At 39.4% G+C, this 57,671-nt stretch carries 52 protein-coding genes (1 of these 52 cut by a window edge); 29 read left to right on the top strand and 23 right to left on the bottom strand.

What is annotated here, in order from left to right; all coding sequences use genetic code 11:
• The first annotated feature begins 35 nt into the window (after positions 1-35).
• Entirely contained in the window at positions 36-410 is a 375-nt protein-coding gene (locus CLV32_RS16290) for a response regulator transcription factor (protein ID WP_133557456.1), read from the top strand.
• A gap of 28 nt (positions 411-438) precedes the next feature.
• Positions 439-954, top strand: coding sequence for a protease (locus CLV32_RS16285; protein WP_133557454.1), 516 nt, complete (start codon positions 439-441; stop codon positions 952-954).
• On the opposite strand, the gene CLV32_RS16280 is transcribed toward CLV32_RS16285, so the two are convergent.
• The 4 genes from CLV32_RS16280 to CLV32_RS16265 all read right to left on the bottom strand — a co-directional run bounded on the left by CLV32_RS16280 (position 955) and on the right by CLV32_RS16265 (position 7,734).
• A complete protein-coding gene (locus tag CLV32_RS16280) occupies positions 955-3,045 on the bottom strand; it encodes an HRDC domain-containing protein (RefSeq protein ID WP_133557452.1) in 2,091 nt (696 codons plus the stop codon).
• A gap of 60 nt (positions 3,046-3,105) precedes the next feature.
• Positions 3,106-5,091 (bottom strand): sensor histidine kinase, encoded by a 1,986-nt coding sequence (locus tag CLV32_RS16275; RefSeq protein ID WP_133557450.1) that lies wholly within the window; start codon positions 5,089-5,091, stop codon positions 3,106-3,108.
• A gap of 119 nt (positions 5,092-5,210) precedes the next feature.
• Positions 5,211-6,875 (bottom strand): ATP-binding protein, encoded by a 1,665-nt coding sequence (locus tag CLV32_RS16270; protein ID WP_133557448.1) that lies wholly within the window; start codon positions 6,873-6,875, stop codon positions 5,211-5,213.
• Positions 6,876-6,969: 94 nt separating this feature from the next.
• Positions 6,970-7,734 (bottom strand): SDR family NAD(P)-dependent oxidoreductase, encoded by a 765-nt coding sequence (locus tag CLV32_RS16265; protein WP_133557446.1) that lies wholly within the window; start codon positions 7,732-7,734, stop codon positions 6,970-6,972.
• Between the two features lie 116 nt (positions 7,735-7,850).
• Here CLV32_RS16265 and CLV32_RS16260 point away from each other — a divergent pair, with 116 nt between their 5' ends.
• Positions 7,851-8,474, top strand: a complete 624-nt coding sequence (locus CLV32_RS16260) for a chloramphenicol acetyltransferase (protein WP_133557444.1) — start codon at positions 7,851-7,853, stop codon at positions 8,472-8,474.
• A 59-nt stretch (positions 8,475-8,533) separates the two neighbouring features.
• Positions 8,534-9,055, top strand: coding sequence for a hypothetical protein (locus tag CLV32_RS16255; RefSeq protein WP_133557442.1), 522 nt, complete (start codon positions 8,534-8,536; stop codon positions 9,053-9,055).
• A 1-nt stretch (position 9,056) separates the two neighbouring features.
• Here the strand turns inward: CLV32_RS16255 and uvrA are convergent, their stop codons facing one another.
• Entirely contained in the window at positions 9,057-11,603 is a 2,547-nt protein-coding gene (uvrA, locus tag CLV32_RS16250; protein ID WP_133557441.1) for an excinuclease ABC subunit UvrA, read from the bottom strand.
• Between the two features lie 176 nt (positions 11,604-11,779).
• Here uvrA and CLV32_RS16245 point away from each other — a divergent pair, with 176 nt between their 5' ends.
• From CLV32_RS16245 to CLV32_RS16205, 10 genes are all read left to right on the top strand, one after another.
• Positions 11,780-11,959 (top strand): hypothetical protein, encoded by a 180-nt coding sequence (locus CLV32_RS16245; protein WP_133557439.1) that lies wholly within the window; start codon positions 11,780-11,782, stop codon positions 11,957-11,959.
• Positions 11,960-12,036: 77 nt separating this feature from the next.
• Entirely contained in the window at positions 12,037-13,875 is a 1,839-nt protein-coding gene (locus tag CLV32_RS16240) for a type VI secretion system Vgr family protein (protein ID WP_133557437.1), read from the top strand.
• Position 13,876: 1 nt separating this feature from the next.
• Positions 13,877-14,050 (top strand): hypothetical protein, encoded by a 174-nt coding sequence (locus CLV32_RS23130; RefSeq protein WP_166641961.1) that lies wholly within the window; start codon positions 13,877-13,879, stop codon positions 14,048-14,050.
• Complete coding sequence (locus CLV32_RS16235) at positions 14,047-15,105, top strand: DUF2931 family protein (protein ID WP_133557435.1); 1,059 nt, start codon at positions 14,047-14,049, stop codon at positions 15,103-15,105. Before CLV32_RS23130 ends, CLV32_RS16235 begins: the two co-directional genes overlap by 4 nt.
• A 1-nt stretch (position 15,106) precedes the next feature.
• Positions 15,107-16,519 carry a T6SS phospholipase effector Tle1-like catalytic domain-containing protein gene (locus CLV32_RS16230; protein WP_133557433.1) on the top strand — a complete coding sequence of 471 codons (1,413 nt, stop codon included), beginning with the start codon at positions 15,107-15,109 and terminating at the stop codon, positions 16,517-16,519.
• Between the two features lie 10 nt (positions 16,520-16,529).
• Complete coding sequence (locus CLV32_RS23370) at positions 16,530-17,438, top strand: hypothetical protein (RefSeq protein WP_243732337.1); 909 nt, start codon at positions 16,530-16,532, stop codon at positions 17,436-17,438.
• A 22-nt stretch (positions 17,439-17,460) separates the two neighbouring features.
• Positions 17,461-17,946 (top strand): DUF4280 domain-containing protein, encoded by a 486-nt coding sequence (locus CLV32_RS16220; protein ID WP_133557431.1) that lies wholly within the window; start codon positions 17,461-17,463, stop codon positions 17,944-17,946.
• A gap of 2 nt (positions 17,947-17,948) precedes the next feature.
• Complete coding sequence (locus tag CLV32_RS16215; protein ID WP_133557429.1) at positions 17,949-20,702, top strand: hypothetical protein; 2,754 nt, start codon at positions 17,949-17,951, stop codon at positions 20,700-20,702.
• A gap of 34 nt (positions 20,703-20,736) precedes the next feature.
• A complete protein-coding gene (locus CLV32_RS16210) occupies positions 20,737-21,495 on the top strand; it encodes a hypothetical protein (protein WP_133557428.1) in 759 nt (252 codons plus the stop codon).
• Between the two features lie 19 nt (positions 21,496-21,514).
• Complete coding sequence (locus tag CLV32_RS16205) at positions 21,515-22,291, top strand: hypothetical protein (protein ID WP_133557426.1); 777 nt, start codon at positions 21,515-21,517, stop codon at positions 22,289-22,291.
• A gap of 4 nt (positions 22,292-22,295) precedes the next feature.
• On the opposite strand, the gene CLV32_RS16200 is transcribed toward CLV32_RS16205, so the two are convergent.
• The 3 genes from CLV32_RS16200 to CLV32_RS16190 form a co-directional block, all read right to left on the bottom strand.
• Positions 22,296-24,668 (bottom strand): ABC transporter permease, encoded by a 2,373-nt coding sequence (locus CLV32_RS16200; RefSeq protein WP_133557424.1) that lies wholly within the window; start codon positions 24,666-24,668, stop codon positions 22,296-22,298.
• An 81-nt stretch (positions 24,669-24,749) separates the two neighbouring features.
• Positions 24,750-25,436: an alpha/beta hydrolase gene (locus tag CLV32_RS16195; protein WP_133557422.1), complete on the bottom strand. Its 687-nt coding sequence runs from the start codon at positions 25,434-25,436 to the stop codon at positions 24,750-24,752.
• A gap of 49 nt (positions 25,437-25,485) precedes the next feature.
• A complete protein-coding gene (locus CLV32_RS16190; RefSeq protein ID WP_133557420.1) occupies positions 25,486-26,070 on the bottom strand; it encodes a DUF1543 domain-containing protein in 585 nt (194 codons plus the stop codon).
• A 103-nt stretch (positions 26,071-26,173) separates the two neighbouring features.
• On the opposite strand from CLV32_RS16190, the gene CLV32_RS16185 reads away from it, so the two are divergent.
• Positions 26,174-27,913, top strand: a complete 1,740-nt coding sequence (locus tag CLV32_RS16185; protein WP_243732336.1) for an FAD/NAD(P)-binding protein — start codon at positions 26,174-26,176, stop codon at positions 27,911-27,913.
• Between the two features lie 89 nt (positions 27,914-28,002).
• Here CLV32_RS16185 and CLV32_RS16180 read toward each other — a convergent pair whose 3' ends face one another.
• A complete protein-coding gene (locus tag CLV32_RS16180; RefSeq protein ID WP_133557418.1) occupies positions 28,003-28,323 on the bottom strand; it encodes a hypothetical protein in 321 nt (106 codons plus the stop codon).
• A gap of 157 nt (positions 28,324-28,480) precedes the next feature.
• Here CLV32_RS16180 and CLV32_RS23125 point away from each other — a divergent pair, with 157 nt between their 5' ends.
• Positions 28,481-28,651, top strand: coding sequence for a hypothetical protein (locus CLV32_RS23125; protein WP_166641959.1), 171 nt, complete (start codon positions 28,481-28,483; stop codon positions 28,649-28,651).
• A gap of 349 nt (positions 28,652-29,000) precedes the next feature.
• Here CLV32_RS23125 and CLV32_RS16175 read toward each other — a convergent pair whose 3' ends face one another.
• A complete protein-coding gene (locus CLV32_RS16175; protein ID WP_166641958.1) occupies positions 29,001-29,399 on the bottom strand; it encodes a toxin-antitoxin system YwqK family antitoxin in 399 nt (132 codons plus the stop codon).
• 354 nt (positions 29,400-29,753) lie between these two features.
• Here CLV32_RS16175 and CLV32_RS16170 point away from each other — a divergent pair, with 354 nt between their 5' ends.
• Positions 29,754-30,590 (top strand): hypothetical protein, encoded by an 837-nt coding sequence (locus CLV32_RS16170; protein ID WP_133557414.1) that lies wholly within the window; start codon positions 29,754-29,756, stop codon positions 30,588-30,590.
• Here the strand turns inward: CLV32_RS16170 and CLV32_RS16165 are convergent.
• The 5 genes from CLV32_RS16165 to CLV32_RS16145 all read right to left on the bottom strand — a co-directional run bounded on the left by CLV32_RS16165 (position 30,568) and on the right by CLV32_RS16145 (position 37,822).
• Positions 30,568-31,710 (bottom strand): DEAD/DEAH box helicase, encoded by a 1,143-nt coding sequence (locus CLV32_RS16165; RefSeq protein WP_133557412.1) that lies wholly within the window; start codon positions 31,708-31,710, stop codon positions 30,568-30,570. The two genes, CLV32_RS16170 and CLV32_RS16165, sit on opposite strands and share 23 nt — an antisense overlap.
• Before the next feature lie 169 nt (positions 31,711-31,879).
• Positions 31,880-33,133 carry a Na+/H+ antiporter gene (locus tag CLV32_RS16160; RefSeq protein WP_133557410.1) on the bottom strand — a complete coding sequence of 418 codons (1,254 nt, stop codon included), beginning with the start codon at positions 33,131-33,133 and terminating at the stop codon, positions 31,880-31,882.
• 114 nt (positions 33,134-33,247) lie between these two features.
• On the bottom strand, positions 33,248-35,941 hold the full coding sequence (locus CLV32_RS16155) for a TonB-dependent receptor domain-containing protein (protein WP_166641957.1): 2,694 nt from the start codon (positions 35,939-35,941) through the stop codon (positions 33,248-33,250).
• Between the two features lie 253 nt (positions 35,942-36,194).
• Positions 36,195-37,175, bottom strand: a complete 981-nt coding sequence (locus CLV32_RS16150; protein ID WP_133557406.1) for a FecR family protein — start codon at positions 37,173-37,175, stop codon at positions 36,195-36,197.
• Between the two features lie 65 nt (positions 37,176-37,240).
• A complete protein-coding gene (locus tag CLV32_RS16145; RefSeq protein WP_133557404.1) occupies positions 37,241-37,822 on the bottom strand; it encodes an RNA polymerase sigma factor in 582 nt (193 codons plus the stop codon).
• Between the two features lie 56 nt (positions 37,823-37,878).
• Here CLV32_RS16145 and CLV32_RS16140 point away from each other — a divergent pair, with 56 nt between their 5' ends.
• Both CLV32_RS16140 and CLV32_RS16135 read left to right on the top strand, forming a co-directional pair.
• On the top strand, positions 37,879-38,163 hold the full coding sequence (locus CLV32_RS16140; protein ID WP_133557403.1) for a hypothetical protein: 285 nt from the start codon (positions 37,879-37,881) through the stop codon (positions 38,161-38,163).
• Positions 38,160-38,834, top strand: coding sequence for an ATP-binding cassette domain-containing protein (locus CLV32_RS16135; protein WP_133557401.1), 675 nt, complete (start codon positions 38,160-38,162; stop codon positions 38,832-38,834). Before CLV32_RS16140 ends, CLV32_RS16135 begins: the two co-directional genes overlap by 4 nt.
• A gap of 10 nt (positions 38,835-38,844) precedes the next feature.
• Here CLV32_RS16135 and CLV32_RS16130 read toward each other — a convergent pair whose 3' ends face one another.
• On the bottom strand, positions 38,845-40,359 hold the full coding sequence (locus CLV32_RS16130; protein WP_133557399.1) for a glycosyltransferase family 39 protein: 1,515 nt from the start codon (positions 40,357-40,359) through the stop codon (positions 38,845-38,847).
• A gap of 72 nt (positions 40,360-40,431) precedes the next feature.
• Complete coding sequence (locus tag CLV32_RS16125; RefSeq protein WP_133557397.1) at positions 40,432-41,691, bottom strand: glycoside hydrolase family 28 protein; 1,260 nt, start codon at positions 41,689-41,691, stop codon at positions 40,432-40,434.
• Positions 41,692-41,843: 152 nt separating this feature from the next.
• Between CLV32_RS16125 and CLV32_RS16120 the strand changes: the two genes are divergently transcribed.
• A complete protein-coding gene (locus CLV32_RS16120) occupies positions 41,844-42,224 on the top strand; it encodes a DoxX family protein (RefSeq protein ID WP_133557395.1) in 381 nt (126 codons plus the stop codon).
• Between the two features lie 21 nt (positions 42,225-42,245).
• On the opposite strand, the gene CLV32_RS16115 is transcribed toward CLV32_RS16120, so the two are convergent.
• The 3 genes from CLV32_RS16115 to CLV32_RS16105 form a co-directional block, all read right to left on the bottom strand.
• Positions 42,246-43,715 carry a TlpA family protein disulfide reductase gene (locus tag CLV32_RS16115; protein ID WP_133557393.1) on the bottom strand — a complete coding sequence of 490 codons (1,470 nt, stop codon included), beginning with the start codon at positions 43,713-43,715 and terminating at the stop codon, positions 42,246-42,248.
• Positions 43,716-43,807: 92 nt separating this feature from the next.
• Positions 43,808-44,563, bottom strand: coding sequence for a LytR/AlgR family response regulator transcription factor (locus tag CLV32_RS16110; protein WP_133557391.1), 756 nt, complete (start codon positions 44,561-44,563; stop codon positions 43,808-43,810).
• On the bottom strand, positions 44,553-46,292 hold the full coding sequence (locus CLV32_RS16105) for a sensor histidine kinase (RefSeq protein ID WP_133557389.1): 1,740 nt from the start codon (positions 46,290-46,292) through the stop codon (positions 44,553-44,555). The genes CLV32_RS16110 and CLV32_RS16105 overlap by 11 nt, the downstream gene beginning before the upstream one ends.
• A 238-nt stretch (positions 46,293-46,530) precedes the next feature.
• On the opposite strand from CLV32_RS16105, the gene CLV32_RS16100 reads away from it, so the two are divergent.
• The gene (locus CLV32_RS16100; protein WP_133557387.1) at positions 46,531-47,676 is read left to right on the top strand and encodes a TlpA family protein disulfide reductase; all 1,146 of its coding nucleotides are present in this window, start codon (positions 46,531-46,533) and stop codon (positions 47,674-47,676) included.
• A 5-nt stretch (positions 47,677-47,681) separates the two neighbouring features.
• Here CLV32_RS16100 and CLV32_RS16095 read toward each other — a convergent pair whose 3' ends face one another.
• Positions 47,682-49,838 (bottom strand): outer membrane beta-barrel protein, encoded by a 2,157-nt coding sequence (locus tag CLV32_RS16095; RefSeq protein ID WP_133557385.1) that lies wholly within the window; start codon positions 49,836-49,838, stop codon positions 47,682-47,684.
• Positions 49,839-50,048: 210 nt separating this feature from the next.
• Here CLV32_RS16095 and CLV32_RS16090 point away from each other — a divergent pair, with 210 nt between their 5' ends.
• Positions 50,049-50,747: an SIP domain-containing protein gene (locus CLV32_RS16090; protein ID WP_133557383.1), complete on the top strand. Its 699-nt coding sequence runs from the start codon at positions 50,049-50,051 to the stop codon at positions 50,745-50,747.
• Positions 50,748-50,752: 5 nt separating this feature from the next.
• On the top strand, positions 50,753-51,631 hold the full coding sequence (locus CLV32_RS16085; protein WP_133557381.1) for a helix-turn-helix domain-containing protein: 879 nt from the start codon (positions 50,753-50,755) through the stop codon (positions 51,629-51,631).
• Here the strand turns inward: CLV32_RS16085 and CLV32_RS16080 are convergent.
• Together CLV32_RS16080 and CLV32_RS16075 are read right to left on the bottom strand one after the other, a co-directional pair.
• The gene (locus tag CLV32_RS16080) at positions 51,624-52,925 is read right to left on the bottom strand and encodes an outer membrane beta-barrel protein (protein ID WP_133557379.1); all 1,302 of its coding nucleotides are present in this window, start codon (positions 52,923-52,925) and stop codon (positions 51,624-51,626) included. The two genes, CLV32_RS16085 and CLV32_RS16080, sit on opposite strands and share 8 nt — an antisense overlap.
• Positions 52,922-53,500: an RNA polymerase sigma factor gene (locus CLV32_RS16075; RefSeq protein WP_133557377.1), complete on the bottom strand. Its 579-nt coding sequence runs from the start codon at positions 53,498-53,500 to the stop codon at positions 52,922-52,924. Before CLV32_RS16075 ends, CLV32_RS16080 begins: the two co-directional genes overlap by 4 nt.
• Before the next feature lie 491 nt (positions 53,501-53,991).
• Here CLV32_RS16075 and CLV32_RS16070 point away from each other — a divergent pair, with 491 nt between their 5' ends.
• From CLV32_RS16070 to CLV32_RS16045, 6 genes are all read left to right on the top strand, one after another.
• Positions 53,992-54,441 (top strand): GNAT family N-acetyltransferase, encoded by a 450-nt coding sequence (locus CLV32_RS16070; protein WP_133557375.1) that lies wholly within the window; start codon positions 53,992-53,994, stop codon positions 54,439-54,441.
• A complete protein-coding gene (locus CLV32_RS16065; RefSeq protein ID WP_133557373.1) occupies positions 54,438-55,004 on the top strand; it encodes a GNAT family N-acetyltransferase in 567 nt (188 codons plus the stop codon). The genes CLV32_RS16070 and CLV32_RS16065 overlap by 4 nt, the downstream gene beginning before the upstream one ends.
• A 106-nt stretch (positions 55,005-55,110) precedes the next feature.
• Positions 55,111-55,713: a hypothetical protein gene (locus tag CLV32_RS16060; RefSeq protein ID WP_133557371.1), complete on the top strand. Its 603-nt coding sequence runs from the start codon at positions 55,111-55,113 to the stop codon at positions 55,711-55,713.
• Positions 55,714-55,751: 38 nt separating this feature from the next.
• The gene (locus tag CLV32_RS16055) at positions 55,752-56,264 is read left to right on the top strand and encodes a GNAT family N-acetyltransferase (protein WP_133557369.1); all 513 of its coding nucleotides are present in this window, start codon (positions 55,752-55,754) and stop codon (positions 56,262-56,264) included.
• Positions 56,261-57,115 (top strand): helix-turn-helix domain-containing protein, encoded by an 855-nt coding sequence (locus tag CLV32_RS16050; protein WP_133557367.1) that lies wholly within the window; start codon positions 56,261-56,263, stop codon positions 57,113-57,115. The genes CLV32_RS16055 and CLV32_RS16050 overlap by 4 nt, the downstream gene beginning before the upstream one ends.
• Before the next feature lie 82 nt (positions 57,116-57,197).
• Positions 57,198-57,671, top strand: the 5' portion of a protein-coding gene (locus tag CLV32_RS16045) for a class I SAM-dependent methyltransferase (RefSeq protein ID WP_133557365.1). Its footprint extends 168 nt past the window's final position; the window shows 474 of its 642 coding nt (coding positions 1-474); the start codon lies at positions 57,198-57,200; its stop codon lies beyond the right edge, outside the window.

Here is a 57,671-nt window from a genome sequence, read left to right as displayed (position 1 = left end):
CTATATATTTGAAGCTGTTTGTAGCACCTGTGAAAATGAATAAGAAAATATTGATCATAGAAAATGATCGGGATATCCGTGAGATTGTGGATATTATTTTAACGGAACGGGGATATGAAGTGGCAGACTGCGCACATAAACCTATCTCAGAGCTACATACCTATAATGCCGACGTAATTATTCTCGACGAATGGGTGTTAGGTAAAACAGAAGGCCACATGCTATGCCTCGAGCTGAAAACTATTGATCAGCTGATGAACATCCCCGTAATCATATTATCTACAGCACAAAATATAGAGGAAATCGCCTGCGCATGTAAGGCGGATGGTTTTGTACGTAAACCTTTTGATATTGAAGAACTGATAACTGAGGTAGCCAGGGTTTGTCTTTTGTGCGATCTACCCAGCTAGAAGTAGTTTAAAACGCTACCTTTAAGGCATGAAAAACTATAAACTCATCTTACCAGTTGCTTTACTTGCGCTTTCAGCATGTAGCCAAAGTACCATGAAAACAGAAAGCGGGGATGCGAAAGCAGACTCTACAATTACCGCTGAGCAATCTGCAGAAAAAGGATTGTTTGCCACCATGAAAATTCAGCAAAACATTAAAGTCGGTGATTCTGTATTACTGCGTTTTACAGTGTACAATCCTGGTGACAGCACGCAGCAATTTTGCAAGTGGCATACACCATTTGAACCTCTGATTAGCAAATATCTAAACATTACTGATGAAAAGGGCGAGGAAGTAGCTTACAAAGGAGCTATGGCTAAGCGTATGATGCCACCACCGGCATCTGCTTACATGTCTCTGAACGCTAAGGACAGTGTTGGTGTTACGGTTGATTTGCTTAAAGGCTACGCCATTTCTAAGCCAGCACAATACAAAATTGTTTATGTTGGTCAGAATATGAGCGGGTTAGTCGTTAAGGACAGTGTTGTATTTACCTATAAATAGTTAAAACAAGGTACTGGTACCTAAATATCCATTTACAAGTCTTAGAATTCCACTCCCCAGATCCATAGCATTACCGGCGCCAATACTTTTCAGAGCCGCCAATTGTTCTGTAGATCTGGGGAGTTTTTCTGCGATCTGCTGTAGGGCCAGGTCGGAAAGTACACGTTGCTCCGTCACTTGGCGCTGTTCGCTGATTTTTTTCCTCCATTCAATCAGCTCATGGTATAATAAGGGATTAACAATCTGTCTTTTGATCTGATCCTTTTTTTGCGGCAAGGCATGCTGTAGTGGTAGAAAGTTCGTCCCGGCAGCATTATAGGTCTTAATGTACTTCTCTACACTAAACTCATCCCATGAAATTTTAAATACATTTAATTTGGTTTCCAGGTTATCCAAAATGTAATTCAGGCCATTTAACACCTTATCCGTATCTTCGTTGATAGCCAATTTTAGCTCGCCAAATTTTCTGATTTCACGAATCACCTCTTCGATCTTGGGGATAAAATAGTTAGATGCTTTCTTTAGCCTGTCCCGGAAAATATGCTCGCCATTAAGATCTAATTCCTTTGGCATCTTACTCAATTCCTGTTTCAAAAAACTATTTGCCACCCTGATCACATCCTTTTCCAATATGTTCCCGGCTTGCACGTAAATGTGCTGAAAAGCTAGAAATTCCATAGGCTCATTAAAGCTAATTTTGCTCAATAAATCCCAGTTCTGATTAATCGTCGAGAAGTCAAGCAGGTCTGAAATCATGGTTCGGCCAAACTCCAGCTTATATCCCTCAAGCATCTCGATACTGGGTTTTACTTTTATCGCGTTTGCTGTAAATTTAACGACCTTAGGATCTGTGATAATATTTTCTGCTTTAACTGGTGACTTCAGTACCAATCCCTCAAGGCTACGACACCTGCTTAGGGCAACATAAGCTTGTCCGTGGGTAAATGCAGCGCTGATATCGACAATTGCCTTGTCGAATGTTAAGCCCTGACTTTTATGCACAGTAATAGCCCAAGCCAATTTAAATGGATATTGCTGATAAGATCCGGTATTCTTTTCCTGTATTTTGTTGTCTTCAGTATCTAAGTCATATTTGATATTCTGCCAGATCTCGGGACTGACTTCTAAATCTTCCGCATCGTCAATACAGTGTACGTGTACTATATCATTCACTATGGCAGTAACCTTAGCTGCCTTTCCGTTATAATACTGCTTTTTTCCGGAAGAGTCATTTTTCATGAACATCACTTGTGCTCCAACCTTAAGCTCTAGTAACTCATCTACGGGGAAGGCATCTTTTGGAAAATCACCGGTAACGATAGCCTTAAATTTGTATAGTTCGCCCGGAAGCTTTTCAAGGCATTCCCGGTTAATATCGGTGACCAGATTGTTATGCGTAGTAAGGGTCACAAATTCATCCTTCCATCCCGTGTTCAGCGTAGGGTCGAAATTTTCATTCAAAGTATTTAATAATGCTGTCCCCAACTTATTTTCTCTGATATCATTCAAAATATTCAAGAAAACAGGATCAGACTGACGATATACATGATCAAGTTCAAAAGTGACCATAGGCACCTTATGTAAAATCTGGCTGTCAAAAAAATAAGGGCTGGTATAAAAAGCTTTCAAAACGTGCCAGGCATCATGAAAAATAGGAGAGAGCTGATAAAGATCGCCGATCATCAGGAGCTGAACGCCACCAAAGGGTAGCGAAGAACCTTTAACTTGTTTTAATGCCCGATCTATAAAATCGATGATATCGGTACGTACCATACTGATCTCATCGATGATCAGCAGTTCGAGACACTTTAACAGCTTCACCTTATCCTCGGCATAACGAACCTCTGATTCTAAGCTTGCTATAGGGATAAGTGGCCCAAATGGAATCTGAAAAAAAGAATGTAAAGTTACACCTCCCGCATTAATTGCTGCAACTGCCGTTGGTGCTACCACTGCAAAGCTCTTTTCTGTGGTCACTTTGATATGCCGCAGTAAGGTAGTCTTACCTGTTCCTGCTTTACCGGTCAAAAAAATTGGCTGGTTGGTATATTTCAAGAAATCAAGCAGGAGGGTATTAGTACTATTCATCATCAGGTCAAAACTACTAAATTATTTAGTATATTACTTCCGAGGGTTATCAATAATTTTATTTTATGCTGCTTCGACGGCTGACTGCGGCAATTTAAATGAAAATGAAATTTCACCATCGGAAGGGGCGATCAGTAACTGCCCACCGTTACTTTGAATATATTCTTTACATAGATGCAGCCCCAAGCCAACACCTTTTTCATTTTCAGTTCCATAGGTAGCTTTTAAGCTGCTGAGATCTGGTACAGTGGCAAAGTCCATTGTTGCATTGTTTGAAATGGAATTGCTTACGCAGACATCTACGGAGTTCGTATGATGTTTAAGTGTAAGTACAATTTGTTCCTCTTTAGGAGTAAATTTTATAGCATTATCTATGAGGTTACGCAACACCAGCCTGATCTGGTTTTCATCTGCAAATACGGGGAAGAGGCCGTCCATCTTTATTTTTGGAACAATCCCTTTTTTCTTCATTAGTGGTGTATAGACAAGCATAAGTTCTTCTATCAGCGCCTTTAGATCAAAGCTTGATGGATCTGTGGTGATGCCAGACATTTGACTTTTTGCCCAGTACAACAAGTTATTAAGCGTGTTATAGATCGTTTCGATATTCTTTTTGTTCTCCCTTAACATGTATTGAATATCTTCCATTGTAAGCGCGTCGGTATCATTCAGAGAAAGAATACTCATCAGGCTATTCAGAGGACTTCGTAGATCATGTGCAATAATCGAAAACAATTTATTTTTTACTGAATTAGAAGATTCTAATTCTCCAATTGTTGTACTTAGCAAGGCTGTTCTTTTTTGCACCAGTGTTTCCAACTGCTGGTTTTGATTTTGAACAAGCATGAGGTTCTCATCGCGTAAGTCCTGTTCCTTTTGGATGATGATCTTATAACGGTCGCCAAGCGCAAAGGAAAGCAATAATAGTTCAATCGTAGATCCAATAGGAACGAGCTGGACGGTAAATTCGGTATTTGGAATAACACCACCAAGGCTCAGCGTAACTATACCTACGGTAAGCCAGATAAAAAACCAGGCTATGATATACCATTTTGCAGGCTCATGACCTCTTCTGTATGCAATGATGCCAGATATCCAAACCACTAGTGACAAACTCACGGTCATAACCTGCGCGATAGATGCCGACAAACTTTTGTAGCCTATCATGCTCGTTATAAAGAGAATGATTGCAATGACACCTAATAACTTATATACTGTAACCATAAATGGGACAGTTTGCTCAAGATTAAGAAATTTCCGGCAGAACAACAGTGAAGCTACCATTGACAGGCTTAAAAACACGTGAGGATGGTAGCTAAAAAGGATCCTGACATGATCACCAAATAGAAAGCCATAGCCCCGGATATAGATCAATAGATATGCAGAAAGCGTGAGCACATACATGGTGTAAAACAGGTATGTTATGTCTTTTAAACTAAAGAACAGGAACAGGTTAAAAAGTAACAAAGATATCAAAACGCCCACATAAATATATTCAATCCGATCCTTAACTGCCTTGCCCTTCATAATAGCATCCGGTGTTGCTAATTTGATAGGTACCAACATAATATTGCGGGTTTCCAGCCTCAGATAGATTGGCCCAGGACGGAATTCTTTTTCCAAGGGGAGTTTAAAAACGAAATTACTTTCTATGATTACGTCTTTTTCAGGATAGGATAGTGAGCCAGTTTTAAGGTGCCTTATGGTATTGTTAGCAAGTGAGAAATAGCAGTCGATGTGCTCGATATTCGGTGCATCCACAATCAAGTAATTCTGACCAGCGTAATCTGCCAGATGTTCAATTTTCACCCAAAAAGCAGAGCTGGTATTTCCAAAATTAAGAATATCCTGTTTACCGGGAACGAACTTTCCTTCATGGTCTTTTGCCTTGATTTGGTCTATTGAAAGATTGGCAGCAGTATCTTCGAAATAGCTGAGTTTCTTGCCAACGTTTTGATAATCAAAATTAAGGATGGGTTTAGAAGCCTGAGCATTGGCATCAAAAAAGTAAAATAAAAAAGCAAATAAAACGACAGCCCTAAAATGCATAAATAAATCTGAGGGATAAAAATACGCTATTTAAACGTGCGTAACAAGCTTCTAGCATGCTAAATTGGAACTTTTTGTTGGAAGTAATTATGATGTTTTACTTACCTGGTTGATTTAACTTAGACGAGAGGGATACTGAAATAAAAAGTTGACCCCTCCCCAATAGTACTTTCCGCCCAAATTTTACCGCTATGAATCTGAACAATTTCAGCACAAAGGTACAGTCCGATTCCAAAGCCGGAAATCAATGCCGTATTGCCGCTTTCAACACGGTAATAACGCTCAAACAAGTGCTGAAGATCAGTTTCAGAGATCCCCATTCCTTCGTCACTTACACTAACGGTAACCGTGTCGTTAACAGATTCACAGCCCACAGTAATTGTAGTACCCAAAGGAGAGTATTTAATGGCATTACTAACCAAATTCGAGATTACATTGGCGATTTTATCAGCATCACCAACCACTACCAAATTACTGCAAGGCTGCAAAATGATGTTGTGATTGCTTTCAGAAACAATTATGTCTTCAACGGTATTCCGAACAAGTTGATCCATCATAAATGACTCTTTTTGAAGGAGAATCTTTCCTGATTGTAACCTCGATACGTTTAAGAACCCATTGATCATTGCCGTCATTTTTTTTACTTGCATGGCAGACTTTTCGAGTGCTTTCTGCGAGAAGGAATCTTCTGATTTTTTTGCTTTTGCCTGGAGCAATTGGATATACCCGTTAATAGACGTAAGTGGGGTCTTGAGCTCATGGCTCACCATCCCTATAAAATCATTTTTTCTGATCTCATCAAGCTTACGTTCAGTAATATCCATAAACATACCTGAATATTCTGTTTGGTTACCTTCGCTGTCAAAATAAACTTTTCCTGTGGCTTTTACCCAGATCTGTTCGCCGGTTATCTTATTAGTAATGGGGTATTCCGTATCGCTTGGTTTGGCGTTTTCCAGGGCATCCTTTAGTACGTCAAGTAGCATCTGTCTGTAGTCAGGATCTACCGCTTCGAGGATTGCTTCCATTGGCAAATCTTCGTCTGGAAGATAACCAAATAACTCTTTAATAAAACCAGACATAGTAACCTCAAGCGTTTTAGGATTGATGCTCCAGGTGTCCATTTTGCCGGTTTCAATTGCTTGTTTCAACTTGAGCTGGGCACTTGCGAGGCCGTGATTTGACTCCACCAAACGCTCATTTAACTCTGCAAGGTTAGTTAGTGTGCGTCGCAGTTCCAATTTATCAATGACCTGCCGCCCTAGAATACTTAGACCAGCGATCTGTTCAGCGCTGAGCTCCCTGCTTTCGGTATCAATCACACATAGAGAACCTAATGCAAAACCGTCGGTATTAACAAGTGGGACCCCGGCATAAAATACAATTCCAGGATCTCCGGTTACTAATGGATTCTCCTTAAATCGGACATCACGGGTAGCGTCGGTAACAATCAATGGTTGCGTTGGTACTGCAAGTCCGTGCGCACAAAAAGAATAGTCCCTTGGTGTCTCTCTTGCGGATAGTCCCTTATGCGACTTGAACCATTGACGTTTCTGATCCACGAGGCTGATGAGTGCGATAGGAGTTTGACAAATGGCTGCAGCAAGCGCAGTTAGATCATCAAAATCTGCATCTTCAGCAGTATCTAAAATATGATAGGACTGCAACGCTTTAAGCCTTTCAGCTTCATTTTCTAGTAAAGGATAAGCAGATGATGTACTCTTTTCAGCTTGCACATCGCGTTTTTCAAAAAAATGTTTGTTAGTTAAGATAGGCTCAGTCATTATTAAATTACGTCCCGGAGATATTGTAAAGTAACAAAAGTATTTCCTTTTTACAGCAAGGTTTTATCAAAATCGACATACGTGGCCGATTTTATTAGCTCCGTAGATAGGACGCACCATTAATATCCGCGATTCCGCCGCTGGTAAATTGCATGCCTTCACTGGCGTAAACGGCAACGAGCCTCGCCACCTCCTCAGGTCGGGCAACCCGACCAAATGGGCTTTGCGCACGAATTTCATCACCGCGCGATCCGTTTAATACTGTACTTGCCATTTCTGTCTCAACAAATCCCGGTGCTACAAGATGCACGCTAATGTTGTGTGGTGCCAGAGCGATGGCCAGCGACTGGCTCATGGCATTAAGTCCCGCTTTGCTTGCGCCATAGGCCGGACAGTCTGGTTCACCACGAAAAGCGCCACGAGAAGACACATTTACAATTTTGCCGCTGCCCTGGCTTACCATTATTTTTGAAGCAAAAAAACACATGTTTGCAGCGCCGGTAAGGTTCGTATCTAATGTCTCCTTCCAGCTATCCAACCAATGTGTATAGCTGCTTTCCAATATCTTATGCTCTTTAAATATCCCGGCGTTATTAATTAAAATATCCACGCTGCCCCAATCCTTTTGATAGCGAACGAAAAAGTCTTCGACAGCTTCAGGATTTGTCAGATCCAAGTGATAACTCATATGACTGCCGTTACCAAGTAACTTCAATACTTGACTGGCCTCTGTTTCGCCATACCTGAAAGTAATACTTACATTTGCACCAGCGTCGGCAAAAAGCTGGGCTGTGGCTTTACCTATACCTCTGGATCCGCCAGTTATTAATACATTTTTGTTGTTAAAATCGAAAGTCATTTGTTGAAGTTTATCCCCCTGCAAGTTAAAATTTTAGGCCGATATATGCTATCTCACCCTGGATTCCTTAGCTTTGCCCTTTGTTTTAGTAACCCAACGGATAAATTATTAAAAAAATGAAGCACAAATTGAATATCGAAGATTGGAACAGAAAGGAACACTTCAATTTTTTTAAAACCTTCGATCAACCATATTTTGGTGTCACAGCAAACATTGATTGTACTAAGGCCTATTTACGCTGTAAAACAATGGGTGTTCCGTTTTTCAGTTACTATTTACACAAAACACTATTGGCGGTAAACGCGATAGATAATATGAGGTACAGAATTGAGGCTGACGAAGTTTTTGTTTATGACTGGATTGACGCATCAGCTACAATTATGCGCGAGGATAGGTCCTTTGGTTTTTCGCATATCCGTTTTGACGTTGATTTTGAAACTTTCAATCAAATTGCCGTTGCTGAGATTAATCGTGTAAAACAGACCAGCGGACTATTTACCATGGGTCCAGTGGATAACATCATCCATTTTTCTGCCTTACCATGGATAGATTTCACAGGAATCTCACAGGCTTCTGACTCGCGTTCCGGCGATAGCTGTCCAAAATTTTCTATAGGAAAGCTTGTTGAGTCACATGGCCGTAGGCATATGACCTTTAACATACAGGTACACCACGCACTCGTTGATGGATACCATGTTGGGCTGTTTTTCGAGAATCTACAGTCGCTCATGAATGAATAAAATTTAAATCTAATAATAGGGGTAAAGTTGATTTCCATTGTCTCACCTTAAAAATATATATGAAAAGATTTTTAGGAATAGCGACATTGATCACACTATTGAGCAGTATCAGTTCACAGGCGCAAGAGAAAACAGGCTGGGCAATCAAGGCAAGTATAAATCCAGGGACAACTGTTATCGGAGGTGGTCATTTCGTGCTTGGCGGTGGCATAGGGATTGAAAAGACTCTAAACGACCAGTTTACGGCAACTCTCAACAGCGGCTATACACATTACTTTAGTTACCATACCAATGCCGCAATCGTAACACCTACATTCTCTTACTTCGGAGATATTGAAAAGGACTTAGAATTGATACCTATTAAAGCCGGACTAAACTACTTCGTCAATAAACAGGTTTACATTGGAGTTGATGCCGGCATCGGCATCGAAACAAATGGTAACTCCAGCTTTGTTTATTCCCCGGCAATTGGCATAGCGATGACAAGGGGAATAGATTTAAGTGTAAAATACGAAGATTATACAGGTTACGCAAGATCTGGACAAGTTGCATTACGTTTGGGATACCGGTTTGGATTGTAGATTAATTTCTCCTGAGATATTTTTCCAGGTAGGGGGCAGTAATGCTTCCTGCCAATTTGGAAAAATCTTTAGGAACTCCTGCTCCAACAATTTCACCACCCTTATCTCCGGCTTCTGGCCCAATCTCAATCACCCAATCGCTCCCGGATATCACGTGCATATCATGCTCTACTACGATAATTGTATTTCCCTGATCAACAAGCTTATCTAATTGCTTCATTAGCTTCTCAACATCTGCAGGATGTAATCCAGTAGTAGGTTCATCCAGGATATACAGCGTATTACCATGTTGTGTACGCTGGAGTTCGGTAGCGAGCTTTATTCGTTGTGCCTCACCGCCGGAAAGCTCCGTAGCCGGTTGCCCTAATTTTAAGTATCCCAGGCCAACTTGCCTAACGATATCTAGTCCACGGGCTAGCACAGCTTCTGACTTAAAAAACTCCCAGGCAGCATCTACTGTCATGCCCAATACTTCGGCAATGTTTTTATCTCCATATTTGATTTCAAGTGTTTTCGGATTGTAACGTGTTCCTGAACAGATCGGACACGGGGTATACACACTCGGTAAAAATAATAATTCCACTATCACGAAACCTTCACCTTCACAATTCGGACAACGTCCCTTTGCTACGTTAAATGAAAATCTACCAGCATCATATTTTCTTTTTTTTGCTTCAGGTGAAGCAGCAAAAATTTTCCGGATAGGATCAAATAATCCAGTATAAGTAGCGAGGTTAGAGCGTGGTGTACGTCCAATTGGCTTCTGATCAACCTGTACGAGTCGCCTGATCTTTTCGATACCCGCTGTAATTTCTCCTCCGAGGGTCTCTGTTGAATTATTCTCCAGATCACTGATGTATTCATCATCGGCTAAATCGGCTTTAAGTCCAAGTTTTTTTGAAACAAGTTCTACGAGTATCTGACTTACCAGCGTACTTTTTCCAGAGCCGGATACTCCCGTTACACTCGTGAAAACGCCAAGCGGAAATTGTACGTCAAGGCTTTTAAGGTTATTCCGCGTAACACTTTTCAGTTGAAGCCAGTCTGTAGCTATACGCGGTGTTCTTCGCGAAATATTTCGATTACCGTAAATAAAATTTCGAGTCTGCGAATGTGTTATTTCTTTTAATCCCAGAGCAGGTCCACTGTAAATAATCTCTCCGCCATTACTGCCAGCTCCAGGGCCAACATCTACAATCCAGTCAGCATGCATGATTACATCAATCTCATGCTCTACTACAAACAAGGAATTCCCTGCAGCCTTAAGCCTGTCGAGCGCACGAAGCAACGCTTCGGTATCAGCAGGATGGAGGCCGGCTGAAGGCTCATCCAGTACGTATACTACACCAAACAGGTTCGATCTAATTTGCGTGGCAAGACGAAGACGCTGCAATTCTCCTGGCGAAAGTGAAGGGGTATTCCGGTCAATACTAAGATATCCCAGTCCAAGATCTAGCATGACCTCTAGTCTGGCAACCATGTCTTCAGCGATGCGTTGGGCAACGATGCGCTTTTCAGGATGGTTTTTCTGATCTACATTACCTGTAAAACCGTCAACATTATCTACAGCGTAAGGCTTAAACAGTGAGTGCAATGCTGCCAGTGGCATTGCAGATAGTTCTATGATATCAAGTCCACAAAATTTTATTGACAATGACTCTTGTTTTAGCCGTTTTCCATGACACAGCGGACATTCGTTACTGCGCATATATTGTTTTGCCCGTTTTTTCATGAGTTGGCTCGGCGAGTTGGCAAAAGTATGCATTACATGTCTTCGGGCACCAGTAAACGTGCCCATGTAATCAGGTTGAATTTTGTTTTGAATTGCCTTTTGTACCTGCTCCGCGCTATAACGAGGATAAACCGGAACAACCGGTTGTTCATCAGTAAATAGGATCCATTCACGATCTTTTTTCGACAAATTCTTCCAGGGAATATCAACATCAAAACCCATAGTGATTAGAATATCACGTAAGTTTTGTCCTTGCCAGGCCTTAGGCCATGCTGCAATTGCCTGTTCCCTTATCGTAAGGGTAGGATCAGGCACCATCAACTGCTCGGTTACTTCATAGATACGTCCGAGGCCGTGGCATTCAGGGCAGGCCCCCTCGGGCGTGTTGTTTGAAAATCCCTCAGCGTAAATTATCGACTGATTTTTTGGATAGTCTCCCGCACGTGAATAAAGCATCCGTAATAAATTAGAAAGGGTGGTTACGCTACCCACAGAAGAACGGGTAGAAGAGCCACCACGTTGTTGTTGCAATGCTATTGCAGGTGGTAAACCGTCTATTTCATCAACATCAGGTATGGTCATCTGGTTAAAAAGCCTGCGTGCATAAGGTGATACCGATTCAAGGTAGCGACGTTGCGCCTCTGCATATAATGTACCGAATGCCAATGACGACTTTCCCGAGCCCGAAACTCCCGTAAAAACAACAAGCGCATCTCGCGGAATTTTAAGAGATACATCCTTTAAGTTATTTTCTCTCGCTCCTTTTACCGTCACGAATCCCATAAAAGAACTTTGACTTTTTTCTGCTCTGTCCATCTCTTACGAACAGGTAAGATAGAAATATTGTTTAGCCCAAAGGATCTTAAGGCACATAACAAATTTAACTGAAACAATTTCTCCGATTTTCCGTTGTTTTAATTAGGCGTTTGCCGCAATCTTTAAACCGATATGTAGCAAATGCTCCATTTTCTAACCCTTAAAATTTTAAAACTATGGCTTTCAAAGCTAGATTAAACTTTTATGGCTGGGTGTACCATGTACTCCAACGTGCCTTTTCGTTAAGTCCGACGGCGAAACTCCGTACGGTTACCATTCCGACCCACCGTGGAATCAATAGTATATTGAATCAACTCCATTGCGAGGCCAAGCGAAAATCCCAACTCCCGTATTAAAGAACTAATGGTATTTAGGTCGGTCTTTTTAAGATTGTCGATTGACCTACATCCTTAACTTGTTTAACATCCCTGACATGGAACAGAAACTAATTACCGAAATTAACATAGAGAATAAAGCTATCTTACATTTTGCTTCTTTCTCATTGCAGCAAAGTTTTAATGATCACCATTACTTTGAGCTACGATTTAGTCACGACCAAATGGGTTTGCCCGGTTTGGTATCCCTTGATGACAGTCGTGAATTTGTAGGAAAGACTCTAACAGCTTCATTCGGTTATTTGAATGATAAATTACAACATTTTTCGGGTCTGGTAACAAAAGTTGAATTATCGCAGACACATGGTTACCATGGTGTTTTAATTGTAAGTGGGTATAGCCCAACAATTTTGATCGACCGAGGTGCCGATCTCGGATCGTATCTCAATAAGACCCTTGACGATATCGTTAAACAAGCCACGAAAGATACATCTGGCAACGATCTTACCATAGTATCAAAAGCTAGCAGAACGGAGCCTATTGATTACGTAATCCAATATCGGGAGAGCGACTTTAACTTCCTTAATCGGTTATCCGGAGAATATTTTGAATGGTTTTATTACGATGGTCGCCAGCTTAATTTTGGTAAACCCGATGAGCAGAAGGAAGTCTCACTCTTTTATGGCCGGGATGTTTTAAATCTGCAATATGCAATGGAGGCTGCTCCGATTAAATATAAACGTTTTGCCTATAGTTCAAAAGGCGATGAAATGCTGCATAGTGAAAGTACAGGGAAAACGAGTGGCTCGCCAGATTTAACCCATGCTGTTGAAGTATCCAATCTCATGTACAGCAAAACCTATAATCAACCCGCTCCAATACGTGTAGACAATTCCAGCGACATTAAGAGTCTGGTAGAAAACGAAGAAAAAGCCAACGTGAGTGAATTGCTAAAGGTAAATGCGAGTGGAGACAACGCCGAGTTAAGCATAGGAGCAATTGCTGAGATTAGCATGAGCCTCCGTCAGGAATTATCATTCGCTACACAGAGTCTTGGTAAATTCTTGATCACCAGCGTACATCATAATATCACCGGCACTGGCAAATATTCAAACACGTTCGAAGGACTAGTGTCTACGACGGAGCGCTTGTTGGTGAAAAACTTTGAAAAACCTAATCCAGACATGCAGTTAGCTGATGTAATTGAAAATGAGGACCCGGATGGCTTGGGAAGAATTAAAGTCAAATTTAAATGGGAATGTCAAACTAATGACGTTACGGAATGGTTGCGGGTAGTAACACCAAATGCTGGTACAGGAGACAGAGGTGCTAATAGAGGATTTTTCGCTGTACCTGAAATTGGTGACCAGGTGATTATTGGTTTCGAGGAAGGTAATATTGCCAGACCTGTGGTTATGGGTAGTGTATATAACAGAAGTAATGTTGACAGCAATCCACAGATTAAAAATCACCTGAAGAGCCTGACTACTCGTAGCGGACATTTAATTGAATTTGATGATAACGAGGGGTCCCAGGGCATAAAGATCACAGACATCAATGCGAACATAATCCATATCGATACCAAGGGTAATAATATTACCATTACAGCATTGGAAAACATGAGTTTGAATTGTAAAAACATGACGATTAATGTTTCCGAAAATATGTCCGTACAGGTGGGACAAAATCAGTCAGTTAATGTTGGTAAAGATATTGCAACTACCGCGGGTAACAACTATTCATTAAGTGCAGTAGGTGATCTGTCTGAAACTTCTAACAACAGAACTGAACTCGCTACTAAGGACTTCAGCCGGCAGGCCGAAGTATCTAATGAGATAGCCGGAGAGATTAGCTTGTTTAGCTCAAAGGAGAATATGACCATGCAAAGCGGCAAAGTTGTGGAGCTTAATAGTGCAGAGAAATCTAATCTTTTCTAGTATGGCTATTACTAAACAGGCGAAAAACATCAAGATTGTGGTGAGTCAGAAATATCAGCTTGTTGTAGTGAACAAGCTTGAAAAACTAGTTCATAGCATGAATGTGGAAGCCACTTCGGGCATACTGAATCTGGCAAGCAATAAAAAAATTGTATCTAGCGGAAACAAGTCATGAATTTACATAGAAATATCTGTTTCCTGTTCGTGCTGCTGTTAATTACGGTAGCAGGTTGTAAGAATAAAGGCAAAGCACAAAAGATGAACGAAAAATTTAACTGGACGGGTACTGTTTCTGCACCTGAAGAATACCCAATGGAAGTATATGATGGTGCTATTATTGCTGATGATTTTACATTTCGGTTTGACGAAATGTGGGGAACTCAGAATACCGGATGGGGCGAGACTGGGGGTGTATTTAGCATTGATCGAGAACAAATGGACGCTCCGGACTCCCTGAAATTCACATGGATGTCGCTTGTTGAGAAAAAGTTTTATACAGGTAGCTGGAAATTGGACAAAGATAAGATTGCCAAACTATTCCGTGAGGGCTATGTGAATGATCTTACACATCAGAAAGGTACATACAATATGATCAAGGTTGGTTTAGCTCCAAAAGGACTGGTTGTGGTATGGCTGTCTGGTGTAGGTTTTCAAACCGAGGTCGGTTCTTATCAGGCTGTAGACACTGTCATTAAAAAGGAAGACGCTTATGAAAATGCAAAATATATGTTCGATGATGATTTTATCCCTCGCATTTTAGCTGATAAAAACATTATGAAACCTGAAATCAAAGCGAAAATTGCTAGTCAAGGATATCCAGAGCCCAATGTTTATCAAGTATATCGGGAAAGATTTAACTGGAGACCGGAAATCCATTTACCTAAAGGTGGTAAAGAGGCCGTATTGGTGTACCAATATTTTAACGGCGAAATTGAAACCCGTTTTGGTGATGAGCTTGTCGAAAATCAATATATGTCAAGAGCCGCTCCGAAATCCATTACGCTGATTTGGAAAGATAAAGCTGGAAATAAGAATGCTGTGGGTGTGGAACCTTTTAATGAAAAGGAGATTATCAATGCTTTTAAACAGCTAGGTAACACATCGAAGATTGATATGGTCATTACCGTCAATGAAAGCAATAGCGCAGCTGCTATAGTACTTAAGGACGAACACGACAGCATTAAAATCGTATCTGGAAAAATAGAGATAAGTGAAAATTTAACTAACTAATATGCCAAGTATTAAGTTAAAATCATATACGCCCCCTGCTAACACCAACACCTATCTGGATATAGTTGTTGGGATGTTTTTTGATGGCACAAAGAATAATAAGGACAATACCGACCAACGCAATAAACCTACCAATGGATCATTTGATAAATATGGTAAGGATGATGACGAAAGCAGTTACTACAACGATCATTCTAATGTTGCTAGGCTCTGGAGTCTGTACGACAAATCCAAGTGTATATATGTTGAAGGTATAGGAACAGTTAGTGGAAAAGGCGATGATACTATAGGGTACGCATTTGGTTCTGGAGCTACAGGTATCAGAGGAAAGGTCAGAAAAGGCTGCAAAGATGTGGTTGAGAAACTTTTGGTTCCCAAAATCAGCGTAAACAAAAGAGCCAAACTCCGGTCAATAACATTCGATGTTTTTGGATTTAGCAGGGGAGCTGCCGCAGCCAGAAATTTTGTGTATGAGATTGGTAAAGATGCCTATGAAGCACTTATTTATGTGAATCCGCAAAGCGGGACTATGTTAAAGACAGACGCTGACGGGTATTTTACGAACGAAAAGAAATTCCCCGCCTGTGGTGAACTGGGAAGAAATTTAGCTGCTGCTGGCATCAAGGTGACCCCCGATATGATCAAAGTACGGTTTCTTGGAATTTTTGATACTGTTTCTTCCTATTCAACCAGTATTACAGCAACGCCAAATTTCAATGACGTAGCTGAGTTGCACCTAAATGAAATCGGCAGAGCCCAAAAGGTTATTCACTTTACTGCTCAGGACGAGCATCGTCAAAATTTCTCACTAACACACACACATATCGGCAAAGAGAGAAACCTGCCAGGCGTTCATAGTGATGTTGGCGGAAGTTATGAAACAGCAAGGGAGATACGTTATGAACTGGAAACATCATGGACATTGAAGAGCAATTTGTATCCATTCAAGAAAAATTTAATTGAGCAAAATTGGTTTACTGAGGAGGAACTTTCGATAACCGGAGGATTTGCGTATTTCGCATTACAAGGGGATCGTAAAAAGGTATGGAAGGAGTATAGTTATATCCCACTGCAGTTCATGGCTGAATACGCCGAACAAACTAAACTTCCATTAACCAGCGCAGCCGCTGAAGGTAAATATAAAATTGATGCCCACCCAGTACTAGGCAGGATGAAAGGATATCTCCGAGAGTATGTGATGGGCAATGGCAGACCACTGATCTATAAAACGACTACGGAACTCAATAAAAAAATAGCTGCCGCGCAAACCGCACAGGACAAAGCTGCATTACAACGTGAACAGGAAATCCAAAAAGACCTTAGGGTACTTAGAAGCAAGTATTTACATTGGTCGGCCAAAAGGGAAGGTATAGGCATGGATCAAACAAAAGACAATAAACGGATTAACTATTAGCCGCCCAAAAATGGAAAATCCCATCACATTTAGACCTCAACCGCGCAGCAAAAGGACTTACGGCGTTAGCATTAAGTATTTTGACGAGGATCAGGTTGTTCCTTCAAAAAGGGTAGATTTTCAGGTTGTTATTGGCATTGAACAGTATAAAAATGAAGATCGCACATGGCAATTGACAATTGATAGAAAGGAACTTTTTATCAATCAACATGAACCAGACCTGATTAGCGAACAGCTTGCCGCTTTGGCTATGTCAGCGTTGTATCCCGTGAAGGTCGATGTAAATTTTAAAAATGAGATTTTTAGAGGAATTGTAAATCACGGGGAGATCGTAAAAAGATGGGCCGATAAAGCAGAACTGCTTTCCGACAAATATGCTGGAGATTACACAGCTCTTTTTATCAAGAAGATGAATGCTAGCCTATCTGATCCGTCAGAAGTTGAACGTGCCTTGGGACTTGATATGTTTTGGTCAGCATTTTTTCACCCACAATATTTAAACTATGGTGAAGGGCTGAGCCTGGATGTAGATTTTTATTTTCCAATTGTACCCTATCAAAAGACGAGGTTTTCTGGTAAGCAGCTATTAACACCAGACTATACTGATTACAATACTTATCAAGTAAACTTTAGAGCAGCAGACGCCATTCCTGATGAAATAAAGTGGAATGACCGGAGTACACAAGTGCTTATAAACGCGAAATTTGATCTGGATAGGGATGGAGGATTGTTGAAAAATGTCATTGTGAATTGGGGAATTTATCATCGTAGTGGAATTAACGCAGGCCGACGAATTCAGTTTTCGGCTTATGAAATTAATACAGGCTCTGAAAAAATAAATGTTGTGGATAATATGGCAGTCCAAGCAACACAACCGGTAGTAGAGAAAAAAGGATTTTGGGAAAGAATTCTGGGTTAGCAGGATTCGTAAAAAAAATTGTATGTCGCAAAAAGAAATCATAGTTCAGGGAGCCACTTGCAAGTGCCAGTATGGCGACCAGACAGATAAATTAAAGGTGCTTACCCAACAAAAACACTACGTAAACGATAAGGAAGGTGGTGAAAAACTAATAGCCTCACACGTAGACGTGGGTATGACGTTTGAGAAAAATACCTTTGGGCAATGTAAAATGCAACCACGAGGAAGTAGTTACGCCCCTTGTATTCCTGCACTTAATAAATGGAATGGAATGTATGAAGATATGGTATTGATCAATGACGGACAGGTGCTTGTGGAAGATAGTAAAGGGATCTGCACAATTGCCGGCTCGCCTTGTATATCATTTGTAAAAACCGGGCAGAAAGCAAACCCATCTAAGCAAAATATCGAAAATGCAGATGAAGAGACAGACTCACAGGTTAACCCACTTGTCAACATGAAAGAACTGGACAAACAAGACCTTTATCAATTTTTAAATGTACAATAAGCATGTCTAGAGGAATTAACCATTGTTACTGGAAAACTAACGGCGGACCACTTGCCAGATGCGAGCTGGGAAAAACGTATTACCTGTATGACAAGGATACAAATGAGTTTCTTGTAGATGAGACTTGTGTTGACGCCGATAATAAAAACAAAAAAACTACAGTTGCAAATGCCCGTTGGTCAGTGATCTATAATGAATTGTTTGCTACAGTAGAAAAAGGTGGAGAGCCGCAATGGGCAAAACTCGGTCCGGGAGCTGAATCTGTGAAAAAATGGGGGATAGGTACCCGTTATAAAACTGGCAGCAGTCTGAAATTTTCACCATCGGGAAGCAACTTTTATTTCGGCTTCAAACAGCGGATTGAACTTTTTAGCTACAATCCAGGTTCAGGCTTCTATTTTCATGTTCTTCCTGTAGGAAAAAATAGTATCAATTTCGCGTATTTCTATGAGAGTGAACGTGTGCGTCGTTATGGTGAAATGATAAGTGTTCAGGTGGCATTTCATGGATATAACCTGGATAAACATAACGATTATGAAGGATGGATTTATCTCCTTGATGCAGATAAATCGGCTGCGCTAAGAGATACTGAGGCGTTAAGGTCAGCGAATCTTTGGGAAAAACCAAAATCCTTTGCAATAGACGGTTCCACGAGTGCCAATAATTTCAACTACACGTATGCACAAACCTTTCCGATTGATATCGCTTGGAAAAAAGGGGAGAATAAACAAAAAAATTTCACAGTCGCCGTTGAAGTTTATAAAAAGATAAAATCCAAGAGTGGTAAGGTGATCTCCCTGCAGCGCGTAGAAGTTAAGAATTTTGGGGCTGAGCCAACCAAAGATCTTATCACCTACGATACGAACGTATTAAAAATTAAAGATACAGATCAAAAGGAGTCGATCTCCAGCAGATTTATGGTATCTGAAGAACTCATGGATCATTACCTGCAAAGAACTGAACAGGCGAAAGTCGAGCAGATTCAATATATTGGAGATATCCGCTATACACACAAAGAATTTGACCCATGTGGATATTCAACCATCACTGTTAATGATGCCGACCATGCCTCTGTTATTTTTGATGAGAATGCTACCGATGGAGAGATTGATAAGACGGCAAAAACCTTTGATGTAATCACCGGTGATGTCCGAAAAGATATCACAATTAAGGTAGGGGCGCTGACCACAAAGGGGGTTTTATGTAACGGTTTGCTGCTGGCAGCCGGCGAAAAGCACAGTGCCCGGAAAAATCTTTTTCAGATGGATAAAGTAATGCCTGCACTGAGGTTGGAAGGTAAAGCTTTTGTAACTCGCCCTGACATCAGTGATAAGAAGGATCAGGACGTAGTACCAGATGGACAACGTGGCGAATCTAAAGATGTAAGCGAAGTACAGGAATGGATAGAGAACCGCGACTATAAGTTTCAGGGAGAAGATACGGTAGTGCTAATGCTGCGCTATGTGTACAACAAGACCTTCCTAGAAAAATATACAAGCAAGGTAACTAAAGATGATGTCACATCGGTAAATGCACTATGGGTGCTGAATCATTTTTTGCTTACCCGTGATAAGGTACAAACATATTATTTGCCAGTAAGTACCTGTCGCTATCCAAACCAACTTGTAAAAGTTAAGATATATCCTGACATGGAATGGGAGCTGGCGGCACTTGTTGCTGTCCCAGCATGGAAAAAAACAGTATTTAAGTTTGAGTCGTCGCGGCAGGACTTAAGAGGATATCATAATAATTTTGCTTTTGCCCATACCAGACAAACACTGGAAGCCAAAGTCGAAACAGAGTCTAAAGTAGGCGTAGATGTTACACTTACTGCTACAACGAGCGGCAATACATTCCAGGCTGGTTACAAAATTGAAAAGGCAGTTAAAAAAACAGTTGCGACATTTAACTCTGTATATAATGGGCTGGCGGTTTTCGATGGACGCTCACCCACAGCATCAAGAAATTCAGCAGCGATACGCACTGGATCTGTCAGGAAGTTTGAATTCAATATCGACCCCCCAAACGTTGCTTTCGCGCTGAAATGGAAACATGCATTGGCAACTTCGCCAAAGTTCGCCGGGCAAATCGGAACACGCATAGAAGGAGGCGTTGCATTAAAGCCATTCATTGGTATCGGCATTACTGTGGATCTGATTCCAATAGCATCAAAATTAGCTGGTGCTGTTGGTACTGCGATCGAATGGATCATTAAAGCGCTGGAATATGCGATCGATGGGCTTGATATCTATTTCAACTTTAAACTTGAAGCAGAAATTGCGGCCGAACTTTCCATTGGCTGGCACGATCTGGATGGTTGGGATGAGAAGGCTAAGCGCGAAATCACCATGCTTTTGAAGGCCACACTCGAAGCAGGTGTCGATTATGAAGGAACGGTAATTGCCAGTGTTGTCCGCGGTGATGTCACTGAAGAAACGTTGGAGACATTTAAAGCAAAAGCATCCATCGGTGGTGGCGTCGAATATAAGGAAGCCTGGGATTCGGATAAACAGGGAATGTTCAAAACAGTAACGGTTGAATTTACTGGCATGAAAGCCAATCTTGAGGTTTATGCAGCAATTGTACGTAGGAAAAAAACAGTGATTAATCCGGATTGGAAGGAAACATCCGACAAAAAGGTTGATGTGAAGGCGAGTAAGGAATTTGTGTTGCTGGATAAAAAGACATGGTATGGCCCGAAAAAAATATACACAGATGATGAAACTGACGATGATGAAGATAAGAATAAAAAATAGCGTACTATTAATCGCGATGTTATCCCTTATAAGTATGAGTAGTTGCCAAAGTAACAATAAAAAAAGTGCTGAGGAAAAAAGTACGCCGGTTAGTGTGCCTGAAGCTAACAAATCAACAGGCGGTGATAAGATTTCGCTAACACCCCTTGAACGTGGTAAACTGATGGATCTGGAAAAGATTGATTTTGAACGGGCCGACTTAGATAAGTTATTTGAAAAACTTGCCTATCTTAAAAGTTATGAGATGGGAGCATACAATATCAAGTATAACGGTGATAAACCATTAGTGATCAAACGATTTGCTTTGTATAACATTTCTGATATGCGCATGATTGATCGATATGCAAAACGAAATGTAGATGTCATTAACAAAGGGCAGATGTATGGCGATACCTCCACTATAGACCGTACCGTTCCTGTGCTGGGGTTAAAAGACGCTGACCTGCGTGCTTTCGGTTATTGGGGAAAAGAGAATATCATTTTCAATAAGGTTTTCACTAGTTCCACAAAAAAGCAAAAGCTGATCAGGCTCCGTCTTCAGAGTGATGAACTCAGTGGTGTTACCGAGAAAACATATCACGAGCTCGTTGAATTGATAAATGCCAAGTATAAAAACACATCGGCCAAAGCAAGCCCTCAGGGAGATGGACGGGCAGATTCTTACGAATGGAGAATGAAGGATAAGGTTGTTCAACTTAGCTTTAATAAAGATGGTGCAATGAGCTATATTACACTTGTTCATGCCTTTATAAATCCGGATACCAAAGGATATTTACCGGAATTTGGAAATTAATATCAATATATAGATTTTTATGAGCACAAGACCTATTTACGAATTATATATCGATGCCAAAGGTGGTTTCTTTGAACTCCTTGTAAATGATATCCCTTTTTATTTCTATTATAATGTAGGCGCAACAGCCTTCCGACTTAACATAAATAGTTTTATTCCGAAAAGTGGTTTGCAGCATCTTTCCTTACGTATGCTATGTGTAGAACCCGGTGAACCTTTTCCGGAGGGCGCATCGGTAGAACTGAAAATTGAACGTTATGAAAAGGGGAACCCCAGGGAACGCACCGCTGTACTAGATTACAGGAATATGCAACTCAGCGATAATAAAACAGGTATTTTCCTACATCAGCAAAGTTTTACAGCAGAAGTTCCATATACGCTTAGCCTGGCTAATTCTGTAAGTCTGGACAATTATAACGAAGAGATCCTTAGGAAGGAAATGGAGGATGCTTACCGCGAATATACTGAAGCGATGCGGACAAATGATTTATCCAAATACAAAGCCCTTACCGCTGAGCGGCAAGAAAATATCTTTACATCACTTTATGTAGACCAAGCATCCAGAAACAAGCAGGAGGCGGGTTATCTTAAGGGTATCAATCATCAGCAGGTTAAACTGTATCCAATGCAACACTATAAACTTGCTTTTTACGACAATAAAAAATTGGTTGGCTTACAAAAGATCAAAGATGCTCCCGGAATATACATAGATAGTACAAATCCGGAGGACGCTTTTATTGAATATATCATTTTCCATAAAAAATCTGCTGCATCACCGTTAACAATCGTGCTGTAGAAAATTATTCTGCTCTTAATGCTTTTGAAGGCGTAGTCTTTAATGCCCTAAATCCCTGGATCGTAACCGTTAGAACTGATAAAAGAACGGTTAATGACAAGGTTATCAGAAACGGAACAAAGGAAATTGACTGTTTATAAGCAAATCCAGCAAGCCACTGATTTGCAAAAATATAGATTAAAGGAGCAACAATTATATTTGATAAGATCACTAATTGGAAGAAATTGTTATTTATTTGGTTGAATATTTGATAGTCACTCGCACCCAATATTTTACGAACAGCTATCTCTTTAAGTTTAGCGCGTGTAATAAATTTTGCGTAGGCATACAGCCCACTTAAAGCAATAAGAATGGTTAGTATTGACAATGCGGTAAAAACAAATTTTAGTTGTTCTTGCTTCTTGAAGAGCTTACCGTAGAGAATATCCATAAATTCATATCTGAAATCTTCGCCGTCAAGTTTATTGATACCAGACCAATTTGCCTTTAATGTAGTCAGCGCTTGAGATGCCTTTCCCTCACTAACTTTTATCAAAATAGCCGTTCTGGCTTCCGCGCATTTATTCGTTAGACTATAAACTGTTGGCTCCGCCACTTTTTCAAACCCTTCTGCTTTCAGATCTTTGATCACGCCAATTATCTGAAAACTTGAATTACAGCTCCTAATAGATTTTCCGATTGGATTTGTGAGGTTATATTTTTTTACCGCCGCTTCGTTCAAAATAACAGCAGCAGATGAGTCAGTTCCAAATTTATCTGAGAAAAATCTTCCACTTACTAATTTTATACTTAATGTTTCAAAGAAGTCAGGATCGACCGCTACCGAAAGCATTTGTTTATCTATTCCATCAATGGAAAATGTCTGTGCGGACGGCTTTGGTCCGGTTGGAACGTAACTTGTTACTGAAACAGATTTTACTCCATGGATTTGAATAATCCGATCTTTAACAGGTTGAAAATCTAGTTGGGTATTAAAAATTGCATTATTTTGAACAAATACAACCTGATTCGCAGAAAAGCCTTTATCTTCTGTCTGCATGTACGACAGTTGTCGGTTTACAAGGAGTAACCCCGTAATAAATGCCGTAGCTATGGAAAATTGAGCAACAAGTAATGATTTCTTTAACCATTGATTATCAGCACTATTACTAAAGTTTCCTTTGAGGACACGCACTGGATTGTAAGATGACAAAACCAAAGCAGGGTAGAGCCCCGCCAACAGCGTGGTAGTTAGTAAGGTTAAGGCAATCAGCCAGAAACTGTCGGAAAAGCTTGTCCAGATGGAGAGGTTGACTTCAAATATCCTGTTAACTACAGGTAACGTAAATTCAGTTATTATTAGTGCTATTGTGGCAGCAGTGAAGCATTGGATAAATATTTCGATCATAAACTGAATTACCAGATTGCCTTTATTGGCTCCCATTACTTTTTTAACACCAATTTCTTTTGCTCTGGTTGCAGACTGGACAATATTGATATTCACAAAATTTATACAGGCCAGGAGCAGGATAAGTACTCCTAAGGACAGAATTACATTAACGACTTTGCGGTTGCTATTGATACCTGATTTAGGTTGAAGATGCAAATTTTGCAGTGCATCTAAATAGACTGACTGGTTAGTTTGGTCGGCGAATTTAAGTAACTCACCATTTTTAGGAAGTCCAGCGGCATAGAGCTTGTTTAATTTTTTTGTGAGATTCTCAATGCTTGCGTGCGGTTTAACCTGGATAAATGTCGTATAGGCGTAATCTGTGGAATCCATGCCCTCAGCGATATCCCTGGTTAATGCTAGACCATCAAACGTAATATTAGCATGTAGGTCTTCCTTAAAAGTTCCATGAACGGTTCCTGTTTGTCCTGCGGCAACACTACCAATGGTCACCATTTCTGGCGACAGATTGTGCTTTTGTGGGAATAATGTTTTCAAACTACTTTCACTTAAGAAAAAACTCCGTCTTGTATTGTCCGCGTCTTTAAAAATGGTATCTGTAGTTTTAAAATTAAGAATTTTAGAAGCCTCGATATCTGCTGATAAGACATTTTTGACATAAATCCGAGCATTCTTGTTCGATATGGCGAACTCAAAGTTTGTATATTTTATTTTTCCGACTTTCTCAATCTCTGGAATCTGTGCTTTCATCTTCCTTGCAAAATCCGAAGAAGTTAACGTAGAGAAATCACCCTGAATTTTTCTGCCAACAAGATAAATATTTTTATAGTTAGGGTTGGAGGCGTCGTAGTCATTTTCGTATTGAACGTACAGTATTATAGTCATAAAGGCAGCTACCGCTACAGCCATACCACCAATATTAATAAATGTATTACTTAGGTTTTTCTGAATATTCCGGAGAGCAATTTTAAAGTTTAATTTAAACATGTAGAATAATTTGCGGTTAAACGTATAAGGTTATGTATACGATGCACACTACCGCTTATTTCCATAAAATACTCAAGTGATCTATAGAACTATTTTTGATTGGATTTTATCCAGTATTATTGTTCTAATTTCCTCAGCATTTACATATACCATAAAATGTCCGCCATTTATAATAGTAACATCTGGTTTAAGATATCTGGAAGGGAGAATGAAATCTGTATTTCCATGAATATGTGTCAAATTTTCTGGTCTCACTTCATTTCTCCAGGTCAGGATCGCCGTGAGTGCCCATTTTATAAATGCAGGATTACTATCGGCAACCAATTGCTTGAGGAGCTTTTTACCGTCAGCAGTTGTTGCACCAAGAAATCTCAGCCCGAAAGTATTACTGTTTTTTATTACACTGAGAGGCAAAGCTTTTTGAAGTCTCAATAGGCCTGAAAGTTTGTAATACCATGGAAGACCACTGTATACCGGCAAACTTGAAATCAAAAACGTATGCAAAGGTTTTAATATTTTGGAAATTTCAGTAGCCAACATTCCGCCAAAAGAAAGCCCGATAAGATAAAATGGTACAGTGCTGTCAATGTTTAACGCCAGTCTTCCGGCATAGTCAGCCAGCGACTCATTCCTGACCTCAGAAATCCAATCCAAATACACAACTTCGAATTCATCTGGAAAAACTAGTTTACGAAAAGCTCTCCGATCCGCACCCAGGCCACTAATCATGTAAATTCTGCTCCTCTTATCTTCCAATTTCCCAGTCATTATGTTATTTAACTAAGATAATGTTATTTGAGTTAAACTGCCATTAAGACTATTTCAATTTATCCAACTTAAAGTAACCTAGTTCAATTATATCTTCTTCAAGTCCTTCAGCCGGTGTTATTTCAATTGCAAATTTAGACTTCAAAGCGGGATCAAGAATTTCTTCTATTTTGTATATGTCGTCTACATCAACACCATACTTTTCATCAATATGAGAATTGGCTCCTTTAATCGAGTTGGTTTTGTAAAACACCGTTTTTTTTGCATCTTGAATGGCCATGGCGCGGTCGTCCTTAACTGATAAGATGATATGATGTTGCTCAATCAATTTCCCGGAAAGGTAACCTCCAAGATTAATAAAGAACAACTGCGGGCCAGAAGTTGCCGAACAATTATTCTTTTCTTTAACTTCCACGCTATAGCCGTCAACAGCCGTTACTTCTCGCCAGCCGTCTACATGAAGCGAGGCACCAGCTTCAGGCCAGAAAGCTTTCATTTGAGGAACAAGATCTTTAAGAGAACTACCAATGCCAAAAAAATAGTCATGCTGTTCCACATTTCTTCTGGCGGCTTTGGAACCCAGTAATACTAGGTATAGCTTATTTTTTGGTGCCGATTGCGCTTGTTGTTCCATTAGATTACGCTTACAAGGAATATGCCAAGGGGCGATTATAATTTTGTATTTCTAAACAATTAACGCAAAATAAACTTATACGGTGGAATATTCTTTTAAACAAATGTCAAATCTAATAATGGGGCACACAACTACAAAAAAACGAATTGCTATTCTTGGTGGTGGCCCTAGCGGGCTTTTCATGTACAAACGACTCGTTGAAGCCAGCCAGCCGGATTTTGATATTTCTATTTTTGAACGTAAGGGCTATCTTGGCTCTGGAATGCCTTACAGCTTGGAAGGCGCTAATGATGAACATATTACCAATGTGTCTGATAATGAAATCCCGGTGATTTTCAATTCAATCCACGATTGGGTTAAGATGGCGCCAGAGGAAATTCTAAATAGATTTCACATCAATTCAAATAACTTTAACGAATACAAAGTTCTGCCACGTTTATTTTTCGGGGAATATCTCAGTGCGCAATTTGAATTATTAAGGCATAGGGCAGCACAGCGTGCTATTGCTACAGTAGTTTATCTGAATACATCCGTAACGGACATAGTTGACGATCCGGAAAAAAATAGGGTGAAAGTGACAACAGATACTGCTAAAGTATTCGACTTTGACTGCGTTATTGTGTGCACAGGGCATAACTGGCCGAAAAAGTTTGAGGGTAAAATCCCTGGTTATTTTGATTCCCCATATCCGCCTAAAAAATTAAAATTACACTTGAACAACGCTGTAGGGATTAAGGGATCGTCTCTTACAGCAATTGATGCTATCCGGACACTCGCCCGTGAGAACGGTACGTTTCGAGAGCATAACGGGAGGTATTTCTATGATTTGGCTCCTGAAAGTGCTGGTTTCAGTATTGTTATGCATTCCCGTAATGGCTTGCTACCAGCCGTCCGTTTTCACCTGGAAGACTCACATCTCGGAAAAGATGCAACGCTAAGCAAGGAGGAAATAAAAAAACACATTAGCGGGAATGGGGGATTTATAGCGCTCGACTTCATATTTGAAAAGAATTTTAAAGCAATGTTTCCTGAAAAAGACCCGGATTTTTACGAGCGCATTAAAGATATGTCTCTGGAAGCCTTTGTAAATTCAATGATGAACTCAAGGGAAAAAATGGATCCCTTTGAACTTTTTAAATTAGAATACGCCGAAGCCGAGAAATCTATTCAGCGTAAAGAATCGATATATTGGAAAGAAGTATTGGCCGTGTTAAGTTTCGCTATGAACTACCCGGCCAAGTATCTGTCAGCTGAAGATATGCAAAGACTACAAAACGTACTGATGCCGCTTATTTCTGTAGTCATTGCTTTTGTTCCGCAAAGTTCATGTCGTGATCTAATGGCCCTGCATGACGCTGGTTTACTAAATATGGTCACAGTTGACGATGATAGTACCGTAGAACCCAATCCTGAAGGCGGCGCAATTTACAGCTATATCGATAATGCAGGTGTAGCGCAAAAAGTATCTTTTGATCTATTTGTAGACTGCGTAGGTCAGCCACATTTATCCTATGCTGACTTCCCTTTCAAAAGCCTGATCGAATCACATACGGTGAGTCCGGCATTGTTACAATATAAATCTGCCTCCGTCGGGCAGTCCGACATGAAATCGGGTAACAAACTGGTAGAAAAAGGTCATAATAACTATTATTTGAAGGTACCCGGGATTACGATCAATGACAATTTTCAGGTTATAAATGCCACTGGCGAACATAGTGAACGAATCTACATGATGGCTGTGCCCTACATAGGAGGCTACAATCCAGATTATTCTGGCATTGACTTTTGTGAAGCCGCTTCAGAAACAGTGGCTAAAGCTATAATGCAGCCAAAGGAAAGTTAGTAGCAAAGATGAAATAATACGCCTGCTTGCAACCAGCCTGAGATGACGCATTTAATTGAAACGCCCAATCAGGCGTTTCAAGATTATTTTTATAGTGAATTTAATGTAGCCTCAACAGTTTTAGCCAAAGCGTCGAGCAATACAGTTTTATAAATTGTAAAGGTATTCTGACGCGTAACCTCATCTTCACTCTCGCGAACAGCTTTTTTACTAGCCTTAATTGCCTGCAATTCATTTTCATATAAAGACCCAAAAGTTTCTGGTTCTTTATTCTTTAATATTCGCACGGTATGCGAATATTTTTCTTGTGTATCGACAAGGATATCAAAATTCTTCTCGTTGTATACATCGATAGCGGCAATTTTAATTGATAACTGCTCTATCTTTCCTCTTTCTTTTGCGTAACCCATATTCAAGACAAATATACGTTTTTCAACAAGAATCAGCTAATCAAGGTAAACAAGCTATGGATACAAACAACCACCTCTTTAATAATTCCAAACGATTTAAACAGATAGCTTAATCGATTGTTATGATCAATGCACGTTAAGTTTAAATTTTAATACAATGACCAAAAACAAGACCACGGGAAATCAAAAGGAAAAATCTGTCGCCAATTCAACCAAAACAGGTCAAAGAGACACAAATGCGCCAGAAAACGACACGTTCATTTCTGAGAAAGATGAAGTGAAATATGCGGAAGATAAGCTGCGAGAGCAGGTGAAAAAGAAAATGTGATCTTAAAAAACGATTTAAGACAATCTAGGGGCTAATTCTAAACCGTTAGCGCTATAATTTCATCGACGGACTGTATCTCTCGAAGTAACAATCGAATCAGACTTGGTGCTGTCACCCTGCAAATAGACTTTTCGTCCGCCGGATTCTTCTGTTTTGCCTGAATCGATTTTGGATGTTTTGTTAATGGTATCATTATTATTTGAATTACTACATCCAACGCTGAACAATACCATCATTGCTAAAAATAAGTATATATACTTCATAAGATCTATTCTAACGCTATTTTTCTGATAAATAACAATCAGACGCTCATCCAGTTTTACCGAAATGAATCTATCTTGAAATGATTTTACCTATACTTTTCTATCCTAATTAAGTTACCACGCTCGTCAAAATAACTCCAGGTTCCGATAGAGTCAATTTCAGCCTGATAAAGCTGATAATTATTGAATCTTTTAATGGATTTAACATTTCCATTTGGATAATATGTCTTCTTTAAAATATAGGCTTTCGTAGGCTTGTCATTATGATAATAAACAGTTTCTATCAGTTTACCATTCTTATCGTAAATGTACCATGTTCCTAAACTCATACCCGTAGAAATCCCGTATCCTGAATAATTTCCCTGATACCCTTTTTGTTTAATCTTCCCGTTTGGGTGATAACTGATAAAAAGTCTCTTATCAGTGATTGACTTGTCTTGATTTGGCTTCAGCTGAAATGCGCTAATTTGAGCGGAAAAGAACATCAAGCATCCCGTTAGAAGGCCTATTATGCTAAGTGATTTCCAAAGGTTCATTATCCGAGTTCGCACTATCTCATTAAATATTTGCATTTAATCTTTTGAGCAAAGAGTACGCCAGGTTGAAATTCTAACCACGTTAGTATTTGGAAAGATAAAATTGCTACATATTCATATTCCAAGTTAGTAATTTGTATATTTATCCGTCGATATAGTTATACTTCTCGCACGGTATATATCGAACATGAAAATCCCTCCTTATTGCTGTTAAGAACCAAAGGTCATTTGACCTTTGAATTACCCCTACATGTAATTTTAGTTTGCAGAGGTGATATTGGTACAACTTAAATAGTTCTCTCAATGAAAAATCAAATATTTACTGTGCTTTGCATCTCGACCATGCTCTATACAATTGGCTGCAAAAATGGCGACAAGGAGTTAAAAATCAAAAAAATCAATATTGAAACCCTGGACTTCAAAAACATTGACGTAAACCGCTTATACGAAAACATAGGTTACAAGCGTTCGGATCTGGTTCCTCACGACAGCCTAGGTTATTATATGATAGAACGGGGTGTTTATTACAAAGTACCGTTCGACTTTTTTGATGCACAAAAGGATAAAAAAAGTAATGATGACAATCCATTTAAAGGATACACTTCATATGAGGTCTTAGACTGGCTCGATAGCGATTTATCTGATCAGGAGGCAAAGGAAAGAGAGAAACTAGGTCTCGATCGTCTTCACCCAATCCGGCAGATTGGATACTTTCATGATCTGAACTTTGAATATATCAACTTTATCGCTGACCCTAGTGGGAAGGTGAAGGCCGCAATACTCAGAACACGGCAGAATAAAACGGATAAGAATTATTTCATTCAGGTGATGCATAACTTGGAAAACAAACTTGGAAAACCTTTCAAAACAATACGCGAGGCCCATACGTCCGATCGGGTTACCTGGCCCATGGAAACCAACATCTGGTTCATCGGCAATCGCATGTACCAGTTCTCTACATTAATTAATGCCAACCAAAGGGAAGGTATTCAGTTATTGGTGATGGACAAAGCGCTGGTCAAAAAATTTGACAGCAACAAGAACCCGAAGTTCACGGTATACTTAAATTATGATAGTCTTCACGTAAATTCCGAAATCGCCAACAACGACGAAGCCATCAAATCGTTGGCCAAACGGTAGTTTCACTATCAATAAGATTGACCTTTTTACCCATTTTCTTTTGGATGACCTCGAAATGATGCAGCTCTTCCTGACTAACCAATGAGATTGCATCTCCGGTGGAACCTGCACGTCCCGTTCTCCCAATACGATGCACATAGTCTTTAGGAGCGCGTGGTAATTCATAATTTATCACAAATGGCAAATCATTGATATCAATACCGCGGGCCATCAGATCTGTCGCAACCAGGATCCTAAGTTTCCCTATTTTAAAAAGATGCAGGGTATCTTTCCTGAAGCCCTGACTCTTTTTACTGTGGATGGACTTCGCATCAAAGTTGTTTTTGATAAGCTTATTTACAATTGCATCGGCCTGATGGACTGAAGATGCAAAAATAAGCACTTGTTTCATATTATGATGGTTGATCAATTTTCTTAAAAAAGGGCCTTTTTTACTATCAGATACGATGTAAGCAACCTGATTAATTAACTCGAAAGTCGTCTCTTCTTCGTCAATCTGGAATACTACCGGCTGTTGCAGTAAAATCTGGTGGATCTGTTCGACATCCTTATTAAGTGTTGCCGAAAACAAAAGATTTTGTCGTTTAGCCGGCAATAAACTAAGGATTTTGCTAACCTCGTCTTTGAAACCCAAATTTAACATTTTGTCCGCTTCATCAAGAACCAATGTTTCGATATTAGATAAATGTACCGCATTGGCAGCTACGAGTTCTAATAGGCGCCCGGGAGTTGCCACTAGTACATTAATTCCCTGCATGGCCATCATTTGTGGATTGATAGACACCCCACCATAAACTGCTAAAGTCTTAATCGTTTCAGCAAGTGGATTGCTAAACGTTTGGAATACAGTTTTCACCTGTTCAGCAAGCTCCCGCGTAGGAACCAAAACCAATACATTCGCGTATCTGTTTTTCTCACCCGCATTTCTTTGTAACCGGGTTAGCAGTGGCAATACATAAGCGGCCGTTTTTCCAGACCCAGTTTGCGCAATACCCAATATGTCCCTGTTTGCTAAAATGGCTGGAATAGCCGTTTCCTGAATAGGAGTAGGCTTAATGAACTGTTGATCTTTCAACGGCTTTAATAAGGAAATTGAAAGACCAAGGGATTTAAACGGCATATACATTCAGGATTTGCTGTAAAAATAAACAAAAAGCATCTGTAAACTACTTTGAATTTATAGTTCGCTGTTCATCAACCAATTGGCAGTATCTTTTATGCCATCCTCATCTGAAGTAGGACTAAAGTTAAAGGCTATTTCAAATTTATCTGAATTAAACCTGAATAAACTATGTAGGCTTATAATCCTCCAATTTCTTCACTAACCAAGGCAAACTTAATCCCTGCCCAATAAGTGTGAATAACACAACAACAACAGAAATGAAAATAATCGCATTTCGCTCGGGAAATGGGCTGCCATCTGCGAGTTTTAAAGGAAGTCCTATAGCAATGGCCAGTGATACAATCCCACGCATTCCAGACCAGCTGATAATTAAACTGTTCTTAAAATCAAGCAATGCACCTTCAACTACGCGATGTTTTCCCTTGGCAAATGCCCTTTGTAAATTTTTTTTCTGAAGAAATACCCGAGACATTCGCAAAACCAGTGCTATGACAGTGATAATGAAACCATAGCCCACGTATGGCCATATCTGATCACTAGCAATATTTCGAACTACATAAGGAAATTGAATACCAATAAGAATGAAAATCAAGCCATTGAGCAGAAAAATAATAACATCCCAAAATGATTTCGATTGTTGTTTAAGGCTATTTGGAAAAATAGTCCTGCTAAACCTGGAAATCCCAAGCCCGAGAATGACAACAGCAATCACTCCAGATACATGCAGGTGTTCGGCAATTAAATAGGTAACAAATGGCATAAGCAACATAAAGCTGATCGTAACCATTGCGTTATTGTGTATCCTGGCAATAATATAGCCTAGGATTTTGGCCATCACCATGCCTACAAGAGCACCTCCGATCATTAATATGCCGAAATCCAAAGCTGCACGCCAGAAAACGAAAGCAGCACCGGTAACAGCGGCAACGGCAAAACGATAAGCTACTAATGCCGAAGCATCATTAACCAAACTTTCTCCCTCCAATATAGTATTTGTTTTATGGGATAGCCCAAGTCCTTTGGTAATGCTCATGGCCGCTACGGCATCAGTAGCTGATAAAATAGCCCCTAAAACAAATGACAAAGGCCAGGTCATGCCCGGGATCATGTAATGCGAAACAACGGCTATGCCAGACGCTGTTAGAAATACTAAAGTAATAGACAAGGTACCTATCGTATTTATATTAATTTTGAATTCCTTAAATGAAATATTAAAAGCTGCATCATACAACAGCGGCGGTAAGAATATGAGGAATACGATTTCGGGATTGAGTGTAACAGCGGGCAGATCAGGGATAAACCCAACAGCCATCCCGGCAATGATCAGTAAAACAGGGTAGGGTAGCTTTATTTTATCCGCGATTGCTGATAGCCCAATCATTACTGCAAGTATAAAAATAACAACACTGTAGTTTTCCATTAGTATAACTAATTTACGTAGCAGGCAATATCGTATTTTTCCGAATGCAAACCAAAGGCAAATGTCCAATAAAGAGCCCCAGATTATCCAGAAGCCCTTTATTAAATCCAGATTCTACATCTTTATTCTTGCCTTTTCAATCTCAGCTGCGCCTGCAGTTCGCTTTCTGGAATTAGCTGATCCACCGAAATTGTAATTGAAACCTAACGTAAATGAACGCTGATAGAACCTGTTTCTAAAAGTGGAATTTGCATTTGGCAAAAAGTTTGTCAACCCATCCGCAGTGTATGTGTTTAATATATCACGAACATTAAGTTTGATTGCGCCCTTGTTATTTAGTATCTTCTTTTGTACTCCGGCATTGAGTTGTCCGGTAGCAAAATTAATGAACTGTCCACCGGCACGCTTAGTGATATACCACCCACTCAATTCCGCACTCCAGCCATTCAAAAATGTAAACTGATTTGTCATGTTTATTTCTCCAAAGGTGGAAGATTGATCCAGATAATTACCAAACAAATCACCGCGAAAACGATTTTTAAAAACTTGTGCATACGTGCTCAAAAACCACCATTTTCTGATTTCCACGTTCACATTCAAAGAAGCACCAATGTAATTTGCTTTACCAATATTTCCTGTCCCATCTATGAAGATATTTCCCTGCTGCCTGATTACTTCATTTTGTAAATCATTGATGTAGTAATAATAAATTGACCCGCTAAATATACTTTTATAATTATAGGTTAGTTTATAGTTGTTGGAAAACTGGGGCTGTAGATAGGGATTCCCAGAAGAATAAGTAAAAGGATCCGAAATAGTAATGAATGGATTTAAGTCCTGGTAGAAAGGTCTTCCGATTCGCTTCCCGTAAGACAAGACCAATGTCGTAGTACCCGTACTGTCCAACTTATAAGATAGATAGGCAGTAGGGAATAAATTTGTATAATGCCGGGTAAAGCTTGAGTCTGCCTGTTTACTATTTCCCAACTGATGGCCCTTCGCATTTGTATTCTCCAACCGCATTCCGGTTTGAAATACCAGTCTCCGGTAACTTTTACTGAAATTGACATAAGCAGCATTGATATTCTCCTGATACAGGAATCTATTACTCAAATTATAATCTGGAATACCTGTCCCATCTATCACATTATAATAGTTAGCAGCATTGTCCGTATTCACATAGCTACTCTTAAGTCCGGCGTCAATTTTCGCATTTTTCTTAAAAGGATGAGTGTAGTCAGTTTTAAAGGATAGAATATCAATATCAGTTGGCAAATCACTGATGATTTTACTGCTATTTGTAAGGGCCTGATCGCTGGCATAGGTTCTGTTCAGAAAACTCTGTTCATTTTTAGAACCGTAGTTAATATAATCTATATCAAAAGTCAATCCGCTCCCAAGGCTGTCAAACTGGTGACTATAATTAACATTTATTCCTTTATTATTAAAACTGCCTTTGCTGGTGTTATCTGCAGTGACAATATTTATCAACTGATTGTCCCCATTGAAAAGGTTGTTTATAGAAGGATTTTTTGTTTTTCCAGGGCTAAATAAGCCGGTCAAAACAAATCCCCATGTTGTAGTTGGCGACAAATAATAATCCAGACCAATTTTTCCATTAAAGGCATTGCTATACGGCTGAATATACTGGGTCTGTTCAAATGCCGATTTTAACGAGCCATCTGCATTGAAATAATTGCGACCCAAATCCAGCTTTCTAAAGGTGTGATTAAGGCTGTAAGAAAGATTACTAAATAAATTCACCTTATTCTTCCTGTAGTTTAAATTGACGCTCTCATTTGTTTGTCCGTAATGAGCCTGAGTAAAACTTCCAGATAGGGCACCGTTAAAACCTTGAATTTTTGATTTCTTAGTTTTGATGTTGATGACTCCTGAGTTTCCTCCAGCATCATATTTTGCAGGAGGGTTGTCCATCAATTCAATCTGATCCAGAGCGGAAGAGGGTAGTGACTTGAGATATCCAGCAAGATTAGTACCCGACAAATACGTCTGTTTTCCATCAATTAACACTAACACACCAGCCTTTCCCTTAAAGCTAATATTGCCACTTGCATCTAAGACCACGCCGGGTGATTTTTCCAGTACTTCCAGTGCATTAGCACCGTCATTTGAAATCAAGGATCCTACATTGATAACAGTTCTGTCAATCTTCTGCTCGATATAGGCACGTTTACCAACAATGATCACGTCGTTCAATTTATTGATATGGGCCCCCAAAACTATATCTTCCAGTTCTATGCTGCTTTTTTCTGCAAGCATAACACTTATTGATAAACTGTCCATTCCAGGTGCCGAAATAATAATCAGCCAATTCCCTTTTCGTGTGGGTTGAAGTAAAAATGAGCCTCCTATATCACTGGTGGCACGTTCTATGATCCGATTATCAAATATCAGTTTAATACCAGCCATGCTAATTGGGTTATGATTACCGTCAACTATTCTTCCTCTAATTTGATAATTTGATTGTATTAGTTTTTCAATCAAAATACTGTTATCAAGTTGCCTAAATGTTAGAAGTGTTCCTTTAAGCAGTTCCTGTAATGTTTCCTCAATGGTCCGGCTTTTTGCTGTTAGCGTTAGATTGTTGATCCCTTTAATGTCGGAACTTCGGTAGAAGAACCTAAATGATGTTTGTTGTTCTATCAGCCTGAACGCACGTGGAAGGCTTTCGTTTTTAAGTCCAACTACAACTTTTTGTATAACCATGGATTGAGCGTTGCTTGGTGTTGCCCAAATCACCTGCAAAAAGCAAAGCAGAAATATAGAGAAGAGGACGCTAACACGCATGAGTTGTTTGATTAATTGGTAGTTTATTGAGAACCTTTGGCAGTTGTATTTACATATGTTGCCCGGTCCCTGCATTGATGCAGAAAAATTCATACTTTTAAAAGATTTTAGATTGTGAAAGATTTAAAACAACCAGACTTAGGTCTGGTACAACTGCAGGCCGGGTGCAACCGGTCTGCAGTTTTTGATTACGGCTCTGCCTGGCAAATCCGCATCTCTGCTATAACTTACATATATTGGATCTATTTATTATTTAATTACATCCTGGACCATCTATCAAAATCTTGCCATCAGCAGTATGGCTGTAAGTAGCCTGATTAAACGAGCAGATTACTTTTAAAATATGCTCAAGGTTCTTTCCAGCCAAGGCTGTTCCAGAAAACCGGCAACTTTTAACTGCTGAGTTAGCAAATTCAATATCTACTTTGAAACGTTCGGAAAGCACATTTGCCGCAGATTCAAATGTGACATTGTCAAAATAGAGATCAGCTGGCCATGATACATATGCTCCGGCGTCTACCTGCTTTTTGTGATTTGTTTTTTCGTTGACATCATAAGAAATTTGCTGGTTAGGGGTTATAAATCCCAAAATCTGATGATCGTCAGACACAGCGACTTTGCCTCGGGTTACGGTTACCGTTATCTGTCCGGAATTCCGATAGGCATTGATATTGAATGCCGTACCCAATACGGTGGTTTTTAATACGCCTGTATGTACAATAAATGGCTTATCCGTATCATGTTTGATATCGAAATACGCCTCTCCACTGAGATAAACTTCTCTGGTCCGGGCATTAAAGTCTTTTGGATACTGTAAATCTGATAACGCATTTATCCATACTGTACTTCCATCGGGAAGTACAACCTTCCGCTTTTGGTTCTGAGCCACATGAACAACGGTTGAATTGTCGGGACGAGCCGGGTTTCGATCTGATAGCCAATAAAGAGCTATCATCGATATCAAAATTACTGAAGCGGCTGTCGCCATAATTTTTCTCCAGGCTGTCCTTCTACTTGGCATTTTAATCACTTTTGGATCTCGAACTAAAGAATCCTGAACATCTGTGAGGAGGTTACTCAGCCATGATTCCCGCTCAACAGCTGTTAGATTACTCCATTCCGTGCGCTCAGGTTCCTGTATTGCTAGCCAAAGTTCTACCTGCTCATTTTCAAAAATACTGGTTTCTCCTTTTAAATAGCGGTCCAATAAACGATCTATTCCCTGCTTGTCCATAACTGGTGATTTTGTAGTTGTCGGCCGGACACTGATATAGTACTATAGAAAATGAAAATATATTCTTAGTAATAAAACCACCAGTAAATAAATATACTGCTAAGAAGCGCAGTATTTAGTTGTTGGCGGAGGTGTTTTAAGGCCGCACTGATTTGATTTTTAACCGTCTGCTCAGATAAACCAAGCATTTGTGCGATCTCCGAGATACTTTGATGCTGGTGTCTGCTCAACAAAAAAATTTCTTTAGTTCTTGGTGCAAGCTGATTTAATGATTGCTCAATCGCGAGCTGCAGTTCCTTTGCTTCCAGCTGATGCTGAGCGCCATAATCTTCGGAGTTATGAGTTACCGGCGAGTAATCTTGTCTGATCACATTCTTCCTTATCTTGTCAATTACCTTATACCGCACGGCGGAAAAAAGATAATTCTTTAAATTGGTGTCAATATTTAAATTGTAGCGATCTTCCCATAATTTGATAAAAAGATCATGTAGCAAATCCCTGGCATCTTCAAGATGATACAATTTCGCACCCGCGAAAGCTGCCAAACTTCCTGCATATCTATTGTAAATTGTGGTAAAGGCGGCTCCATCGTCCTTTTTAATCAAGACAAGTAACTCATCATCACTCAAATTATTAATATCGGTCATAAAGCTTTGGACGAATATAGTATATTCGTGATAACCGTAACATATAAAAAACGCTAATGAAATCAATAACAAGAGGATTGTTTATTTTCTATTCAAGATTGATTATACCATCCTTGGGTTTGTCAATTTTATTGTCCCTTTTAATGATGGGTAGTATCGGATTTCTTGCCGGAGTGGGTATATCTTATATTGTCTTTAGCCTCGCGCTGCACTACTACATCTACGAAATTAAAAATACAGAAGAATACTACTTTTACCATAATCTGGGATTGAGTAGGTTCTGGCTCTGGGTAAATACCATAGGTGTCAGTCTTTTTATAGGGCTTCTGCTAACGATATGAGTGGTTTACATATTGACAGCGTTCGAAAGATGTTCGGCAGTCGACAAATATTAAATGACATATTCTTATCCTGTAAACAGGGCGAGATTGTTGGCCTTTTTGGGAGAAATGGATCGGGCAAATCCACGCTCTTAAAGATTATATTCGGTTCTCTAAAAAGTGATTATAAATATGTCAGTATAGAAGGAAATAAACTTGATACACTGGCCGATAGTAAGCATCTTATTCGGTATTTGCCGCAACATAGCTTTCTGCCGAACCATGTACGCATAAAGCAACTTATTAATGCTTTCCATCCCGAAAATATTGCCTTAAAGCTCTCAAATCATGAACTTGTAGCCCCCTGGCTCAACTGCAAAGCAAAAGAATTATCTGGCGGAGAACTTAGAATTCTGGAAGTGATGCTAATTATGTATTCCGAAGCACCCTATATCTTATTAGATGAGCCATTTAACGGAATATCACCAATTAACGTAGAGACAATTAAGGGTATTATTAAGTTAAATTCCCCAGATAAAAGCATCGTAATTAGTGATCATGACTATCACAACGTGCTCGATATTTCTACAAGAAATGTTTTATTAAATAACGGAAACACCAAAGTCATAGGAGGAATAAATGACCTGATCGATTCGGGATATCTTCCTGCTTCACTCAATTTAAATAGATAGGCGTATTTTACTAATAGGTTTTTGCAAGTTTTACCTCATCGCTAATTCTCTTATTGATATCTATTTTAGCATCTAGAAATACAAAGATTACTGTTCCATATTCCCTTGCCAGCACATTGGTAACACCTGCAATTTTCGATGCATACTTAAAATAAGGGCCGGTTTTTTGAAGTTCATCACCTTCTCCATCTTTGACTCTAATAAGGTTAATATAGTGTTGATCGAGGTTAAACCAGTTAACATAATCGGCGTTGAAAGATACCGCTTTAATACCTTTCTTTGAATAAAAGTTAATCGCGCCCGCCTGACCGTAATTATCGCAGAGGACGATAGTTTTTTGTTTATCGGGGATGCTTGCATAAACGCGATCAACCTTGGCTGCCAGCTCTTTCCAACCCAACATATCTGCATAATCTTGTGGTAGCTTATGATCCTTACCGTCTTCCCACCTGAGCAGCCCGAGATCTCTATAGCGCTCTCCATGCTCCGCGATATATTCCGGTGATTTGTTAGGAAATCCATAAAAATACATCGGTATGAACAGCAAAATAGGAATTGCTAATGCTGCTGATTGTAAATACAGTCTCCAATCACTTTTTAAGATCTTGGATAAATATACCGCGCCGAAAGCTAAGAAAATTGGGTAAACACCGATAGCATAATAATCCTTAGCCTTCAGCAATAGAAAAACGGCTATCGTAATAAATATGGTATAAAAGAAAAACTTAAACTTCAAGAAGGGCGGATACATTAGCAATGCCCACAACCCAAACAGGATGATAAACCAGGAGCCCATAAAAAATATAAATTGGGATTGGAGGAAATCAAGGCGGTTTACGTGAACGAGCTGCGTTGCAGACAACTCTTTCATATGGTGAACTACAGGAAAATGATTCTCGTACTGCCAGATCAGGTTAGGCAATACAAGTACAAACGCAAGGACTACAGCTAAATATATTGCCTTCTTTGTTAACAGTTTGCGTTGTTCGGTCAACAATACTGAAGGCAACAATCCAATCAACAAAAAGCCAATGTTATACTTATTTAAAAAGCCAATCGCAAAAACAATTGCTGCAATGTACAGCCATTTAGCCCGGTCAGAATTGATAAACTTGATAAGAAAAAAATAAAACGCCGTCCAGCAGAGTACATCCAATGAATTAGGTTGATAGAGAAGATTTAACCTGAGTAGAATAGAAAACAAGATACAGGTAGCACCGAGGACCAATGCAAATAAATTCCCCTTCAGCTCTTCAATAGCCTTCCATACGACAAGCAACGTTAATGCACCAAACAGAGCAGGGAAAAATCTAATCCAGAACACTGTACTGCCCAGCAATTTGATGACAAATGAAATCCAGGATGTAACAGGAGGGACAGAGGTAAAACCCCATGCCAAATGATTAGCCTGATCAAGATGCAAGTACTCATCACGTTGCAGATCATATGCGGAATCGACCAACAGATACGATAAAACAAATTTCAATACAATAAAGCCGATTAAAATCACTGTTTTCCTGCTCATATTTCCTTTTTTGGAATGGTTACATATTCAGACATAAGAAATTTACCTAACGAATGATTTTCTTCCAGTAGATTAGCTTTTATTTTTCAAAACGAATGCGATTCCATTCACGAAAACATTATCTGTTGTCACCTTTTCATATTTATTATTTAAGCCCGGTGATTTTGCGGTAACGCTGATGTTTTTGAATATAATATCAGAAACCTGGTCCGAAATATTACCTACAATATCACCTAAACTCTGGCAAGAAACCTTAATATTCGACATCGTGATGTTTCTTACAATGCCAAATGGCTTTTCTCTACTCTTTCCAAGATCAAAAAATTGTTTCCAGGGATTCAAGTTGATTAATGTGCCGCAAGTTCCTGTAATATGATCTACAGTTATATTTTCAAATATCTGGTAGGTATCTGGACGCATCTTAAATTTAAGGAGCGGGCAATCATTATCCACACGGCAATTTCTAATTGTAATGTTTCTGGCATGGATACTTTCACTTCCTAATGTAACGCTTGCATGTGCTGATCCGAAGGTGCAGCCTTCTACCAGAATATCCTCCACAATTCCATTCTCAGGAAGTTTGTGCGCATCAGGACCTTTACCACCTTTAATACATATAGCATCATCATTTACAGAAATGTAGCAATTGCTAACCGTTACTTTTTTGCAGACATCTATATCAATGCCATCAGTGGAAGGGGCGGGGACTGGCTTAAACGGCGACCTGATATCGCAACTGTCTATTAATACCCTTTCGCACTGATAAAGATGTGTTGTCCAGAATCCCGCATCACGGAGTTTAACATGCTTTATAATCACATCGTTGCTGCCCCAGATAAACAAAAGTCGGGGTCTGTGCACTTCCAGGTTTGTAGTTTCCCTGCCTATGGTTTTTAAAGAATCACGGTGCGACCAAAAGGCTTTCCAAAAACGAAGACCATTCCCATTTATTTCACCGGGTCCACTAACAGTAAAACCGTTTACGCGATAGGCATTGATCAACGCTGCAAAATATTCCTGACTCCGTCCTTCCATTCTTGATGGAAGCAGAGGATAGTCTTTAATGTCATCCGATCCTTTTAACACCGCACCAGGCAACAAACGCAAATGTGTTTTTGGTTTAAAAAATAGTGCACCAGTGAGATAGACACCTTTTGGTATGATAATAGTGCCTCCATGAATACTTGCCTTGTCGATTACTTTTTGAATAGCTTTGGTATTGAGTACGGTACTATCATTGATTGCCCCGAATTTTGTAATGACGAAGTCCTCAGATTTCGAAACTAAACACTGTCCAAGTAAGGCTACCAATAAGCAAATTCTCTTTATCATAATTTTTTGAAATGGAAATTATATAATGTAATTTAATCATAAAATTGGGATGATCATGATTTTATCAATCGATCGGTAATTTTTTGAGATCACGTGTTAGAAAATGATTACTGACAGAGATCTTTTACGAAGAAACTTACAAAGAAAATAATATGAAAAACAAAATCACACTCGTGTTAAGCATCATTTTTGGCTTAATGTTCATCAATGCTGGCCTTAATAAATTCTTTAACTATATGCCGGCACCAGAAAATCTGTCTCCACAAATGGTCAAAGCTATGGGAGGAATGATGGCGATAGGCTGGCTGATGCCACTTGTTGGAATAGTAGAGGTCATCGGAGGGATATTGATCATATTCCCGAAAACCAGGGCACTAGGCGCATTGATCGTCTTCCCCGTTATGATCGGAATCATCCTGACCAATACCATTACAGATCCAAGCGGATTACCTTTCACAGCGGTGTTCGTTTTGATCCTGGCTTGGATAATTTATGATAACAGACAGAAATACGCGCCTATGCTGAGCAAATAAAAACCAAATAAATCGAGGCGGTTAACCCGCGGTCTTTTTTCCGCCTCGATTTATACGTTCAACTTCTTTCTCCAGTTCATTAAGTTCGGATGGCCTTGGTGCATGTGTTGTAATAATACGCCCCGTTTGGTCGATTAATATATATGTAGGAAATCCTGATATATCAAAATCCCCCATCATCAACTTAGAATCGTCGTCTCCCAGATAATAGTTCTCGCTACCAGACTTCCCAGCCTTGAGTAGTTTCACCCAATTGACCTCTGTTGATTGCAAACAAATATTCACGAAAACTATCTCTTTACCAGCCAGCCGTTTTTTCATAGCTGTCGCGTAGCTCATCTCCTGAATACAAGGAGCACACCAGGTGGCATAGATGTCAATATAAATAATCTTACGCGGATGTTTTTCGGATAGCATTTTCAACATGTCCACCTGATTAAAAACTTGAATTGTCTGCGTATGTCCCATATATTTGACTTCAGAAACAATTGCTTTATGAATATTAACGATGCCCCGATTATCGTTAAACCTCAACAGAAGGTTGTATAACTTCGCATTTGTGAAGTATTTAGCTAAAGGGGCAACTTCTATTTTTGTACTCGAATTTTTATTTATCTGTTCAGCAATGTAATTGAACAGCATGTAATCACGGCTGATGCTTGCAGGCTGGTCAATGATGGCTTCGGCCGCTAATCGAAAGGCCTGTTGCAACCGACCAAGTTTGATAGCGGCCCCAATTTCAGGGTTCAAACCAACCTTCCAATACATATAGTTTGCTAAATGATAGGGGTACATCATTGACACAAAGCTCGAGTCGCTGCCAAACTCGAAGAAACTGTCGCTGAACATCTGTATTCTACCCGCTTTGCTGGATACACTATCATTACCGTTATTCACATAATCGGAGATCCAGTTTGATATCCCATACTTGATATCTTTTTTACAGAATTCAATGATTACCTTGTCGAGGTGATGGACATCTGAATAGGCATTCAGTGCTATTAAATACCTTCCATAATCTTTTATGACCTCATCCAACATTTGGTCTTCAGGTAACGCATAGTTGTATTTGTGATAGGGGAGTTTAGCCAAAAAATTGTGTACCGAATTAAGCGATGTGCTAAGTCCGGCATGATCTCCGGAAATAGTTAACCATTTAAAGTCGGATTGATCCAGCTTCGCAGCATCTACAACCAAATGGACGGAGTCTCCTGGTACTACATAAAGATTTATAAAGGCATTGTTATAGAAAATTGTCATGTTCTGTGTAAACAGCATGCTGTCCTGCACGGCGAAATGCTGCGTGCTATCGAGCGAGGCGCTTTTACGGGTCTTTTCAAAAGGATTTAAAAAATTGACCCCAAAAACCTTTGGTGTAGTTGACGTTACGTTGATTACCTCCCCAGTAACGATAACACGTTTTGCCTTTATTTGTCCCATAACCGGAGGCAAAAATGAGGAGAGGAGCAAAAAAATCATTTTTAGTTTCATAGCTTAATTTTTAAGTATAGGTTACCAGCATGCGCAACAATTAGTTGTCATTTCCTGTATTAGAATGTCTTGTTATTGTGTAATACGATGCGTTACCGAATCGTATGCAGACCAGTCTTTATCTTATCTAAGTTCTGTCTGGAAATAGGAACAATTGACCCATCATCCATTAATAGAGTTCCACCATCTTCTTTGCGCAGGCTTTTAACATAGTCGAGATTAACTAAATGAGATTGGTGTGAACGCTGGAAATTATAAGGTATCAGCAATTCAACAAAATCCTTTAGTGTTTTGCTAACTAAAATGGTTGTATTGTCTTTGAGGAAGAAAGTAGTGTAATTATTGGAAGCTTCACACCTGGTGATATTGCTTACCCTTACATAATGTGTCTGTTCCAGTGTTGGTAATGCAATCTTTGGAACAGCATGCGTTGGAGTCCTGATAAAATCCAGTAAATTCTGCAGGTTTAGATTCTGACGTTTCAGTGCGATTTTTTGCCTTGCCCTTTCTATAGCTTCTCTTAGTTCTAGAATGTCGACCGGTTTTAAAAGATAGTCCAGTGCAGAAAATTTTACTGCTTGAATACCATACTGATGATAAGCCGTGATAAAGATGATCTCAAATTCAATCTTATCCAATAACTTTAACATATCGAAGCCCAGCTCCTCATGTAATTGGATATCAAGGAATACGAGATCTGGATTCTGCGCATTGACAATATCAATTCCCTCTGCAACAGTCGAACCAACCGCGACAATACTGACGTCCTTACACCAGGATTCAATAATCGCACGCAGGTTTTCAATATTGTTCTGCTCATCATCAATAATAATACTCCTAATTTCCATTTGATATCCAATGTTTAATAGTAATTGTAATTATGGTACCTTCCATACCTGATTCAACGGTTAGATAAGCAGGTTGATTTTTATACAGCTCGTTCATCAACTTTAATCGCTGCCGGCATAGTTTTAAACCATAGGAATCAATCTTATGTGAAGCCTCATACTCCGAAAATCCTTTTCCGTTATCTATAACCCTGAATACCAAATCATGATTAACTCCAAACACTTCGACGATAATGATGCCGTCTCCCATTAATTTAGAAATGCCATGTTTTACGGCATTCTCTATAAATGGCTGGATCAAAATACCGGGAACTTCGATATTCTCAATATCTAATGTTTCATCTATTTTGAACAAATAGTTAAAACCAAACCGCAGCTGTTCCAATTGAAGATAAACCTCCGCTACCTTTAATTCATCGGACAGACTAATCATTTCTTGATTACTTATGGTTAACACTTTGCGGGTCAATCCGGCAAATTTTGACAGATACATGTTTGCATCCAAGAGACTATTTTTATTTATCAAATTTTGTATCGAACTAAGTGCATTGAAAATAAAATGAGGATTTAGCTGTGCACTGATAACCTTCAATTTTAAACTGGCCTGAGTACGCTGACGACCCAGTTGTCGAAGCTTTAACCTGTTGTATTGGACGTAAATCGTAAAAGTTAATATTGAAACGGCAACCAAAAGCAGAAAATAGGGCGAAAGTTGTTTAATGGAATATAATTCCTGCTTTGGCTTAATTACCTTAAACGGAATACGTAACAGGTCTTTTTTGGTCCACGCTGGTGTTTTCTTTTGTTGCTGAACGATAAACTCATAGATCCCCGGATTTGAAAAATACTTTCCTTCTAAATCATAATAGCCGTAGACATCTAAAAAACCCAGTCTAAGGGTATCTCTCTTTCCCTCAATATCTCTAATCAGCCAGGCAACATGAGCTAGCGTCTCTTGTTTCCTGAACTGAAATAATAAACTTGTAATGCTATCTTTTGGAAACTCAAAATCTTCAGGAACTCTCCATTGATCAAATTTACTTGCATACCGGTGATTTAACCTCGGTTCTTGTAGATTAAAATAATGCCCAGGCGTCGACACAATAATCTGCTCCAGAATAGGCTTGAAATTTATCCGCCAATCAAAAATAATCCCATCGCGTTCACTATAATTATCCCTACGTACTACTTCTACAAGAATTCGCTTTCCAGGCGCATTAAAGCTCCCTATAAAGCCATAGGGCTGCTTTGCACCGTATCGTTGTTCCAGCCGTGGAATTGCCGACCAGCTTATCAATTCTATGCTGTCATTTTCGACTACCCTGTACTTATACTCCGAAACGGTAGTGCGATTGATTCCCATAGCAACCAGGATCGCATCTGAAGAATCCGAGATTAAATAAACTGGATACTCCTTAGTGTAAGACTGTACGGAAGTTGAGAAGTAATTTTGAAGTTGGGGATTCAACTTCACACCTAGCATCAATTTACTCTTGGGCTCAGAATACAAAATTTTTTCAGACTTGTTTTTATCAAATTTGGTGAAGATATCCGAAATACAAGTATCCGGAATATTCAAAACAAATGGTTCTTTAACCATCGTCTGCTTTTGGGTACTGACAACTTCGAATAAAAAATTATGACCAAAAGTGCTTTCTTGACCCAGTCCCACTTTCGGAGAAATGAATAAAATAAGCGACAGTAATACGATCCATTTAAAACTTCCCATTATACATCTCTGTAATTGATATAGTTGATATCCTACGTAAACTTGTAACAAATTAACCACCCTGACAACTATAAATGAGAATTTGGGTGTATTCAAATAGAATTGAGCGGCTAGCTCAGACTATAGCTGTATGAAGTTATCCAAAAACATAAAATAGATTAACATTTTTTAACATCATTTAAATAGTCAAATGCCTTTTTAGTATTAACTTGACCTACTAACTAAAACTAGCGCTGTAATGAAAATTTCTTTTCAAATAATGATTGTCCTTTGTGCCGGTACCGTACAAGTCAAATCGCAGACTGCGGACGTTTTTAAAAAAACAATGACCAACATTGATAATTTTAGATCCATTCAATTTCAAACAAACTCCGTCAATGAGAATCCTTTTAGTCCGGGTTCCATCACAACCACTAAAACAACTACATCGATTATTTTCAATGACGATCGGAGTGTTTCTTACCAAAAGGAACAGAGTGAACTAAATCCGGGCAAAATCCTAACCAGGAAAATCTACGAAAACGGCAAATTATACCATTTCGATATCGCTGATAGCACCTATTCAATTGAAACTCCTGAAAGTCCAATAACATCCGACTTATCAGTGATCTCACAATTACTAAACGAGAGCATCAACAAATACCCGAACAAGATAATTAACAAGGCAGACACGCTATTTCAAGGAAAAGCATGCTATAATTTCTTAATTAAACGATATGACACTTTGGATAATGGTCACCACGATTATACACATAAATCGATTTTAATCGACAAACAAACTTTCCTACCAGTGTACCTAAGAGAAGATGGGGCAGGCACAATGACGAAAGGAGGAATATCGGTTGGTAGAATCAATTTTTTTGCAGAACAGACATTTTCAAATTTCCAGATTAACAAAGCGATATTGAAAACTGCAGTTAGGTTGAATGGTTTTTCAGAGCCCAATAAAGAAATGCTCAAAAAAGGAGCAGTCGCGCCGCAGTTGCAGTTGAAAACGCTTTCAGAATCAGCTTTCGCAAGTACGAATTTAAAAAACAAAACACTTCTCGTAGTCTTCGGATCAACGCTCTGCCCCGCCAACCCATTAGCAAATCCTATGCTCAATAGGCTAAATGAAAAATTTTCAGATCAACAATTCGCAATAGTCAATATTTATAGTAATGAAGCGGCTAAGGAAGTAAAAGACTATGTATCGAACAATAAACTGCAATTCCCTGTTTATCTCGCAAGCAGAAAATTGAACAAGGAGTTTAAAACAGTCGGCACACCTAACTTTTATCTGATTGGTAAAGACGGCACAATCATCGAATCAATCGAGGGATATAGCGTTAACCTGGAGAATAGATTGACTACGGAAATTAGCAATAGTATCTCGAAAAATTGAGAGATTTACCTATTTGCCCTTATTTCTTCTTCGCTCTTACGCGCTTCTCTAACCTTGTAAGTTGAGGTTCCAAAGTTATAGGTTAAACTGAATACCAGGCGGTTTGAACCCCAATAATGCGTAAAGTCATTATCGATGATTGTCTTTTCACGAAAGATAAACCTTCTCTTTCCACCAGCAAAAACATCGTAAAAGTTTATTCTGGAGTTGAGCCTATTTTTTATCCATGCTTTTTGAAGTCCCAGATCCAACATAAATACTGGAGCATTAATATACAGTCCATTGCCACTTTTGGATTCGTAGCTGTAACCAACGTCTAAAACCCAATCCTTAATTGTGAAGACCTGGCTGCCGGTAATTGTATAATTAACAATAGGGATTCGGAAAGTTTGATCAAAGTAAGGCCGAAGTTCACGGTTGTAGAATAATCCTAGGTTAGTATTCACCCGCCACCATTTGTTAATGGTTAATGGCGAGTTAACCTGAATGTCAGCAAAATTCCTGTACGGCAAATTTGTTCCAAGGTATGCAAGTTCGTCGGTTATCTTATCATATTCAGGATATCGGGCCATTGGATCCTTCTCTTTACCTGCATTCAAACTTATATTTAATGATTTCCGACTATAAGTTAAAGCAAAAAGACTGGTTGTAGAAGGTTGTAGGTAGGGATTGCCGATCCAATAATTTCTCGGGCTAAAATAAAACCTAAATGGGTTTAACACATCAAAAGTAGGCCGCGTAAGTCGTTTGCTATAGTTAAAGCTCAGCTGTTCAATGTCATTAAGCGCGTACATTAAATTTGCACTGGGCAACCATTTCATATAAGTTCGCTCTGTATTCGTATTCGCGGTGATAGAATTGGCAATACTACGCGTATATTCAGCGCGGAAGCTGGCTCTGTAACTCAACTTTTCCCAGGTACCGGAGTAGGATATATAGCCTGCCGAAATATATTCTTTATATCTGAACTGATTACTCCTTTTAGGATCGGGGATAAATACTGCATTTTCCAAAACTTGATACTGCAAATCATTTCGTGTTGTCGTAAAAGCGTATTTCCCTCCAAGTTCAAGCTTCCCGGACTTAACATCACGGCTATAGTCAGCTTGCAACGAACGGATTAGTATTATGTTTTGCGAGTTGGTTTTCCAATAATCCCTTAACATATTGGAAGGAATCAGCTTATTCTGAATGTCTTCGTTTTGCAGATTGCTAATTTTTGCCAGGGAGCTAAGCAGATGTAACTCGCTATTTCTGAACTGTGCATCGTAGTTTAGCCCACCAGCATAATTGAACTGCCTGGGGATCGCGTTGTTTTCGCTGCCAATAGCAGTAAGTGTATTTCTCATACTAGCATCTTGAGTAAGCAGCTCCGTATTGGTAACTGCATTACGATCATTTTGGAAAGTTCGAAAAAAACCTTCAATCTGCTGACCTATTTTGGGCTCGTAGGCAACGCGTGCCTGCACATTGTAATTATTATTGCCGGTAATAGTTCGTGTATCGGTAGTCATGGCATCGCTATTGGCCAGGAACTGTAACGCACGGTATTTATAAAAAGTTTTGCCATACATCTGACCAACATTAAGGCCATATACAAAACGTTGAGTCTTATAGTTTAACCCCAGATTGTTTTCAAAAAGGCTATTCCTATTCTGTTGGTAACGGAAATTGTAGATTCCTTTCAAGCCCAGCGATTGGCTTTGTCTCAATTTCACATCAATAATTGCCTGGTAGGCTCCATCGTATTTGGATGAGGGCTGCGTGATAAATTCAATAGACTCTACCATCTCCGGAGAAAGACTGCTTAGGTAAGTCTGTATCTCGTCGATACTAAGATTAACAGGCTTACCATCAACAAAAATTGTTGGAACAGATCTATTTCCTAATACCATCGTTCCATCGGCATTAACCTGAAGTCCGGGTAGCTTTCTAAATACTTCCAATAAGTTTGCCGAAGACTTAAAAAACAAGTTATTAGCAATACCAATTTTGAGCTGGCCATTTTTTGTTGAGAAAGCAGGTGTTCCACCACTGACCACAACTTCCTCCAGTTGCTTTACTACGCTGTCTTTAACGACACTATCTGGCTTTTTAATAATCTGAGCGTGTACATACGAAGTTACACTGAGGCAAAGGGCTATAAAGAAAATCTGTTTCATCTCGATTGTTTAATATCCAAAGCTATTGTCGCTGTAGCGTGCTGAGGTTTTGAATTCGGGATTCAGGAGTACGGAATTATAAATTAATACCTGCAGAAAACGGGAATCGTCCACCCATACCTGCCAAATGGAGGACAAAAGGCCTGAATTCTAAAATACTTTTGCTTTACGATCGTCTGAACTTTTAACGATCAATAAGAAAAAAGAGAGATGGCAAACGTAGTCAAAAAAGCAGTTTTTAATTTAATGGACAAAGCGTTCACAGAACGAGGATATGTATTGGCAATTAGGGCCTGGAAGCCCGGTTCAATGTATGAGATTGACCTCCACTTACCCGCCACTGATATGAGCAAATGGAAAACCATTCCACGTATTAAATGTAAAGTGGACGATTTCGATTATAGGGACTACACTCCTGCACTGTGGGACGTAGAAAAAAGGACATGTACCGTTTTTATTGAAACAGGGCATTCAGGCCGGGGTAGTAGCTGGGCAAAGAACCTGCGTGTAGGGGATACTATAGGCTATGCATCGGCACACGCCGCACAACTTCCAGGAGAAAGTGGCCCCGTAGCATGTTTCGGCGACGGAAGTAGTCTTGGTCACTTTCTTGCACTCAAGCAATTGACTGATGGAGAAGAGCATCCAATGCGTGTGACACTGTCTTTAAGCGAGCAATATCAATTACCAGAAAATCTATTACTGAAAAATCCAGAATTCAAGTTCATCATGCTTCCAAAAACTAACAGTCTGGAACATCTTTCCGAAATGGCAGCTCATGAGGAAATTTCTGTAAACAACTCAGTATATGTAGCAGGACATATTCCGATGGTCACCAGTTTGAGAAAAACCCTAAAGAAGAATCTGTACCTTAACGCCAGGATATTTGCACATGGTTTTTGGTCATAGTTAATATGAAACGTCGGAACAAAATACACGTTTATCAGTTAGACGAAATTAATCAGCAGGATTCCACAGCCTATTTATTTGATCTGTCTAAAGAAGAACTGACTCATGCCGATGAAATACAAGTTCCTCATCGGCACGATCATTACTGCTGTTTTCTATTGGAAGAGGGTACAATCGATATGTTTGTGGACTTTATTCCTTTACAGGTGAATAGTGAAGTACTGTTGATTTCCTATCCCGGACAGATTCATAAAGTTATCTCATCTAAAAACTGTAAAGGTCAAATCTTAGTCTTCGACGCTAAACTAACAGACGAGCGTGCGAGAAGAATTATCGAAGATTCGTTAACAAAGCTTGCTGCTCCTATAATAAATCATGAAGAACAGGATTGGTTCAGAAAGTTGTTCACCTTAATCGGATCAATCATTCGGACCGATAAAAAAGGAAGTTTGCATAACCTCTTAATTAGATCATTACTTGATTCATTTTTATATCGTGCTACCTCGTTACTTCAACTACAAGAGAAATCCAATGTCCATGAGTATTCGGCTAGAAATATAGAGATTACAAAAAAATTCAGACAGGCCGTTCAAGAGCAGTTCAAAACTATCAAAAAACCATCCCAATATGCAGAACGGTTAAATTTCTCGGTGAGTTACTTAAATGACACAGTAAAAGCAGTAACAGGATTTTCACTAACCTATTTTATCAGACAAGAAGTAATCAGTGAAGCACAGCGATTACTACATTACTCTGAATTGAGTATCAAGGAAATCGCTTACCAGCTTGGTTATGACGACGTCAAGTACTTTATCAGGCTATTTGGCAAAGACACAGGTAAATCGCCAACAGAATTTCGAAAGAGCAATAGCAAAGCTATTTGAAGCGGTATCCTAATCCGATCCTGAAAAACCGATTTCTTTTTGAATAACTACCCAAACTATCTGTAATCCGATAGGGTGTTAGTAATTGGTAGGTGCCGTTGATATCAAATCGCTTCAGATGGATACTGATGCCGCCAGTCAAGCCAAAATGAGCCTTATTGATCAGACTATTTCCTAAAAATTTGGAGATTTCCTTACCATGATTCAAGGTATCCTGCACATCCGCCACAGGGTTCACCTGACTCACTACAGCCGACTTGCTAACTGGGAAACTTAACATTGGTCCCAGATTAATACTTAGATATTTCGAAAGATTATAGCTAATTTTAATCGGGATGTCTACAGCAATAACTTTTCTACCGTCGGCAATTGTAAATGCCGGTAAGGAATCGGGGCGGAAATAGCTGGCATGAGAAAACTCTCCGGCAATCATCTCATAACTATTCATATTTAAACCCGCCGAAACCTGAAAGTTTTTGCCGATACCATAGCTTCCAAATATTCCTACATATAAATTGGTAACGTCCTTACGCAAATTAGCACCAGTGGAAATTCCATAACTTAAAAGCTGCTTTTGACCTGTAATCTTTCGGTCTTTTACGCGCTTATCTTTCGCCGACTTACGCTTCAAAATTTCAGGTGATTTAATTTTACCGTAAGTTTTCGCAAATGTAATTTGCTTTTCAGAGGTACTTGTGACACCTGTTAAATACTTGTTATCAATGTCGATCCCCACAGCAAAATCCGAGGCTCCCTTAAGGAAAAGTGGCTCAATTGGCAAAAGCTGGCGTTCAGCAACGTCAACATTTGTATCCGCCAGCGCTTTAGACTTGGCGCCGCCCCCTAAAATAATAGATCCAGGTCTAAATATTGGGACTGCCGTATTGATTTGCTCATCAACACCAATTCCTTTTACCGGGTTCCGAATCCCCATCAAACTATCCATTTTATCACTAAGAATTAAACGGCTATTAATGACAGAGCTATCAATACTCAGATTGATTATCTCTTTTTGATCCCTATGTTTCTTTTGAGTCGTCAATTTGTCCTGAGGCTTGGTTACGATATATGAAACAATCGAAACAGCAACAACAGTCGACACCACATAGAGTAAACCCTTAAATGCACCCCAGGTCCAGGATGGATTCGCAGCATTACCCGGAACGGAACTCACCGGAATATTAGCGTCTAAAATTCCCCGCATGTTTGCCCAAGACGCATCGGCAGCGTCTTTGACCGGCAAACTTTCAAACTTCCTCCGCCAGAGTTTGTGATACCATGCTGAATTTCTCATAGCTTATGTTTGTGTCCAGTTGGTTTATCAATTATTGAGGTATTTATCATTAACCTCAACTGTTTCTTTGCTTCCGAAAGGTGCCACCTGGACGTACTCTCAGAAATACCTAATTGTACTCCAATTTCTTTGTGGTGATATCCTTCAACTACAGAGAGGTTAAAAACCAGTTGAGTAGCTGTAGGAAGTAAACGCACCAGGTTCAAAAGATCCTCCACAAAAAGTTTATCTAACACCGATGGTTCGATAAAAACTTCGTCAATTTCATTGTCGTTACTGTCTATTTCTTTAAACCTGGCTTCCCGTCGTCCAAGGTCAATACAGGATCGCACCATCACCGTCCTTATCCAAGCACCAAATGCCCCTTTTTTCGGATCGAACATTTCTATGTTTTGAAAAACCTTTAAAAAACCCATGCTCAAGGCATCATAAGCCAGCACATCTGATTTCACATATCGAAAGCAAATCCGCAGCATTTCCGCATAATAGAGTTTATATAGTCCTTCCTGGGCGTGCCGATCATTGGCTTTACAGCCCCGGATGAGCTTTGTTTCCTGATTAAAAAAAAGGTTCATTCATTTGTGTCAGTAGGCAGTTTTTCTCCGCCTTCTGATAGTGTTACGCAGCAGATTGTAGAAACGCTGGGTAAAACTAAAATATTTTTCCGTTCTTTTTTACCAAGCGTTTAAGAGCACCGATGCGTATTAACGAGTATACAAAATTGTCGAGATCCAAGAAAACCCATACCTATGACCAAAACCAAATACTTTGTATACGCTGCCAGCATGCTATCAATTGCTATCTGTATCTTTGTAATGCTACTGCTGTCGGTTAACCTACACGATATCTCCAATGCGTTTAAGGCGCTCATATTGCCTGGAATCGCAATTTCATTAATCATTTTTTTGTCGACTTATGCAGCTTCATTCATTATAAGGGGTAAAAGACTGGGAAAACCTAAAAAACATATTAGGTTTCGATAGTTATTGAAGTTATAGAAAAGATTAAATCCGAATTTTTCTATTCAGACTAAAATCTATTAAATTGTGCGATAAAATAGCTCAACATGACTTATAGGGAAGCATTGATATCCGATATAAAAAATATACAAATTGTCAGAAATGCAGTTAAAGAAAACATGCTATCTGATCCAGCGCTGGTGACAGATGCAGACTGCGAGGAATTTATGACAATAAGGGGCAAGGGCTGGGTTTGTGAATCAAGTGGAGAAGTTCTGGGTTTTTCCATTATCGATCTGGAGGAACATAATGTCTGGGCCCTATTTGTCCACCCCGATGATGAAGGAAAGGGAATCGGAAAGAAATTACACCAGCTGATGATGGATTGGTATTTCAAACAAACTGAGCATACCATCTGGTTAGGAACTGGCTTCAACACAAGGGCTGTTGAATTCTACCGCAGACAGGGTTGGAAAGAGGCAGGAACTCATGGTTCTAAAGAAATCAAATTTGAAATGAGCTTTGATAACTATAAATTGATTAATCAATTATCATGATCAGGAAAGCAGCTCCCGAAGATGCGTCAGACCTCGCAAAGCTGATTATACGTGCGATGGGAACATTAGCAAACAAATTCGTAAAAAATCCCAATGATACGCTTCGGTTATTTGAACGTTTTACAGCTTTGCCTGCAAACCAATATAGCTATGAAAACATGCTCGTCTGGGATGATGGAGCAGTTCAAGGATTGATCTGCGGTTACAATGGTGCGGCATTGCATAGACTTAGGGATCCTTTTCTTAACTACATTAAGTTGAACGAAGGAATTACAATAGTTCCCGAAGACGAAACTCAACCCGGAGAGTTCTATATAGATTGCTTAGCGGTATTTCCACATAACCAGGGGAAAGGCCTCGGCAGAAAATTGATAACAGCCCTGAAGAACTACGCGGCATCTTATAATTTCAAAAAACTCGGGCTATTGGTCAGCATCCGAAATCCGGATGCTAAGAAACTATATCTAAAAACAGGCTTTGAGGTTATCGATAAGCGAACTTTTATTGGTGACACATATGAACATTTACAGCTTGCTATTGATTTACCGCCTAAGTTGCAGTAGATAAAATACAGTCAATATCCATTTCAGATAGCCACAGTTTATTCTTTTATCATCTAGAAGATTTTATATATTTAACTATATTAATCAAGCATAATCACTCCCAAAAATGAAAAAAACGCTCTTGTTTTTATGTTTAGTATGGATATCCATACAAACCACTGAGGCTCAAAGCCAAACAATATCAGACGCTTATCTAATCTTCAAAATTGATAGAACCGACGATTCCAAAAGAGCAAACACCAGAGAAAGGGCATTGGAATTGCTCAAGCAGGCTTCCGAACTTGATACCGTCCAGATTGCCAGCCTGAATTTTTCTATAGCACATGGATACGAGAGCGAAGGGAGATTAGGGAAAGCAGCGCCTTATTATGAAGAAGTTATTAAACTTATTCCAGGCTATTATGTTCCATACCGCGCGCTTGCATATTATAATCTTAGAATATGCGAAACACTGGAAAAAAAGGTGACAGAGTCTATTCGCTTAAAGGATAACGCAATGAATAAAACGTCATTAAACGAATATAACATGCAGGCAAAAAAGACAATTACTTATTTCGAAAAGACACTCGCATGTGATACTGATGATGATACCAGTCGTGATATTCTGATCAGCTTGTATGAGCGCATTAAAGCGCCTGAATTATTGACATCTTTACCATCCAGATTGAAGGCGTTAGCAGCTAATTGCATTACTTTGCTCGATGACTAGCTGTAAAAGGCAGATCCCAAACCAGATTCAAGGAAAAAATGCAACATCTATTTACAAACGACAATATAACTATACGGAAATTCAAACCTGAAGAACTCCCCCTGTTTCTCGAACTTTTTGATGATCCGGAAGTCACAAAATATCTGCCATTCCGGTCTACAGAGCAATATGCGGAAATGTTCCACATAGCGTTGGACGAATATAAATCTAATTTACTTACCCGGTATGGTATATTTAACGCTAAAACAAATACATTTATTGGCATGTGTTTAATAAGGCCTTTCGCTGATATCAAAGGTCCGCTTGAAATTGGTTACACGTTAGCTAAGGCACATTGGGGAAAAGGTATCGCAACTGAAGTGAGCCGCGCTTTAACAAACTACTGTTTCAAAAATACCACAGTAGATAGCGTTGTTGCTGTTACCGACTTGAATAATATCGGTTCGCAAAGGGTATTGGAAAATTCAGGATTCGCACGCCTGGATAATCTCAAAAGACCCACAGAAGAATTGGCTTTTTATGCAGTCGAACGAAATGACTTTATGAGATGAGTATCATCCCTGTCAGACACATTCAAAAAATAGCTCAACCTACTTTAGAATTCAACATAAGGTCTCTTGCAGAGGTTATGGACGGTAGAACAATGCTACAAAGTCTTCACAGACACAGTTTCTTTTTTGTTCTTGCTCTGGAAAATGGATCTGGCGAGCATAGTATAGATTTTGTTTCATATCCTGTAAATAAGCACACTATTTTTTTCATGCGACCTGCACAGGTCCATCAACTTAAACTCGAAATAGATTGCAAGGGATATTTGATGGAGTTCAGTAGCGATTTTTATGCTCCTTCAGAAGAGTCTACTAAACGACTTTTTAGAAAAATCAGTAGCAAAAATCACTATTCCGGCCATCCGGAAAAATTCCGTAGCCTAATTGGGATTTTGAGCAACATCAGCCTGGAGTATATAAATAAAGAGGATGGCTACAGCGCCATTATCAAATCAAACCTCGATATCTTTTGTACAATCTTAAATCGATATAACCCAGCCTCCATCGATCCCCTCGCCACAAGCAGTAACTACTACGCTGAGCGTCTGGAAGAACTCAAAGAGTTATTGCAGCTACATTTTCAGAGTTTTAAAAAAGTTACTGACTATGCCGGCTTCATGAATTTATCTGTATATCAACTTAATACCGTTACAAAAACTACACTAAAAAAATCATGTTCCGTAGTTATTGCAGACTTCATTATACTAGAGGCTAAGCGTCTTCTATTGGCATCCAATGTCCAAATCAGTCAACTATCCTGGTGCCTAGGATATGACGACGTATCGTATTTCATCCGCTTTTTTAAAAGGCATGCCGGATATTCCCCTGAAGCATTCCGTCGTTCTTTTCAATAGTCCAACCCAACCTCAGTTTTGTCCTGTTTGCGGATATCCAGCATCTGCTAGCTTTGTCTAAGTACAAAACGATCATATAAAAATGGAAAAATCCTGGGACGAAAACTACAAAGACAAATGGAATATCAGATACAAAAATCCTGAATTTGCATACGGAAAGATACCTAACTTATTTTTCAAAGAGTGGCTTGAAAAACTCGAGCCTGGAAAGATACTAATGCCTGCCGAAGGGGAAGGACGCAATGCAGTATTTGCAGCCCAACTAAATTGGGATGTTGCAGCATTTGATATTAGCAAAGAGGGGAGGATAAAAGCACTAAATCTTGCAGTAGAAAACAATGTATCCATCAAATACGAACTGAGAAGCTTGGAGATGCTGAATTTTACTGACGAGTCATTCGACGCTATTGGTCTTATATATGCTCATTTCGCCGCAGATCGCAGATCGACTTTTCACCAGAAATTAATCAGTTACCTTAAACCTGGAGGTACTGTAATTTTAGAAGCCTTCAGCAAAAATCAGCTGCAAATTAATTCAATAAATACAGAAGCCGCA

This window comes from Pedobacter duraquae, from assembly GCF_004362245.1.
GTDB classification, from domain to species: domain Bacteria; phylum Bacteroidota; class Bacteroidia; order Sphingobacteriales; family Sphingobacteriaceae; genus Pedobacter; species Pedobacter duraquae.
The sequence above is the reverse complement of the archived record's forward strand: the minus strand, read 5'-3'. Positions and strand labels throughout refer to the sequence as shown.

Excerpts from the sequence above, each read along its gene's own strand:
- CLV32_RS16060 (WP_133557371.1), top strand. The coding sequence starts at position 55,111 with ATGAAAAAAACGCTCTTGTTTTTATGTTTAGTATGGATATCCATACAA.
- CLV32_RS16265 (WP_133557446.1), bottom strand. The coding sequence starts at position 7,734 with ATGACTTTCGATTTTAACAACAAAAATGTATTAATAACTGGCGGATCC.
- CLV32_RS16230 (WP_133557433.1), top strand. The coding sequence starts at position 15,107 with ATGCCAAGTATTAAGTTAAAATCATATACGCCCCCTGCTAACACCAAC.
- CLV32_RS16270 (WP_133557448.1), bottom strand. The coding sequence starts at position 6,875 with ATGACTGAGCCTATCTTAACTAACAAACATTTTTTTGAAAAACGCGAT.
- CLV32_RS16185 (WP_243732336.1), top strand. The coding sequence starts at position 26,174 with ATGTCAAATCTAATAATGGGGCACACAACTACAAAAAAACGAATTGCT.
- CLV32_RS16245 (WP_133557439.1), top strand. The coding sequence starts at position 11,780 with ATGGCTTTCAAAGCTAGATTAAACTTTTATGGCTGGGTGTACCATGTA.
- CLV32_RS16065 (WP_133557373.1), top strand. The coding sequence starts at position 54,438 with ATGATCAGGAAAGCAGCTCCCGAAGATGCGTCAGACCTCGCAAAGCTG.
- CLV32_RS16220 (WP_133557431.1), top strand. The coding sequence starts at position 17,461 with ATGTCGCAAAAAGAAATCATAGTTCAGGGAGCCACTTGCAAGTGCCAG.
- CLV32_RS16255 (WP_133557442.1), top strand. The coding sequence starts at position 8,534 with ATGAAAAGATTTTTAGGAATAGCGACATTGATCACACTATTGAGCAGT.
- CLV32_RS16165 (WP_133557412.1), bottom strand. The coding sequence starts at position 31,710 with ATGCCGTTTAAATCCCTTGGTCTTTCAATTTCCTTATTAAAGCCGTTG.
- CLV32_RS23125 (WP_166641959.1), top strand. The coding sequence starts at position 28,481 with ATGACCAAAAACAAGACCACGGGAAATCAAAAGGAAAAATCTGTCGCC.
- CLV32_RS16095 (WP_133557385.1), bottom strand. The coding sequence starts at position 49,838 with ATGAAACAGATTTTCTTTATAGCCCTTTGCCTCAGTGTAACTTCGTAT.
- uvrA (WP_133557441.1), bottom strand. The coding sequence starts at position 11,603 with ATGGACAGAGCAGAAAAAAGTCAAAGTTCTTTTATGGGATTCGTGACG.
- CLV32_RS16180 (WP_133557418.1), bottom strand. The coding sequence starts at position 28,323 with ATGGGTTACGCAAAAGAAAGAGGAAAGATAGAGCAGTTATCAATTAAA.
- CLV32_RS16085 (WP_133557381.1), top strand. The coding sequence starts at position 50,753 with ATGAAACGTCGGAACAAAATACACGTTTATCAGTTAGACGAAATTAAT.
- CLV32_RS23130 (WP_166641961.1), top strand. The coding sequence starts at position 13,877 with ATGGCTATTACTAAACAGGCGAAAAACATCAAGATTGTGGTGAGTCAG.
- CLV32_RS16215 (WP_133557429.1), top strand. The coding sequence starts at position 17,949 with ATGTCTAGAGGAATTAACCATTGTTACTGGAAAACTAACGGCGGACCA.
- CLV32_RS16075 (WP_133557377.1), bottom strand. The coding sequence starts at position 53,500 with ATGAACCTTTTTTTTAATCAGGAAACAAAGCTCATCCGGGGCTGTAAA.
- CLV32_RS16200 (WP_133557424.1), bottom strand. The coding sequence starts at position 24,668 with ATGTTTAAATTAAACTTTAAAATTGCTCTCCGGAATATTCAGAAAAAC.
- CLV32_RS16130 (WP_133557399.1), bottom strand. The coding sequence starts at position 40,359 with ATGAGCAGGAAAACAGTGATTTTAATCGGCTTTATTGTATTGAAATTT.
- CLV32_RS16285 (WP_133557454.1), top strand. The coding sequence starts at position 439 with ATGAAAAACTATAAACTCATCTTACCAGTTGCTTTACTTGCGCTTTCA.
- CLV32_RS16140 (WP_133557403.1), top strand. The coding sequence starts at position 37,879 with ATGAAATCAATAACAAGAGGATTGTTTATTTTCTATTCAAGATTGATT.
- CLV32_RS16125 (WP_133557397.1), bottom strand. The coding sequence starts at position 41,691 with ATGATAAAGAGAATTTGCTTATTGGTAGCCTTACTTGGACAGTGTTTA.
- CLV32_RS16205 (WP_133557426.1), top strand. The coding sequence starts at position 21,515 with ATGAGCACAAGACCTATTTACGAATTATATATCGATGCCAAAGGTGGT.
- CLV32_RS16100 (WP_133557387.1), top strand. The coding sequence starts at position 46,531 with ATGAAAATTTCTTTTCAAATAATGATTGTCCTTTGTGCCGGTACCGTA.
- CLV32_RS16195 (WP_133557422.1), bottom strand. The coding sequence starts at position 25,436 with ATGACTGGGAAATTGGAAGATAAGAGGAGCAGAATTTACATGATTAGT.
- CLV32_RS16275 (WP_133557450.1), bottom strand. The coding sequence starts at position 5,091 with ATGCATTTTAGGGCTGTCGTTTTATTTGCTTTTTTATTTTACTTTTTT.
- CLV32_RS16175 (WP_166641958.1), bottom strand. The coding sequence starts at position 29,399 with ATGTTCTTTTCCGCTCAAATTAGCGCATTTCAGCTGAAGCCAAATCAA.
- CLV32_RS16145 (WP_133557404.1), bottom strand. The coding sequence starts at position 37,822 with ATGACCGATATTAATAATTTGAGTGATGATGAGTTACTTGTCTTGATT.
- CLV32_RS16280 (WP_133557452.1), bottom strand. The coding sequence starts at position 3,045 with ATGATGAATAGTACTAATACCCTCCTGCTTGATTTCTTGAAATATACC.
- CLV32_RS16110 (WP_133557391.1), bottom strand. The coding sequence starts at position 44,563 with ATGGAAATTAGGAGTATTATTATTGATGATGAGCAGAACAATATTGAA.
- CLV32_RS16235 (WP_133557435.1), top strand. The coding sequence starts at position 14,047 with ATGAATTTACATAGAAATATCTGTTTCCTGTTCGTGCTGCTGTTAATT.
- CLV32_RS16055 (WP_133557369.1), top strand. The coding sequence starts at position 55,752 with ATGCAACATCTATTTACAAACGACAATATAACTATACGGAAATTCAAA.
- CLV32_RS16260 (WP_133557444.1), top strand. The coding sequence starts at position 7,851 with ATGAAGCACAAATTGAATATCGAAGATTGGAACAGAAAGGAACACTTC.
- CLV32_RS16135 (WP_133557401.1), top strand. The coding sequence starts at position 38,160 with ATGAGTGGTTTACATATTGACAGCGTTCGAAAGATGTTCGGCAGTCGA.
- CLV32_RS16080 (WP_133557379.1), bottom strand. The coding sequence starts at position 52,925 with ATGAGAAATTCAGCATGGTATCACAAACTCTGGCGGAGGAAGTTTGAA.
- CLV32_RS16070 (WP_133557375.1), top strand. The coding sequence starts at position 53,992 with ATGACTTATAGGGAAGCATTGATATCCGATATAAAAAATATACAAATT.
- CLV32_RS16115 (WP_133557393.1), bottom strand. The coding sequence starts at position 43,715 with ATGAAACTAAAAATGATTTTTTTGCTCCTCTCCTCATTTTTGCCTCCG.
- CLV32_RS16120 (WP_133557395.1), top strand. The coding sequence starts at position 41,844 with ATGAAAAACAAAATCACACTCGTGTTAAGCATCATTTTTGGCTTAATG.
- CLV32_RS16155 (WP_166641957.1), bottom strand. The coding sequence starts at position 35,941 with ATGCGTGTTAGCGTCCTCTTCTCTATATTTCTGCTTTGCTTTTTGCAG.
- CLV32_RS16150 (WP_133557406.1), bottom strand. The coding sequence starts at position 37,175 with ATGGACAAGCAGGGAATAGATCGTTTATTGGACCGCTATTTAAAAGGA.
- CLV32_RS16090 (WP_133557383.1), top strand. The coding sequence starts at position 50,049 with ATGGCAAACGTAGTCAAAAAAGCAGTTTTTAATTTAATGGACAAAGCG.
- CLV32_RS16170 (WP_133557414.1), top strand. The coding sequence starts at position 29,754 with ATGAAAAATCAAATATTTACTGTGCTTTGCATCTCGACCATGCTCTAT.
- CLV32_RS16160 (WP_133557410.1), bottom strand. The coding sequence starts at position 33,133 with ATGGAAAACTACAGTGTTGTTATTTTTATACTTGCAGTAATGATTGGG.
- CLV32_RS16240 (WP_133557437.1), top strand. The coding sequence starts at position 12,037 with ATGGAACAGAAACTAATTACCGAAATTAACATAGAGAATAAAGCTATC.
- CLV32_RS23370 (WP_243732337.1), top strand. The coding sequence starts at position 16,530 with ATGGAAAATCCCATCACATTTAGACCTCAACCGCGCAGCAAAAGGACT.
- CLV32_RS16050 (WP_133557367.1), top strand. The coding sequence starts at position 56,261 with ATGAGTATCATCCCTGTCAGACACATTCAAAAAATAGCTCAACCTACT.
- CLV32_RS16105 (WP_133557389.1), bottom strand. The coding sequence starts at position 46,292 with ATGGGAAGTTTTAAATGGATCGTATTACTGTCGCTTATTTTATTCATT.
- CLV32_RS16190 (WP_133557420.1), bottom strand. The coding sequence starts at position 26,070 with ATGGAACAACAAGCGCAATCGGCACCAAAAAATAAGCTATACCTAGTA.
- CLV32_RS16210 (WP_133557428.1), top strand. The coding sequence starts at position 20,737 with ATGAGTAGTTGCCAAAGTAACAATAAAAAAAGTGCTGAGGAAAAAAGT.
- CLV32_RS16290 (WP_133557456.1), top strand. The coding sequence starts at position 36 with ATGAATAAGAAAATATTGATCATAGAAAATGATCGGGATATCCGTGAG.